Origin of the sequence: Pseudomonas sp. TNT3 (assembly GCF_010095445.2) — a bacterium.
Taxonomy (GTDB): Bacteria; Pseudomonadota; Gammaproteobacteria; order Pseudomonadales; family Pseudomonadaceae; genus Aquipseudomonas.
On record NZ_WFGV02000031.1, the window covers coordinates 1 to 55,554 of the forward strand.

56 protein-coding genes and 1 pseudogene (1 of these 57 only partly in view) are annotated in these 55,554 nt (G+C 60.0%); 22 read left to right on the forward strand and 35 right to left on the reverse strand.

Annotated elements, in window-relative coordinates; translation table 11 throughout:
* Both GBC55_RS18120 and GBC55_RS18125 read right to left on the reverse strand, forming a co-directional pair.
* Positions 1-1,004 (reverse strand): GTPase/DUF3482 domain-containing protein (locus GBC55_RS18120; RefSeq protein WP_247266948.1); only part of this gene is annotated, 1,004 nt, incomplete at its 3' end.
* Positions 997-2,367, reverse strand: a complete 1,371-nt coding sequence (locus GBC55_RS18125; RefSeq protein WP_162439388.1) for a DUF2868 domain-containing protein — start codon at positions 2,365-2,367, stop codon at positions 997-999. The genes GBC55_RS18125 and GBC55_RS18120, both read right to left, overlap by 8 nt.
* A gap of 85 nt (positions 2,368-2,452) precedes the next feature.
* Here GBC55_RS18125 and GBC55_RS18130 point away from each other — a divergent pair, with 85 nt between their 5' ends.
* Positions 2,453-2,965, forward strand: coding sequence for a dihydrofolate reductase (locus GBC55_RS18130; RefSeq protein WP_162439387.1), 513 nt, complete (start codon positions 2,453-2,455; stop codon positions 2,963-2,965).
* Between the two features lie 120 nt (positions 2,966-3,085).
* On the opposite strand, the gene GBC55_RS18135 is transcribed toward GBC55_RS18130, so the two are convergent.
* Positions 3,086-4,477 (reverse strand): L-cystine transporter, encoded by a 1,392-nt coding sequence (locus GBC55_RS18135; RefSeq protein ID WP_162439386.1) that lies wholly within the window; start codon positions 4,475-4,477, stop codon positions 3,086-3,088.
* 241 nt (positions 4,478-4,718) lie between these two features.
* Between GBC55_RS18135 and GBC55_RS18140 the strand changes: the two genes are divergently transcribed.
* Entirely contained in the window at positions 4,719-5,774 is a 1,056-nt protein-coding gene (locus tag GBC55_RS18140; RefSeq protein WP_162439385.1) for a haloacid dehalogenase-like hydrolase, read from the forward strand.
* A 187-nt stretch (positions 5,775-5,961) separates the two neighbouring features.
* On the opposite strand, the gene ilvD is transcribed toward GBC55_RS18140, so the two are convergent.
* From ilvD to GBC55_RS18160, 4 genes are all read right to left on the reverse strand, one after another.
* Complete coding sequence (ilvD, locus tag GBC55_RS18145; RefSeq protein WP_162439384.1) at positions 5,962-7,803, reverse strand: dihydroxy-acid dehydratase; 1,842 nt, start codon at positions 7,801-7,803, stop codon at positions 5,962-5,964.
* A gap of 337 nt (positions 7,804-8,140) precedes the next feature.
* Complete coding sequence (locus GBC55_RS18150; RefSeq protein WP_162439383.1) at positions 8,141-8,599, reverse strand: transposase; 459 nt, start codon at positions 8,597-8,599, stop codon at positions 8,141-8,143.
* 209 nt (positions 8,600-8,808) lie between these two features.
* Positions 8,809-10,005, reverse strand: a complete 1,197-nt coding sequence (locus GBC55_RS18155) for a class I SAM-dependent rRNA methyltransferase (protein ID WP_157712544.1) — start codon at positions 10,003-10,005, stop codon at positions 8,809-8,811.
* 233 nt (positions 10,006-10,238) lie between these two features.
* Positions 10,239-10,784: a type 1 glutamine amidotransferase domain-containing protein gene (locus GBC55_RS18160; RefSeq protein ID WP_162439382.1), complete on the reverse strand. Its 546-nt coding sequence runs from the start codon at positions 10,782-10,784 to the stop codon at positions 10,239-10,241.
* A gap of 207 nt (positions 10,785-10,991) precedes the next feature.
* Between GBC55_RS18160 and GBC55_RS18165 the strand changes: the two genes are divergently transcribed.
* From GBC55_RS18165 to GBC55_RS18175, 3 genes are read left to right on the forward strand one after another with little or no spacing between them, the layout of a single operon-like run.
* Positions 10,992-11,807 (forward strand): HDOD domain-containing protein, encoded by an 816-nt coding sequence (locus GBC55_RS18165; RefSeq protein WP_178114320.1) that lies wholly within the window; start codon positions 10,992-10,994, stop codon positions 11,805-11,807.
* 42 nt (positions 11,808-11,849) lie between these two features.
* Positions 11,850-12,662: a bifunctional DNA-formamidopyrimidine glycosylase/DNA-(apurinic or apyrimidinic site) lyase gene (gene mutM / locus GBC55_RS18170; protein WP_162439380.1), complete on the forward strand. Its 813-nt coding sequence runs from the start codon at positions 11,850-11,852 to the stop codon at positions 12,660-12,662.
* Positions 12,663-12,716: 54 nt separating this feature from the next.
* Positions 12,717-13,040 carry a multidrug transporter gene (locus GBC55_RS18175; RefSeq protein WP_162439379.1) on the forward strand — a complete coding sequence of 108 codons (324 nt, stop codon included), beginning with the start codon at positions 12,717-12,719 and terminating at the stop codon, positions 13,038-13,040.
* A 134-nt stretch (positions 13,041-13,174) separates the two neighbouring features.
* On the opposite strand, the gene GBC55_RS18180 is transcribed toward GBC55_RS18175, so the two are convergent.
* The 5 genes from GBC55_RS18180 to GBC55_RS18200 form a co-directional block, all read right to left on the reverse strand.
* Positions 13,175-13,426 (reverse strand): YfhL family 4Fe-4S dicluster ferredoxin, encoded by a 252-nt coding sequence (locus GBC55_RS18180; protein WP_162439378.1) that lies wholly within the window; start codon positions 13,424-13,426, stop codon positions 13,175-13,177.
* Positions 13,427-13,528: 102 nt separating this feature from the next.
* Positions 13,529-14,008 carry a pantetheine-phosphate adenylyltransferase gene (coaD, locus tag GBC55_RS18185; protein WP_045059801.1) on the reverse strand — a complete coding sequence of 160 codons (480 nt, stop codon included), beginning with the start codon at positions 14,006-14,008 and terminating at the stop codon, positions 13,529-13,531.
* A 115-nt stretch (positions 14,009-14,123) separates the two neighbouring features.
* Positions 14,124-15,719: a GMC family oxidoreductase gene (locus GBC55_RS18190; RefSeq protein WP_162439377.1), complete on the reverse strand. Its 1,596-nt coding sequence runs from the start codon at positions 15,717-15,719 to the stop codon at positions 14,124-14,126.
* A gap of 69 nt (positions 15,720-15,788) precedes the next feature.
* The gene (locus tag GBC55_RS18195) at positions 15,789-16,334 is read right to left on the reverse strand and encodes a twin-arginine translocation pathway signal protein (RefSeq protein WP_162439376.1); all 546 of its coding nucleotides are present in this window, start codon (positions 16,332-16,334) and stop codon (positions 15,789-15,791) included.
* 28 nt (positions 16,335-16,362) lie between these two features.
* A complete protein-coding gene (locus GBC55_RS18200; protein WP_162439375.1) occupies positions 16,363-17,793 on the reverse strand; it encodes a coniferyl aldehyde dehydrogenase in 1,431 nt (476 codons plus the stop codon).
* 148 nt (positions 17,794-17,941) lie between these two features.
* On the opposite strand from GBC55_RS18200, the gene GBC55_RS18205 reads away from it, so the two are divergent.
* Both GBC55_RS18205 and GBC55_RS18210 read left to right on the forward strand, forming a co-directional pair.
* The gene (locus GBC55_RS18205; RefSeq protein ID WP_162439374.1) at positions 17,942-18,631 is read left to right on the forward strand and encodes a TetR/AcrR family transcriptional regulator; all 690 of its coding nucleotides are present in this window, start codon (positions 17,942-17,944) and stop codon (positions 18,629-18,631) included.
* A gap of 15 nt (positions 18,632-18,646) precedes the next feature.
* A complete protein-coding gene (locus GBC55_RS18210; protein WP_162439373.1) occupies positions 18,647-19,501 on the forward strand; it encodes a sulfurtransferase in 855 nt (284 codons plus the stop codon).
* A 96-nt stretch (positions 19,502-19,597) separates the two neighbouring features.
* On the opposite strand, the gene GBC55_RS18215 is transcribed toward GBC55_RS18210, so the two are convergent.
* From GBC55_RS18215 to GBC55_RS18230, 4 genes are all read right to left on the reverse strand, one after another.
* Entirely contained in the window at positions 19,598-20,587 is a 990-nt protein-coding gene (locus GBC55_RS18215; protein ID WP_162439372.1) for a hydrolase, read from the reverse strand.
* A 63-nt stretch (positions 20,588-20,650) separates the two neighbouring features.
* A complete protein-coding gene (gene rsmD, locus GBC55_RS18220; protein ID WP_162439371.1) occupies positions 20,651-21,262 on the reverse strand; it encodes a 16S rRNA (guanine(966)-N(2))-methyltransferase RsmD in 612 nt (203 codons plus the stop codon).
* The gene (locus tag GBC55_RS18225) at positions 21,262-22,752 is read right to left on the reverse strand and encodes a pitrilysin family protein (protein WP_162439370.1); all 1,491 of its coding nucleotides are present in this window, start codon (positions 22,750-22,752) and stop codon (positions 21,262-21,264) included. The genes rsmD and GBC55_RS18225 overlap by 1 nt, the downstream gene beginning before the upstream one ends.
* The gene (locus GBC55_RS18230; protein ID WP_162439369.1) at positions 22,745-24,100 is read right to left on the reverse strand and encodes a pitrilysin family protein; all 1,356 of its coding nucleotides are present in this window, start codon (positions 24,098-24,100) and stop codon (positions 22,745-22,747) included. The genes GBC55_RS18225 and GBC55_RS18230 overlap by 8 nt, the downstream gene beginning before the upstream one ends.
* Positions 24,101-24,444: 344 nt before the next feature.
* Here GBC55_RS18230 and ftsY point away from each other — a divergent pair, with 344 nt between their 5' ends.
* The 4 genes from ftsY to rpoH all read left to right on the forward strand — a co-directional run bounded on the left by ftsY (position 24,445) and on the right by rpoH (position 28,619).
* Positions 24,445-25,965, forward strand: a complete 1,521-nt coding sequence (gene ftsY / locus GBC55_RS18235) for a signal recognition particle-docking protein FtsY (protein WP_162439368.1) — start codon at positions 24,445-24,447, stop codon at positions 25,963-25,965.
* Positions 25,962-26,633, forward strand: coding sequence for a cell division ATP-binding protein FtsE (gene ftsE, locus GBC55_RS18240; protein ID WP_095164552.1), 672 nt, complete (start codon positions 25,962-25,964; stop codon positions 26,631-26,633). Before ftsY ends, ftsE begins: the two co-directional genes overlap by 4 nt.
* Positions 26,630-27,652 (forward strand): permease-like cell division protein FtsX, encoded by a 1,023-nt coding sequence (ftsX, locus tag GBC55_RS18245; RefSeq protein WP_162439367.1) that lies wholly within the window; start codon positions 26,630-26,632, stop codon positions 27,650-27,652. Before ftsE ends, ftsX begins: the two co-directional genes overlap by 4 nt.
* A gap of 112 nt (positions 27,653-27,764) precedes the next feature.
* On the forward strand, positions 27,765-28,619 hold the full coding sequence (rpoH, locus tag GBC55_RS18250) for an RNA polymerase sigma factor RpoH (protein WP_007897890.1): 855 nt from the start codon (positions 27,765-27,767) through the stop codon (positions 28,617-28,619).
* A 189-nt stretch (positions 28,620-28,808) separates the two neighbouring features.
* On the opposite strand, the gene mtgA is transcribed toward rpoH, so the two are convergent.
* A complete protein-coding gene (gene mtgA / locus GBC55_RS18255; protein WP_162439366.1) occupies positions 28,809-29,531 on the reverse strand; it encodes a monofunctional biosynthetic peptidoglycan transglycosylase in 723 nt (240 codons plus the stop codon).
* A 74-nt stretch (positions 29,532-29,605) separates the two neighbouring features.
* Between mtgA and GBC55_RS18260 the strand changes: the two genes are divergently transcribed.
* The 4 genes from GBC55_RS18260 (at position 29,606) to trmB (ending at position 31,983) form a co-directional block, all read left to right on the forward strand.
* Entirely contained in the window at positions 29,606-29,977 is a 372-nt protein-coding gene (locus tag GBC55_RS18260) for a DUF423 domain-containing protein (RefSeq protein WP_162439365.1), read from the forward strand.
* A 215-nt stretch (positions 29,978-30,192) separates the two neighbouring features.
* Entirely contained in the window at positions 30,193-30,393 is a 201-nt protein-coding gene (gene thiS, locus GBC55_RS18265) for a sulfur carrier protein ThiS (protein ID WP_162439364.1), read from the forward strand.
* A 60-nt stretch (positions 30,394-30,453) separates the two neighbouring features.
* Positions 30,454-31,248 carry a thiazole synthase gene (locus tag GBC55_RS18270; RefSeq protein ID WP_162439363.1) on the forward strand — a complete coding sequence of 265 codons (795 nt, stop codon included), beginning with the start codon at positions 30,454-30,456 and terminating at the stop codon, positions 31,246-31,248.
* Positions 31,249-31,257: 9 nt separating this feature from the next.
* Positions 31,258-31,983 carry a tRNA (guanosine(46)-N7)-methyltransferase TrmB gene (gene trmB, locus GBC55_RS18275; protein WP_162439362.1) on the forward strand — a complete coding sequence of 242 codons (726 nt, stop codon included), beginning with the start codon at positions 31,258-31,260 and terminating at the stop codon, positions 31,981-31,983.
* Here trmB and GBC55_RS18280 read toward each other — a convergent pair.
* The 10 genes and pseudogenes from GBC55_RS18280 to GBC55_RS18325 form a co-directional block, all read right to left on the reverse strand.
* Positions 31,976-32,056 (reverse strand): annotated as a pseudogene (locus GBC55_RS18280) (outer membrane lipoprotein carrier protein LolA); the annotation flags it as partial. The gene trmB and the pseudogene GBC55_RS18280 sit on opposite strands and share 8 nt — an antisense overlap.
* Positions 32,057-32,098: 42 nt before the next feature.
* Positions 32,099-32,422 carry a DUF3392 domain-containing protein gene (locus tag GBC55_RS18285; RefSeq protein ID WP_162439361.1) on the reverse strand — a complete coding sequence of 108 codons (324 nt, stop codon included), beginning with the start codon at positions 32,420-32,422 and terminating at the stop codon, positions 32,099-32,101.
* Between the two features lie 22 nt (positions 32,423-32,444).
* Positions 32,445-33,650, reverse strand: coding sequence for a radical SAM family heme chaperone HemW (gene hemW / locus GBC55_RS18290; RefSeq protein WP_235992758.1), 1,206 nt, complete (start codon positions 33,648-33,650; stop codon positions 32,445-32,447).
* Entirely contained in the window at positions 33,647-34,243 is a 597-nt protein-coding gene (gene rdgB, locus GBC55_RS18295; protein WP_162439360.1) for an RdgB/HAM1 family non-canonical purine NTP pyrophosphatase, read from the reverse strand. The genes hemW and rdgB overlap by 4 nt, the downstream gene beginning before the upstream one ends.
* Complete coding sequence (locus GBC55_RS18300; RefSeq protein ID WP_162439359.1) at positions 34,240-34,674, reverse strand: DUF4426 domain-containing protein; 435 nt, start codon at positions 34,672-34,674, stop codon at positions 34,240-34,242. Before GBC55_RS18300 ends, rdgB begins: the two co-directional genes overlap by 4 nt.
* 26 nt (positions 34,675-34,700) lie before the next feature.
* Positions 34,701-35,321, reverse strand: a complete 621-nt coding sequence (gene metW / locus GBC55_RS18305; RefSeq protein WP_045059822.1) for a methionine biosynthesis protein MetW — start codon at positions 35,319-35,321, stop codon at positions 34,701-34,703.
* Between the two features lie 7 nt (positions 35,322-35,328).
* Positions 35,329-36,468 carry a homoserine O-acetyltransferase gene (locus tag GBC55_RS18310; RefSeq protein WP_162439358.1) on the reverse strand — a complete coding sequence of 380 codons (1,140 nt, stop codon included), beginning with the start codon at positions 36,466-36,468 and terminating at the stop codon, positions 35,329-35,331.
* A 231-nt stretch (positions 36,469-36,699) separates the two neighbouring features.
* Positions 36,700-37,290: a YggT family protein gene (locus GBC55_RS18315; RefSeq protein WP_162439357.1), complete on the reverse strand. Its 591-nt coding sequence runs from the start codon at positions 37,288-37,290 to the stop codon at positions 36,700-36,702.
* Positions 37,291-37,300: 10 nt separating this feature from the next.
* Positions 37,301-38,119: a pyrroline-5-carboxylate reductase gene (proC, locus tag GBC55_RS18320; protein WP_162439356.1), complete on the reverse strand. Its 819-nt coding sequence runs from the start codon at positions 38,117-38,119 to the stop codon at positions 37,301-37,303.
* A gap of 24 nt (positions 38,120-38,143) precedes the next feature.
* Entirely contained in the window at positions 38,144-38,851 is a 708-nt protein-coding gene (locus tag GBC55_RS18325; RefSeq protein WP_162439355.1) for a YggS family pyridoxal phosphate-dependent enzyme, read from the reverse strand.
* 56 nt (positions 38,852-38,907) lie between these two features.
* On the opposite strand from GBC55_RS18325, the gene GBC55_RS18330 reads away from it, so the two are divergent.
* The gene (locus GBC55_RS18330; RefSeq protein ID WP_162439354.1) at positions 38,908-39,942 is read left to right on the forward strand and encodes a type IV pilus twitching motility protein PilT; all 1,035 of its coding nucleotides are present in this window, start codon (positions 38,908-38,910) and stop codon (positions 39,940-39,942) included.
* Between the two features lie 124 nt (positions 39,943-40,066).
* On the opposite strand, the gene GBC55_RS18335 is transcribed toward GBC55_RS18330, so the two are convergent.
* Positions 40,067-40,684: a C40 family peptidase gene (locus GBC55_RS18335; RefSeq protein ID WP_162439353.1), complete on the reverse strand. Its 618-nt coding sequence runs from the start codon at positions 40,682-40,684 to the stop codon at positions 40,067-40,069.
* Between the two features lie 249 nt (positions 40,685-40,933).
* Between GBC55_RS18335 and GBC55_RS18340 the strand changes: the two genes are divergently transcribed.
* Complete coding sequence (locus GBC55_RS18340) at positions 40,934-41,365, forward strand: TM2 domain-containing protein (RefSeq protein ID WP_150798559.1); 432 nt, start codon at positions 40,934-40,936, stop codon at positions 41,363-41,365.
* Positions 41,366-41,572: 207 nt separating this feature from the next.
* Here the strand turns inward: GBC55_RS18340 and GBC55_RS18345 are convergent, their stop codons facing one another.
* The 7 genes from GBC55_RS18345 to gshB form a co-directional block, all read right to left on the reverse strand.
* Positions 41,573-42,844 carry a dihydroorotase gene (locus GBC55_RS18345; protein WP_162439352.1) on the reverse strand — a complete coding sequence of 424 codons (1,272 nt, stop codon included), beginning with the start codon at positions 42,842-42,844 and terminating at the stop codon, positions 41,573-41,575.
* Positions 42,841-43,860, reverse strand: coding sequence for an aspartate carbamoyltransferase catalytic subunit (locus GBC55_RS18350; protein WP_162439351.1), 1,020 nt, complete (start codon positions 43,858-43,860; stop codon positions 42,841-42,843). Before GBC55_RS18350 ends, GBC55_RS18345 begins: the two co-directional genes overlap by 4 nt.
* A gap of 26 nt (positions 43,861-43,886) precedes the next feature.
* Positions 43,887-44,393: a bifunctional pyr operon transcriptional regulator/uracil phosphoribosyltransferase PyrR gene (gene pyrR / locus GBC55_RS18355; RefSeq protein ID WP_162439350.1), complete on the reverse strand. Its 507-nt coding sequence runs from the start codon at positions 44,391-44,393 to the stop codon at positions 43,887-43,889.
* Positions 44,394-44,491: 98 nt separating this feature from the next.
* Positions 44,492-44,929 carry a Holliday junction resolvase RuvX gene (ruvX, locus tag GBC55_RS18360; protein WP_090178626.1) on the reverse strand — a complete coding sequence of 146 codons (438 nt, stop codon included), beginning with the start codon at positions 44,927-44,929 and terminating at the stop codon, positions 44,492-44,494.
* Positions 44,929-45,501, reverse strand: coding sequence for a YqgE/AlgH family protein (locus GBC55_RS18365; RefSeq protein WP_162439349.1), 573 nt, complete (start codon positions 45,499-45,501; stop codon positions 44,929-44,931). Before GBC55_RS18365 ends, ruvX begins: the two co-directional genes overlap by 1 nt.
* A 269-nt stretch (positions 45,502-45,770) precedes the next feature.
* Positions 45,771-46,670 carry an energy transducer TonB gene (locus GBC55_RS18370; RefSeq protein ID WP_162439348.1) on the reverse strand — a complete coding sequence of 300 codons (900 nt, stop codon included), beginning with the start codon at positions 46,668-46,670 and terminating at the stop codon, positions 45,771-45,773.
* 77 nt (positions 46,671-46,747) lie between these two features.
* On the reverse strand, positions 46,748-47,701 hold the full coding sequence (gshB, locus tag GBC55_RS18375; RefSeq protein WP_162439347.1) for a glutathione synthase: 954 nt from the start codon (positions 47,699-47,701) through the stop codon (positions 46,748-46,750).
* A 235-nt stretch (positions 47,702-47,936) separates the two neighbouring features.
* Between gshB and pilG the strand changes: the two genes are divergently transcribed.
* The 5 genes from pilG to GBC55_RS18400 form a co-directional block, all read left to right on the forward strand.
* Positions 47,937-48,341: a twitching motility response regulator PilG gene (gene pilG / locus GBC55_RS18380; RefSeq protein WP_027926573.1), complete on the forward strand. Its 405-nt coding sequence runs from the start codon at positions 47,937-47,939 to the stop codon at positions 48,339-48,341.
* 57 nt (positions 48,342-48,398) lie between these two features.
* Complete coding sequence (gene pilH, locus GBC55_RS18385) at positions 48,399-48,764, forward strand: twitching motility response regulator PilH (protein ID WP_162439346.1); 366 nt, start codon at positions 48,399-48,401, stop codon at positions 48,762-48,764.
* 10 nt (positions 48,765-48,774) lie between these two features.
* Entirely contained in the window at positions 48,775-49,308 is a 534-nt protein-coding gene (locus GBC55_RS18390; protein WP_162439345.1) for a chemotaxis protein CheW, read from the forward strand.
* Between the two features lie 235 nt (positions 49,309-49,543).
* Positions 49,544-51,577, forward strand: a complete 2,034-nt coding sequence (locus tag GBC55_RS18395; RefSeq protein WP_235992767.1) for a methyl-accepting chemotaxis protein — start codon at positions 49,544-49,546, stop codon at positions 51,575-51,577.
* Positions 51,578-51,629: 52 nt separating this feature from the next.
* Positions 51,630-55,554, forward strand: the 5' portion of a protein-coding gene (locus GBC55_RS18400) for an Hpt domain-containing protein (RefSeq protein ID WP_162439343.1). The gene runs 1,973 nt beyond the window's last position; 3,925 of the gene's 5,898 nt are visible here — the first part of the coding sequence; the start codon lies at positions 51,630-51,632; its stop codon lies off the right edge, out of view.

Consider the following 55,554-nt stretch of genomic DNA (forward strand, 5'->3'; position numbering starts at 1 on the left):
AGGGTCAGGCCGCCGACCAGCAGGTCTACGCCAGCCCCTGCTGCCGCTCCGGCTGCGATGCCACCGCCCACGCGCACACCCAACTGCTTGAGGGTTTCGGGGTTGAACAAGTCATCGCCCCAACGGCCATCGAGCAGCGGCAAATCACTGGCCGCCGCGTCCTGCGGGCGAAAGGCGTAGAGCTTGAGGAGCGCCTCGACGCAACGTTGCTCACGTTGGCGTACTGCTTTGCGCAGTTCGCTGATCGCCTGTTGTTCCTGCTCGGGCTCACTGACCACACTGCGTCGGCAGGCGGCGCAATCGATCAACAATTCGGCAATCAACCGCGCTGCACTTTGCTGACGGGCCAGGCGCTGAGCCTGCTGATCGGCGATCAATCGCTCGAGCTGGGGGCGAGCATTTTCCAGCAGCAGCGCGAGGCTTTCATACAGTCGACGTTCGCCATCCTCCGGCGGCGCGACACTGTCGAAGCGCACCAGGGCGTGCAATCCAAGGCGCGCCAACGCTTCACGCCAGTCCGGTTCGCGATGATTGGCGCTGCTGACAAAGTTCAGCACTGGCAGCAACGGTTTGCCGCAGCTGGCCAGTACTTCCAGTTCGTCGCGGTACTTGGACAGCACCGGCTCGCGGGCGTCGATCACGTAGAGGCCAGCGTCGCAGGTGAGCAGTTGGCGCAATACTTTGGCTTCCTGTTCGAAACGCTGCCGGGCTTCGCTGCCTTCCAGGAAACGGGCCAGTCGCGCGGGGCCGTCGAGGCGTTCGCCGGGGCGTTCAATGCGCTCCAGAAAATCGAGCAGGGCGATGGCGTCTTCCAGCCCGGGGGTGTCGAAAAGGTCGAGCAGCGGCTCGCCATCCACCGACAGGCGTGCGCCTTCGACATGCCGTGTAGTGCTTGGTCGATGGGAGACTTCACCGAATCCGACATCGCGGGTCAGGGTGCGCAGTAACGAGGTTTTACCAACGTTGGTGTGGCCCACGACTGCCAATTTCAAAGGTTTAGTCACGACCGTTCTCCAACCAGTTCATCGGCGCGCTGTCGGCGTACGGCAGCTCCAGCTGATGCAGCGCGGTGTGCCAGTCGCCCAGGCGCTCGGCATCCAGTGCTTCACCGGGCGGCGCCTGCAACAACCAGACGCGCGTCTCGCTGGCATTGCGCGCGAGTTCGGCGATCAGCGCCAGGCTGCCACGATCCGGCGAGCGCCGAGGGTCGCACGCAATGGCCAGGCGCGCGGGTGGAAAACGGCTCAGTTGTTCAAGAAGTTTGTGGCGCGATTCACGACTGTCGAGGACGCCCGCGTCGCTGACATTCTTCGGCAGTGGTGGCGGCCACGGGCGCTGATCATCCAGCTCAATGGCGACCAACAGCGCACCGTCGCTTTGCAGGTCGCTGACGCCGCTTTCCACACGATGCAAATGCTCGGGCGCGGCATCGCTGATGCCCAAACGCTCGCTGGTGGGCATCAACCTTTCGCGCAGTTGAGCGTAACCGGGGAGGTTCAGATCGAGGCGTAATTTTGCCTGACCGGTTTTCCAGCGCCACAGGCAGAACAACGCCAGTAACAGGCGCGGCAACACGCCATAAACCACCAGCACACCGACCAGCCATGTGGCCCAGGCCTGGCGCGCGCTTTCGATGTTCAGTGCCGCATCGCCGCTGGCGCGAATCATGTCCACTGTTGGAATAGTGAAGCCGAACAAGGCAGGCAGGGCGCCAAGGGTGCGGGTCATGGCGACAAAAGTGTCGGCGCTGAGCAGGGTGGTTTCCCAGACGAAGCCGTAACGCCGGGTCGCCATCAATGTCAGCAACATCACCAGCGCACTGAGCATCGCCAGTGACCACAAGCCGTTGACCAGCACGCCGATCGCCCAGCGATTGAGTTTCTGCCGTTGCAGTAACAGCAGCAGGGCAGGTGCAAGTTGTGCGGCTTTAGCGTCGCGGGCAAGTTTTTCACTGAGCCATAACCACAAGCGCCCGAGGCTGGCACCGTGTTCACCGGCAAACACCAGGCCCAGCGCCCAGCTCAGCAACAAAATCAGATTCAGCCCGAGCAGGCTGCCCAGGGCCCAGAACACATTGACCGGGGTTTGCCCGTCGCCCAGTGCTGCAAACGCCAGCCCGGCGCCGCTGATCACGGCCAGTACGGCGAGAACAATCAGCGCCAATCGTGCGCCTTGCAGCCAATGCTTGAGGGCGTTGGCCAGTCCATCGCGTTCAGCCAGCCACAGGGCCCGGCGTTGAATCCGTGCCGGCAAGTCGCCGCCAGCACTGCGGGCCAGTCGATTGGCTTCCAGATCATCCAGAGGACCGGCGTGTTCTTCGCGCAGACGAATGGTTTCCGTCAGCCAGAGGTTATTCAGTTCAGTCACGCGGCATCCCGTCGCTTCATTGAACGGTGAGCATAACCGCTGTGGCGCTTATCGGGGTATGGGACGCTCTGGTATCCTCGCCGGCATGACTAAATCACTCCCCCTCAGCCTGATCGCAGCCCTCGGTGAAAACCGCGTGATCGGCGTCGACAACAGCATGCCCTGGCACTTGCCGGGGGACTTCAAATACTTCAAGGCCACCACCCTGGGCAAGCCGATCATCATGGGTCGCAAGACCTGGGATTCCCTGGGTCGTCCACTGCCGGGACGATTGAACATCGTGGTCAGCCGTCAGACTGATCTGCAGCTGGAGGGCGCGGAGGTATATCCGTCGCTTGAGGCGGCCGTCGTACGCGCAGAAGAATGGGCCAGAGAGCAGGGCGTCGATGAGGTGATGTTGATTGGCGGGGCGCAGTTGTATGCACAGGGGTTGGCGCAGGCTGATCGGCTGTATCTGACGCGAGTGGCGCTGAGCCCGGAAGGGGATGCGTGGTTTCCGGAATTCGATTTGGAGCAGTGGAAACTGGTGTCCAATAGCGAAAATCCGGCGGTGGACGATAAGCCGGCGTACAACTTCGAAGTCTGGGAAAAAGCCTGATCTGTGGCGAGGGGATTTAGCGAAACGTCGCACCGCCCCGTTGGGTTGCGCAGCGACCCCATTATTTTGGGGCTGCTGCGCAACCCAACGGGGATAAATCCCCTCGCCACGAAGTTATGTTTAAGCCTGCACCAACTCCGAATGCTCATCCGCATCCAGCAGTGCTTTGTCCGTCTGCTGCATCACCTGGCTGGTAATCGCACCGGCCGCAATCGACCCGCTGACGTTCAATGCCGTACGACCCATGTCGATCAGTGGCTCAACCGAAATCAGCAACGCCACCAGTGACACTGGCAAGCCCATCGCCGGCAGCACGATCAGCGCGGCGAACGTTGCGCCACCTCCGACACCCGCCACACCGGCCGAGCTCAGCGTCACAATCGCCACCAGCGTCGCGATCCACAGCGGATCCAGCGGGTTAATGCCCACGGTCGGTGCAACCATCACCGCCAACATCGCCGGGTATAGACCGGCACAACCGTTCTGGCCGATGGTCGCGCCGAACGAAGCGGCAAAACTGGCGATGGCGTGTGGAATGCCCAGGCGGCTGGTCTGCGCTTCGATGCTCAGGGGAATGGTCGCGGCGCTGGAGCGGCTGGTGAAGGCAAACGTCAGCACCGGCCAGATCTTGCGGAAGAAGCGCAGCGGGTTGATCCCGGCTGCCGAAACCAGCAGGCCATGCACCACAAACATCAGGCCCAGGCCGATGTAGGACACCACCACGAAACTGCCGAGCTTGATGATGTCTTGCAGGTTCGAACCGGCGACCACTTTGGTCATCAGCGCCAACACGCCATACGGCGTCAGCTTCATCACCAGACGTACCAGACGCATCACCCAGGCTTGCAGGGTGTCGATGGCGTTGATCACTTTCTGACCTTTCTCGACGTCATCCTTCAACAACTGCAGCGCAGCGACGCCAAGGAATGCGGCGAAAATCACCACGCTGATGATCGATGTCGGCTTGGCGCGCGCCAGGTCGGCGAACGGGTTCTGCGGGATGAACGACAGCAGCAACTGCGGCACATTCAGGTCCGCGACCTTGCCCGCGTAGTCGGTCTGAATGGTTTGCAGACGGGCGATTTCCTGCGTGCCAGCCACCAGACCTTCTGCGGTCAGGCCGAACAGGTTGGTCAGGCCGATACCGATCAACGCGGCGATGGCGGTGGTGAACAGCAGCTTGCCGATGGTCAGGAAGCTGATCTTGCCCAGCGACGACGCGTTGTGCAGACGGGCCACAGCACTGAGGATCGAGGCGAACACCAGCGGGATGACGATCATTTGCAGCAGCTGCACGTATCCGTTGCCCACCAGATCGAACCAGCCGATCGAGGCTTTCAGCACCGGGTTGCCGGCACCGTAAATGCTGTGCAAAGCCACACCAAACGCCACGCCCAGTACCAGCGCGAGTAGGACTTTTTTGGCCAGGCTCCATGTAGTGTGGCGGGTTTGTGCCAGGCCAAAGAGCAGGGCGAGGAACACCAGCAGATTGAGGATCAGCGGCAGATTCATTGAGACTCCGATAAAGACTTGTGCCAGCAGCCTTCCGGGGCAGCTGCGAACCGGCAAGCCTAACAGCTTGAAAACTAATGATTTAATACCAAAAACGTATGGCAACTGTCGTTTTTGGAATAAGCGCGCGTCGCTCTCAGGGATGCATCTGGCGCAATGGGTGCGGTAACGGTCGCTGACAGACGAGGACCGTCATATTTATTTGTTAGCGTCGGTTTCTTTTACTCAGGGAGAACTGTCGATGAAGCTCGCACCGAAATTTCTACTCGCCGCACTCTGCCTTGGCCTCGCCGGCCAGGCATTCGCCACGGATTTGAAGCATTGGCCCGCCGATCAGGCCAAGGCGCTGGACGCCATGATTGCCGCCAACGCCAACAAAGGTAATTACGCGGTGTTCGACATGGACAACACCAGTTACCGCTACGACCTCGAAGAATCGTTGCTGCCGTACATGGAAAACAAGGGCCTGATCACCCGTGAAAAGCTTGATCCTTCCCTGAAACTGATCCCGTTCAAAGACACGGCTGACCACAAGGAAAGCCTGTTCAGTTACTACTACCGCCTCTGCGAACTCGACGACATGGTGTGCTACCCATGGGTCGCGCAAGTGTTCTCGGGTTTCACGCTCAAAGAGCTCAAAGGCTATGTCGATGAATTGATGGCGTCCGGCAAACCGGTGCCGGCGACTTACTTCGAAGGCGATGTCGTCAAGAAAATGGACGTCAACCCGCCGAAAATCTTCACCGGTCAGCAAGAGCTCTACAACAAGCTGATGGAGAACGGTATCGAGGTCTACGTCATGACCGCCGCCTCCGAAGAACTGGTGCGCATGGTCGCTTCCGACCCGCAGTACGGTTACAACGTCAAACCGCAGAACGTGATCGGCGTGAGCTTGCTGCTCAAGGACACCAAGACCGGCGAATTGACCACGGCGCGCAAGCAGATCACGGCAGGCAAGTATGACGAGAAGGCCAACCTGGGCCTTGAGCTGACCCCGTACCTGTGGACCCCGGCGACCTGGATGGCCGGCAAGCAGGCGGCGATCCTGACCTACATCGATGAATGGAAAAAACCGGTGCTCGTTGGCGGCGATACCCCGACCAGCGACGGTTACATGCTGTTCCACAGCGTCGACGTGGCTAAGGGCGGCATTCACTTGTGGGTCAACCGCAAAGACAAATACATGACCCAGATTAACGGCATGATGGCCAAGCACGCAGCGGCGCAGGCCAAGGAAGGGTTGCCGGTGACGGCAGACAAGAATTGGGTGATCGTGAAGCCTGAAGAAATCCAGTAAGCACCGACAAAACCAGTGTAGGAGTGAGCCTGCTCGCGATAGCAGTGTGTCATTCACATTTATGTTGCCTGACACTCCGCTATCGCGAGCAGGCTCACTCCTACAGTAGATCTCCAGCATTTGGGGGGAGCGCAAGCAAAAAAATACCCCGCACTTGGCGGGGCATTTTTTGTTCGACGGTTAAGCCTTACAGCCCGTCAAGCATCGCCTTGTTACGCACAGCGCCCTTGTCGGCACTGGTCGCCAGCAGGGCGTAGGCCTTGAGAGCGGTGGTCACTTTACGTGGACGCTTCTCGACCGGTTTCCAGCCTTTCTGGTCCTGTTCGGCACGGCGGCCGGCCATTTCTTCGTCGCTGATCATCAGGTTGATCGAACGGTTCGGAATGTCGATCAGCACCTTGTCGCCATCCTGCACCAGACCAATCGCGCCGCCAGCAGCGGCTTCCGGCGAAGCGTGGCCGATGGACAGGCCCGAGGTGCCGCCAGAGAAGCGACCGTCGGTGAGCAGGGCACAGGCTTTGCCCAGGCCTTTGGATTTCAGGTAGGACGTCGGGTACAGCATTTCCTGCATGCCCGGGCCGCCTTTCGGGCCTTCGTAACGGATGATCACGATGTCGCCGGCCTTCACTTCATCTGCGAGGATGCCGCGTACCGCGCTGTCCTGGCTTTCGAAGATCTTCGCGTTGCCTTCGAACACGTGGATCGACTCGTCGACGCCGGCGGTTTTCACGACACAACCGTCCAGCGCAATGTTGCCGTAGAGAACGGCCAGGCCGCCTTCTTTCGAGTAAGCATGCTCGACGCTACGGATGCAGCCGTTTTCACGGTCGTCATCCAGGGTTTCCCAACGGGTCGACTGGCTGAACGCGGTTTGCGTCGGGATGCCCGCCGGACCGGCCTTGAAGAAGTGGTGCACGGCTTCGTCGTCGGTCTGGGTGATGTCCCACTTGGCAATGCCTTCGGCCAGGGTCTTGCTGTGCACGGTCGGCAGGTCGGTGTGCAGCAGACCGCCACGGGCCAGCGAGCCGAGGATGCTGAAGATCCCGCCGGCACGGTGCACGTCTTCCATGTGGTACTTCTGGATGTTCGGCGCGACTTTGCACAGTTGAGGCACGTGGCGGGAGAGACGGTCGATATCGCGCAGGTCGAAATCGATCTCGGCTTCCTGGGCCGCAGCCAGCAAGTGCAGGATGGTGTTGGTGGAACCGCCCATGGCGATGTCCAGGGTCATGGCGTTTTCGAACGCCTTGAAGTTGGCGATGTTGCGCGGCAACACCGACTCATCGTTCTCGGTGTAGTAGCGCTTGCACAGCTCGACGATGGTGCGGCCGGCCTGCAGGAACAGCTGTTCGCGGTCGCTGTGGGTAGCAAGAGTCGAACCGTTGCCCGGCAATGCCAGGCCCAGGGCTTCAACCAGGCAGTTCATCGAGTTGGCGGTGAACATGCCGGAGCACGAACCGCAGGTCGGGCAGGCGCTGCGCTCGTACTCAGCGACTTTCTCGTCAGAAGCGCTGGAGTCGGCGGCGATCACCATGGCGTCGACGAGGTCGAGGCCGTGAGAAGCGAGTTTGGTCTTGCCGGCTTCCATCGGGCCGCCGGAAACGAAAATCACCGGGATGTTCAGGCGCAGGGACGCCATCAGCATGCCAGGGGTGATCTTGTCGCAGTTGGAGATGCAGACGATGGCGTCGGCGCAGTGGGCGTTGACCATGTACTCGACGGAGTCGGCGATGATCTCGCGGCTCGGCAGCGAATACAGCATGCCGTCGTGGCCCATGGCGATGCCGTCATCCACGGCGATGGTGTTGAATTCTTTTGCCACACCGCCAGCGCGTTCGATCTCGCGGGCGACCAGTTGGCCCAGGTCCTTGAGGTGAACGTGGCCCGGTACGAACTGGGTGAAGGAGTTGGCAATGGCTATGATCGGCTTTTTGAAGTCGTCATCTTTCATCCCCGTGGCGCGCCACAGTGCGCGGGCGCCGGCCATGTTGCGGCCGTGGGTGGATGTTTTCGAGCGGTAATCAGGCATGAAGCACTCCGGGCGGCTAATCAGGTATCAAAAGGGAAGTGAGCTTCTATTGACGTCTGGAACACTCAGAAATGGCCGTGTGTCCGGAAGTTGCCGATAACTTTGCGGGATCGCCGCGCGCTTCAGCTTGAGCTCATAAACCCGCCGGGGGATGACTGGCGATGAATGTGGCGATTCTACACGGCTGGCAGCGGGAGGGAATGCCTCCACGCATTTGCAGACGCACGGGTAGGAGCGAGCTTGCTCGCGAAAAACGTCAACGATACCGCGGTGTTCCTTGTTACTCGCGTTGCATTTTTGTTCTTCGCGAGCAAGCTCGCTCCTACAACGGGGGCGGTCAGATCCAGATGGCATCCCATAGCGGATAATCGCCGATGTGGTCGACCAGCCCCGCGCGCAACGGATTGGCGATGATGTATCGAGCCATGATCTTCAAGTCTTCGTCACGACGCAGGGCGCGGTCGAAGTAACCCTTTTGCCATACGGGTTCTGACCGGCCTCGAGCTTGATTGATGAGTCGGGCACTGCGGGATTTGATTACTTGCATGAGCCTTGGCAAATCTCCGTTATGGAGTTCAACCAGCCAGTGAATATGATCAGGCATGATCACCCAAGCTAAAGCCGTTGCGTCGCCGGCTTCATGAACTCTTCTGAGTTCACGCACGACCAGGCGGCCCGAGCGCCAATCCTTGAAGATCGGTTGTCGTTCATGGGTTACGGCTGTCAGTAGATAGATGCGACCAGATTCTGAGTAGCGGCCGGTACGTAAACGATGGGCGTTTTGGTCGCTGGACATTCCGTTGTCCTCTTCTGTGATTGGAAGAGAAAACGATAGCCGTAACGGAGAGAGAATTTGTGGTGACAGGGATTCTTAATGTGTCGTAAAGCAACTGTAGGAGCGAGCTTGCTCGCGAAAAACGTCAACGATAACACGGGTGTTTCTGGTTTTTCGCGGTGTCTGTTTGTTCTTCGCGAGCAAGCTCGCTCCTACAGTGGTTTGTGTTGTTAGCTATTCGGCAACAACCGGCAAGTAATGCTCTTGATGTAGCGCGTTTCAGCAATCGCCGGGTGAACCGGATGATCCGGGCCCTGGCCGCCACGTTCCAGCATCTGGATATTGCGGTCCAGGTGGCGGGCGCTGGTCAGCAGGATGTTCTGCAGATCGTCTTCCGGCAGGTGCATCGAGCACGAAGCGCTGACCAGGATGCCGTCTTTGCTGAGCAGGCGCATGGCTTGCTCGTTCAGGCGACGGTAGGCGCCTTCGCCGTTTTTCATGTCTTTCTTGCGTTTGATGAACGCCGGCGGATCGGCCACGATCACATCGAAGCGTTCTTCGCTGGCTTTCAGTTCTTTCAGGGCTTCGAAAACGTCGCCTTCGATGCAGGTCATTTTTTCGGCGAAACCGTTCAGGGCGGCGTTACGCTCGACACCGTCAAGGGCGAAGGCCGAAGCGTCGACGCAGAACACTTCGCTGGCGCCGAACGCGGCAGCTTGTACGCCCCAGCCGCCGATGTAGCTGTACAGGTCGAGTACGCGTTTGCCTTTGGCGTACGGCGCCAGGCGAGCGCGGTTCATGCGGTGGTCATAGAACCAGCCGGTTTTCTGGCCCTGAATGACCGGCGCTTCGAATTTCACGCCGTTCTCTTCCAGCGCAACCCACTCCGGCACCAGGCCGAAAACGGTTTCGACGTAGCGGTTGAGGCCTTCGGCATCGCGTGCAGCGGAGTCGTTCTTGAACAGGATGCCGCTTGGCTTGAGCACTTGGGTCAATGCTGCGATCACGTCTTCTTTATGGGCTTCCATGGTCGCCGAGGCGATCTGGACGACCAGGATGTCGCCGAAACGGTCGACCACCAGGCCCGGCAGCAGGTCGGAATCGCCGTACACCAGGCGATAGAACGGCTTGTCGAACAGGCGATCACGCAGGGACAGGGCAACGTTCAGGCGGTGCACCAGCAGTGATTTGTCCAGCGGCAACTTGATGTCGCGCGACAGCAGACGGGCGCAGATCAGGTTGTTCGGGCTCATGGCAACGATGCCCAACGGCTTGCCGCCGGCGGCTTCGAGGATCGCCTGATCGCCGGCCTTGAAGCCGTGCAACGGGGTGGCGGCCACGTCGATTTCGTTGCTGTAGACCCACAGGTGGCCGTTTCGCAGGCGACGGTCGGCGTTGGCTTTGAGGCGCAGGCTAGGCAGGGACATGACGTCGCTCCGGAAAAAAGAGCGGGAGTATAGCGTGTTGTACAGCGCCTCGGTTCCACTGATAGACCTGTGGCGAGGGAGCTTGTCGAATCGTCGCACCGTCCCGCTGGGCTGCGTAGCAGTCCCTCTTTTGGGGCCGCTTCGCGACCCAGCGGGAGCAAGCTCCCTCGCCACAGTTACAGTACCGGATTAAGTGAACTGCATTCACCTCGCCACAGGGGTTTATGCCGAATTCAAGATATGGCAGACAACGCGCCGATCAACTCCCGGTTAAACGCCGGAATATCATCCGGCTGACGGCTGCTGATGAGATTGCCGTCCTTGACCACCTCCTTGTCCACCCAGTTCGCGCCGGCGTTCACCAGATCATCCTTGAGTGTCTTGTAGCTGGTCATGGTCTTGCCGTTGACCAATCCGGCCGATATCAGCAACCAGCCGCCATGACAGATCACGGCAATGGGCTTGCCGGCCGACGTTCCGGTCTTGACTAGGTGTTGGGCGTCCTGGTCGATACGGATGGTGTCGGAGTTCTGCACGCCGCCCGGCAGAACGACGGCGTCGTACTGATCGATGCTGGTGGCCTTGAAGGTACCGTCAACCTTGAAGTCGTCCGCGGGTTTGTCGTGATTCCAGCCTTTGACCTGGCCTTCCTCGGCCGACAGGATATCGACCTGAGCCCCGGCCTCTTCCAAAGCCTTCTTCGGCCCGGTGAGCTCGACCTGCTCAAAACCATCGGTCACCAGAATTGCGACACGTTTGCCATTCAGGGAATTGGACATGAATACAGCTCCTGACGTGAGTAAGTGGATGCCCGAGGGCATTACTCAGTCCGAAGCCTGCGCCTGAATGAAAGTTCCTCCGATGTGCCCGCTGGTGTGTCGGATCCAACTTCATAAAGGTTAGAATCGCCGCCTGTCCAAGAGCGTGTACTTATGTCCCAAGAGCTGACCACCGAACAAATTCAACAGACCCTGCAAGGCATCAGCGTGCCGGCCCAGCCGCAGATCATGGTGGATTTGCAGATGGAGCAGTACATGCCGGACCCGGACCTGGAGGTGATCGCCAAGCTGATCTCCCAGGATCCCGGCCTCTCCGGCTCCCTGTTGAAAATCGTCAACTCGCCTTATTACGGTCTTTCCAACAAGATCGCCTCGATCCAGCGCGCAGTGAACCTGCTGGGCAGCCGGTCTGTCATCAACCTGATCAACGCCATGTCGATCAAGGGCGAGATGAACGATGACACCATCGTGACGTTGAACCGTTTCTGGGATACCGCTCAGGACGTGGCGATGACCTGTCTGACCCTCGCCAAACGCATCGGTGGCCAGGCCGGTGACGAGGCCTATGCGCTGGGTTTGTTCCACGATTGTGGCGTGCCGCTGATGCTTCAGCGCTTCCCTGACTACATGAGCGTTCTGGAAAAGGCCTACGCCAATGCCAGCTCGGAATGCCGGGTAGTGGACACCGAGAACAGCCTGTTCAATACCAACCATGCAGTTGTCGGTTACTACACGGCCAAATCCTGGCGTTTGCCGGAACACGTCAGCCACGCCATCGCCAACCACCACAACGCCCTGGCGATTTTCAGTGACGAGTCCTCACGCAACAGTCAGCTGAAAAATCTGTTGGCGATTCTGAAAATGGCCGAGCATATTTGCGCGTCCTACCGAGTGCTGGGCAATCAAAAGATTGACCATGAGTGGAACAGCATCAGCCATCTGGTGCTCGATTATGTCGGCCTCTCGGACTACGACTTCGAAACCCTCAAACAAACGATTCGCGACCTCGGCAATCACCGCTGAGTATTGAACCTCCTCTGATCCAGAGCCTGATTCGAGAGCGCCATGCCTGAACTGCCGGAAGTCGAAACCACCCGCCGCGGGATTGCCCCGCACCTGGAAGGACAGCGTGTCAGTCGGGTCATTGTGCGTGATCGCCGGCTGCGTTGGCCGATTCCCGAAGACCTGGATGTTCGGCTGTCCGGCCAGCGCATCGTGCTGGTGGAGCGCCGTGCCAAATACCTGCTGATCAATGCCGAAGTCGGCACCTTGATCAGCCATTTGGGCATGTCCGGGAATCTGCGCCTGGTGGAAGCCGGTTCGCCGGCGGCCAAGCATGAGCATGTGGACATCGAGCTGGAGTCCGGTCTGGCGCTGCGTTACACCGATCCACGGCGCTTTGGTGCAATGCTCTGGAGTCTTGATCCGCTCAATCACGAACTGCTGATTCGCCTGGGGCCGGAGCCGTTGACCGACTTTTTCGACGGCGAGCGTTTGTTTCAGCAGTCCCGCGGGCGTTCGATGGCCGTGAAACCGTTCATCATGGATAACGCGGTGGTGGTGGGCGTGGGCAATATCTACGCGACCGAGGCACTGTTCGCTGCCGGTATCGACCCGCGGCGCGAGGCCAAGAGCATTTCCCGGGCGCGCTATTTGAAACTCGCGATCGAGATCAAGCGCATCCTCATCCATGCCATCGAACGTGGCGGCACGACGTTGCGGGACTTCATCGGCGGTGACGGTCAGCCCGGCTATTTTCAGCAAGAACTGTTCGTCTACGGCCGAGCGGGCGAGCACTGCAAAGTCTGCGGGACCGGGCTGCGGGACGTGAAGCTGGGTCAGCGCGCCAGCGTCTTTTGCCCACGCTGCCAGACCTGAAAACGTCAACGGTCTATAGTCACAGTTCTCACTGCCTAGCCGAAGGACCGTGCCATGAATTCGTTTCGAACCCTTGCCGTCGTTTTACTGCTGAGCATCGCCGCGCCGGTGCTGGCGGACAGTAGCGGCAGCGGTGATCCCCGTTACACCATCCAGAACCCCCCGGCTTACGCCATGATCGGTGACTTGCTGATCGCCCGGCCTTTGCTGGTTGTGGCGACGGTCATCGGTGCAGGAGCGTTTGTGCTGTCGTTGCCGTTCACCGCGCTGGGTGGCGGGATTGGCGATGCGGGGCAGGCGCTGGTGGTTGATCCGGCGAAGGCGGCGTTTGTGCGGTGTCTGGGGTGTATCGGGGAGGGGTTCGAGCAGCGGGAGTGACTTCAGTTACCTCAGCGGTGTACCTGATGGCCCCATCGCGAGCAGGCTCACTCCTACACTTGATCTGCGTCGTCCGCGAGACCCCTGTGGGAGCGAGCCTGCTCGCGGTGGCGTCAGGACAGACGCCGTAATGTTCAGGCCTTACCGGTAATTACCCGATACTTCTCCATCAACTGTTCTTCAGTCTCCGGATGCGCCTCATCCAGTGGAATGCAATCCACCGGGCAGACTTGCTGGCATTGAGGTTCGTCGTAGTGGCCGACGCACTGCGTGCACAGGTTCGGATCGATCACATAGATCTCTTCGCCTTGGGAAATGGCGGCGTTCGGGCACTCGGGTTCGCAGACGTCGCAGTTGATGCAATCGTCGGTGATGATCAGGGACATGCTAACTCCAGCCAGGGCGGACAGCCCGGGCGCTATAAACCAATGCGCGCAATTGTGCCGCATTGGCGCCCGTAGTGCACGCGGGCGCCGCTTGAGCGGTTGTTACTTCTTGAAGCGTTCGGTCAGGGCATCCGCGACAGCGGGGTGCACAAACTTGGTGATGTCGCCACCGAGCGCTGCGATTTCACGGACCAGCGTCGAGGAAATAAACGAATAACGCTCGGACGGTGTAAGGAAAAGACTTTCCACATCCGGAGCCAGTTGGCGGTTCATGTTGGCCAGCTGGAACTCGTATTCGAAGTCCGACACCGCGCGCAAACCACGCAGGAAGACGTTGGCGTTCTTCTCTTTGGCAAAATGCGCCAAGAGCGTCGAAAAGCCGACAACTTCAACGTTCGGCAGATGTTTGGTGACCTCGCGGGCCAGCTCCACACGTTGTTCCAGGGGAAACAACGGGTTTTTCTTCGGGCTGGCAGCGACGGCAATGATCACGTGATCGAACAGGCGCGAGGCGCGTTCGACCAGATCGCCATGGCCCTTGGTAATAGGGTCGAAGGTACCTGGGTACAACACTCGGTTCATCGCGTCGTCCTGGCGGGAGTCCGTTGGGGAGTCGGATGGTATCGCAGCATTCCCGGTCGGCCAAGTCGCCTGTTCGGTAAGAAAGCACTATAGACGATGGGAATATTCCTCGTTTTCATGGGTTTTTTAAACGATCCGCCAATGAAGTCGCCAATTGCGCCGTCAACCCGTAGACCGACAACTGCGGGTTTGCGCCAATGCTGGTGGGGAATAGCGAACCGTCATGGATCGACAGATTGCTGATCTGGTGATGACGACCCAGGCTGTCGGTCACGGCGTTTTTCGGGTCTTCGCCCATGGCGCAACCGCCCATCACATGGGCGCTGCCCAATCGCGTGCGATACAGCTCAAGGCTCAAGCTGTCGATCAGCGTGCGCGCTTCGGCCAGGGTTTTCACGTAACGAGCGTCGGCGTGCATGGGCATGACGGCCTTGGCGCCACCGGCAAACTGGATCTCGGCCATGCTATGGAATGCCCGGCGTAACCCGTCCCAGGCATAGGCTGAAACCTGGTAGTCGAGCACCGGCGTGTCGTCACCGCGCAGTTCGACGCTGCCCCCGGGGCTGTCCGGGTGAAAGCCATCGCGCAGCAGTGCGAGCATGGCGTGGGTGTGCGGCAGGTTTTCCATGTGTTGCGCGCTTTCCTTGCCCAAGCCACCGAGCAGGGTGGCGGCCAGCGCCGGGTGCAATGGCGGTACTTCGAGTTTGTAGGACATCTTGCCGGTGGCGCCGTCCGGCCACTGGAAATGGTCGGAGTAAATTGACTGCGGCGCGCCGTAGAACGGGTTGATCACCTCGTCAAACAACCCGGCGGACATGTTGACCAGATGCAGGAAGGTGCGTTTGCCCAAACGCTTGTGGGGATCGGGTGCGTCTGAGCGCAGCAGTAGGGCGGGGCTGTTGATTCCGCCGCCGGCCAACACGTAATGCCGGGCCTTGACCGTGATGGTTTTGCCGGTTGGCGCAACGCAACGATCATCCATCGCGACGCACGTGAGGCCGGTGACTTTGCCATCCTTGATCGACAGTTTCTCTGCGCGGGCGAGATACAGCAGTTCCCCACCTTTTTCGAGGGTCGCGGGAATGGTCGTCACCAGCATCGATTGTTTGGCATTGGTGGGGCAGCCCATGCCGCAGTAACCGAGGTTCCAGCAGCCACGCACATTCCGCGGGATCACATGCCAGGCGTAGCCAAGTTTTTCGCAGCCTTTGCGTATCACGTCATTGTTGGCGTTGGGTGGCACCATCCACGGGGCAACCCCCAGGCGCTGCTCCATTTTTTCAAACCACGGGGCCATCTCGGCCGGGCTATGGCCTTTGACGTCGTGTTCCTTGGCCCAGTGGTCGAGCGTCGGGGCAGGGGTGCGGAAACTCGATGTCCAGTTGATCAGCGTGGTGCCACCGACTGCGCGGCCCTGAAGGATGGTGATGGCGCCGTCCTTGCTCATGCGACCGATACCTTCCTGATAAAGGCTGGTGTAGGCCTGGTCTTCGAGCATTTTGAAGTCGCTGCTGGTCTTGAGCGGGCCTTCTTCGATGAGCAATACCTTGTAGCCTGCAGCGCTGAGGATTTCTGCGGTGGTGCCGCCGCCCGCGCCGCTGCCGATGATCGCCACGTCGGCTTCGAGGGTCAGGTCCTGGGTCAGTTGCGCGCCGTTGTAGGTTTTCCAGCCGCGGGCCAGGCCTTCACGGAACGGATCGGGTACGGGCATGTTCAGGTTCTCGTTATTATTTTAAGTTCGGTGGTGTGGCGGCATTCCGACGATGGGGGCGCCACGGTTTCAAACGGCAGGCGGCCCCGGATACCCACAATGCGCCCAGGATTCCCGCCGGCTGTACCAGGCCATCATCACCAATTGCAGCAGCGAGCTGTGCCCCATGCGCAACAGGCTTAAAGAACTGTTTTCCCAGCGATGGAGAAACTGCCGAATCTCATCTGCGCTGGCGTTTTCCCAACTTCCCCAGATCCCGGTCAGCGGTCCGCGAGTGACCGACATTCCGAGCACATCGAACAGCTGCTGCGTCAGCTTGAGCATTTCCGGCGACAGGTGATTGAGGCTGTTATCCAGGGTCTTGAGGGTGCCTTCGACGGCGGCCGGCATTTTCTCGGCCGCCACCGCGCCGTCGATCATCACCGGGATCAGCGCCCGTAAAAACAGCAGGTCACCGCGACGTAACAAAGCGAAACCGCTGGCTGGGGTGCTGGAGGAGCAGCCGCTGAGGCTCGCACCCAATCCAGCCGTGGCCAGAAAGGCGCTGGCGCCCAGGCTGAATTTAAGCAGCCCGCGTCGTGACAGGGCGGGTGTATCGGAAAGGCTGGGGCTCATTGTTTTTATTACCCGGCGGTGATGATCGTTAGCGAATAAACAATTTCTGGATCAGTTTCTGAATGGCTTTTCCGTACGGCGGATAAATCAGCTTCGCCGCGTTGAAGCGCTGTTTGATCAGCACGCCCTTGGCTTTGCTGAAGGTCAGGAAACCCTCATGGCCGTGGTAATGCCCCATCCCGGAAGCGCCAATCCCGCCGAACGGCATATCGTCCTGGGCGACATGCAGCAACGTGTCGTTCAAGCAGACACCGCCGGAATGGGTTTCGTGGAGCACGCGATTCTGTTCGCGCTTGTTGTAGCCGAAGTAGTAAAGCGCCAGTGGGCGCGGGCGCTGGTTGATGTAGGCAAAGGCTTCATCAAGATCGGTGTAAGGCACAACCGGCAGCAACGGACCGAAGATCTCGTCCTGCATCACGGTCATGTCGTCGCTGACGTTAAGCAGCAAGCTATGACTCATGCGGCGTGCCTGACCCTGGTCGAACAACGGAATCAGCAGCGCACCCTTGCTGGTGGCATCGCTGATGTAGCCGTTGAGCCTGGCCAGCTGTCGGTCATTGATAATCGCGGTGTAGTCCGGGTTGTCGGTCAGTGTCGGATAGAACCCACGCACTGCCTGACGATAAGCTTCGACGAACGCTCCGACGCGCGCTTCCGGTACCAATACGTAGTCCGGGGCCACGCAGGTTTGTCCGGCATTGAGGGTTTTGCCGAAAGCGATGCGTTCCGCAGCGTCCTTGAGCGGGACGTCGTGGGAAACGATAGCCGGGGATTTGCCGCCCAGTTCCAGGGTCACGGGCGTCAGGTTTTCCGCCGCCGCACGCATCACATGTTTGCCGATGCTGGTGGAACCAGTGAACAACAGGTGATCAAAAGGTAGCCGGGAGAACGCCACGCCGACGTCAGCCTCGCCCAGCACAACACCCACCAGATCCTGTGGAAAGATCCGGCCCAGCAGTTCCTTGAGCAGTAATCCGGTGGCGGGTGTCGATTCGCTCAGCTTGAGCATCACCCGATTGCCTGCCGACAGCGCCCCCGCCAGCGGCCCGATAGCCAGATACAGCGGGTAGTTCCACGGCACGATCACACCGACCACACCCAGCGGTTGATAAACGACTTTGGCCGATGCGGGCTGAAAGGCAACCCCGACTTTTCGCCGCGAGGCTTTCATCCAGCCTTTGAGGTGCTGGCTGGCGTAATGAATGCCATGCAGGCTTGGCATCAGTTCGGCGAGCAGGGTTTCATCGGCGCTGCGGTGGCTGAAGTCCTGGCTGATGGCGTCGATCAGTGCCTGGCGTTCGTCGCTCAACAGGTCCCGCAGTGCTTTGAGCCATTGCTGGCGCTGGGCTGCCGGCGGCATCGGGTTGGCTGCGTAGGCGGCGCGCTGAGCGTCGAACAGGGTTCGAAGTTCATCCAGCGGCTGCTGTAAGTCTTGCAGGTAAGCGATGTCAGCGGTCATGGCCAGCTCCGGATTTTTATTGTACTGAAACACTTTTTAGAGTCTATGCTCTATAAAGTCAAATGACATCCTGGCGCAGCTTTGTTTTATCCCATCGTGGATAGGTCGTAAGATGCCCTTCATCGCACTCTGAATTTAAGCTCAAGCCATGGCCCCTCGAATAAAAACCAGCGAGCGCATCGTGCAGAACAGCCTGGAGCTGTTCAATCAGCAAGGCGAACGCAGCATCAGCACCAATCACATTGCCGCCCACATGGAGATCTCTCCGGGCAACCTGTACTACCACTTTCCTAACAAGCAGGCGATTATCGCCGTGCTGTTCAGCGAGTATGAAAGCCTGGTGGACAGCTTCCTGCGCCCGCCTCAGGGCCGTGCTTCGACGGTGGAAGACAAGCGCTTCTATCTGAAGGAACTGCTCGCGGCGATGTGGCGCTACCGGTTTCTACACCGCGACCTCGAGCACTTGCTCGACAGCGATCCGGAACTGGCCGCCCGTTATCGGCGCTTTTCCCAGCGCTGCCTGATTTACGGCACGCACATCTACGCCGCCTTCGTCGACGCCGGCATCCTGCGCATGGACAAGGTGCAGATCGAATCCCTGACCCTGAATGCCTGGATCATCCTCACGTCGTGGGTGCGTTTTCTGTGCACCACGCGGGAAAACTCCAATCACTTGAGCGAGCAAGCCATCAAGCGTGGCGTGTATCAGGTGCTGGTGCTTGAAGCCGGTTTTGTCACGGATGAGGCGCGCGACGCGGTCAACGCGTTGTATGAGGAGTTTTACGTGCCGCTGGGTCAGGCGCTGGAAGAAGTGCAACCGGAATCAGAACCGCTTTAATCACAGGAGCCTGTTATGCCTATCGCGCAGTTGATCAGCCCGCAAGCGTTGGACCTGAAAAAGGAGCAGCCGGGGCTGGTGATCCTGGATTGCCGTTTCGCCCTTGAAGACCCCGATTACGGTCAGCGCAGCTATGCCGAAGGGCATATTGCCGGGTCGAGTTTTGCCGACCTGGAACGTGATTTGAGTGGGACGGTGGTCAAAGGCGTGACCGGGCGCCATCCGTTGCCGGAGCCTGAAGACCTGATCGAACGGCTGCAATCCTTCGGCATCAATGCCGACAGCGACGTGGTTTTGTACGACGACGGCCCCGGCGCTTTTGCGGCACGCGCCTGGTGGTTGCTGGCCTGGCTGGGCAAACGTGACGGTGTGTTCATTCTGGATGGCGGGCTAAAGGCCTGGCACGCAGCGGGTCTGCCGTTGAGCCTGGATGCCTGCAATAACAAGCGCGGTACCTTCACTGGAGCGCCGGACGATTCGCTGACCCTGACCGCCGAAGAGCTTCAACAGCGTCTTGGCCAGCCATCACTGACGTTGCTCGATGCCCGCGCGTTGCCGCGATTCAAAGGTGAGGTGGAGCCGATCGATCCGGTCGCAGGGCATATTCCTGGCGCGCAGTGTGCGGCGTTCACCGACAACCTGGACAGCGACGGGCGTTTCCTGCCGGCCGATCAGCTCAAGCAGCGATTCGCCGCGAAGCTCGGTGAGCGCTCGCCGGCGGAATTGGTGGCGTATTGCGGTTCTGGCGTGACGGCTTGCCATAACCTGTTTGCGTTGAGCCTGGCGGGATATCCGTTGGGTGCGTTGTATGCAGGGTCGTGGAGCGAGTGGATCAACGAGCCTGCGCGAGGCATTGCGAAAGGCGAGTGACAGATCAAAAGATCGCAGCCTCGTTCCACTCGACAGCTCCTACAGGGTTATGCGCCCACCTGTAGGAGCTGTCGAGTGGAACGAGGCTGCGATCTTTTAATGGTTGGCCAACCACTGCGGGATGCGTCTTTCCAGGTAGTAACCCGGCCGCCGGAACGTGCCATCCACAAAGCCGACATGCCCACCTTTGGCCTGCAATTCGAATTCAGTGCATGCGGACAATTCGTCCGCTTGCGGCAGGCTGTGCGGGAACACAAAGGGGTCGTCGGCCGCCTGAATGATCAACGTCGGTGTGCGGATCTCGCTCAGGAAATATCGGCTTGAAGCACGGCGATAGTAATCCTCGGCATCAACGAAACCATGTAGTGGCGCGGTCACCCGACCGTCGAAATCCCAGAAGGTGCGCATGTTTTCCAGCGAACCAAGGGCCGCTAACGCTGCGATGCCATCCTCCCGGCCATCATGCTGAAACTGGCGCTGCTTGTTCTTGATGTAGCCGACCATCTCGCGCATGAAGTGCGCCTGATAGACCTTTGAGAATCCCTGGCCGATACGGTCGGCGCACTGATCCAGACGAAAAGGCACGGACACCGCCACCGCGCCGAGCAGCCCGCTTTCACTGCCCGTCTCACCCAGATGCTTGAGCAGGACATTACCGCCCAACGAGTAACCCACCGCGTACAAGGGGGCCAGCGGCCGTTTGGCTCGCAGGTGCTTGATGGCTTCGGCCAGGTCTTCGCTGGCGCCGGAGTGATAGCTGCGCGGTAGCAGATTCGGTTCGCCCGAGCAGCCTCGCCAGTTCAGCGCCACGCTCGCCCACCCTTGGGCCGCCAGCGCTTTTTGCACGCCGGCCACGTACGGCGAGTTCGATGAACCGGTCAGACCGTGCAGCACCAATACCAACGGCGCATCGGCACTGTGCGGGCCGTGCCAGTCCAGGTCGAGGAAGTCACCATCCTCGAGCCACAGGCGCTCACGCTCCCGAGTGATGTGTGTGGTTTTGCGCCATAGCGGTCCCCACAAGGTCTGCAGGTGCGGGTTGCCAAGGCCGAAGGCGGGGGAAAAGCGTTCTGAAGAAGGGGGCACAATTGTTCTCGATGCAGCGGTGCGCGCCTTGAGCAAGGTGCGCACCTTTTTCAGGCCAGTCGATTAACCGGCGATCTCTGCCATACGTTGCCACAACGCGTAGTACACCCGCCCGGATTTTTGCTCCCGGTGGAGGCGCCAGTTACCGGGCAGGCCCAGGGCAGAAGGCGCATTTTCGCTTTCGGTGTAGATCCAGGCTTCATTGGCCAGCCATTGGCGCTCTTCCAGCAGCGTGCAGACGGTTGGCAGCAGATTCTGGTTGAACGGCGGATCCAGGAATACCAGGTCGTATTCAACCGCGGTCTGGGTTTCCAGATAGCGTAAGGCATCGGCCGTCTGGATCTGGCCAGTGGTGCAGCGCAGGGTGCCCAGGTGTTCCTTGATGCTCGCTACCGCGATGTTGCTGGCGTCCAGGGCCTGGCCCATCGCTGCGCCACGGGACAACGCTTCGAGAAACAGCGCGCCACTGCCGGCGAACGGATCAAACACTTTGGCGCCAGCGACATAGGGCGCGAGCCAGTTGAACAGGGTTTCACGCACCCGGTCAGGCGTCGGACGCAAGCCCGGCGCATCGGGGAAGCTCAGCTTGCGGCTGCCCCATTCCCCGCCAATGATACGAAGTTGGTTCACACCGTTGTGCACGTTGTGTACGGGTTTTTTAGCACGAGTGGCCATTAATGCTCCGGAACCCCGAGCGGTTGCTCGGCAGGTTTATCAGATGGGGCCGGTAACGGCTTTTGCGGCACGGTCGGGCCAGCGCTGACGATGACCAGTTTGTCCGTGCTCAAGTGTTTGTTCAGTGCAGCTTTGACCTGTTCCACCGTCAGGCTCTGGGACTCGCGCATGAAGTCATCCAGGTAGTTCAACGGCAGGTTGTAGAAGCCCATTGCACCCAGTTGCCCGACGATATCGGCGTTGCTGGCGGTGGACAGCGGGAAGCTGCCCGCCAGTTCACGCTTGGCGTCGTCGAGTTCTTTTTCGGTAGGACCGGTTTTAAGGTAGTCGGCGAGCACGTCCTGTACCAGTTTCAGCGTGCCTTCGCTCATCTCGGCGCGGGTCTGCAGGTTGATCATGAACGGGCCGCGCGCCTGCATCGGGGTGAAGCCCGAATAGACACCGTAAGCCAGGCCGCGCTTCTCGCGCACTTCGCTCATCAGTCGGGTGCCGAAGCCACCGCCGCCGAGGATCTGGTTGCCCATGGACAGTGCGGCATAGTCCGGATCGTCCCGGTCGATGCCCAGTTGCGCGAGCATCAGGTTGGTCTGTTTGGACGGGAATTCGATATGACCAACGCTGGCCTTCGGATCAGCTGGTTGCGGGATTTTTGCCAGGGCCGGGCCTTTTGGCAGCGCGCTGGAAACCTGCGAAGCAATGGCCTCGGCTTCCGCGCGGGACAGGTCCCCCACCAATGCGATCACGACGTTGCCGGCGGCATAGGCTTTCTCATGAAACGCCTTGAGCTGCGCCAGCGTGATAGCCGGTATGGATTTCGCCGTGCCGTCGCTGGAGTGCGCGTAAGGGTGATCGCCGTACAGGCGATTCATCAGCTCCAGGCTCGCCAGTTTGCCGGGGTTCTGTTTCTGATATTCGAAGCCGGCGAGCATCTGGTTCTTGATGCGCGCGAAGGAGTCGGCCGGAAAGGTCGGTTGACCCGCGACTTCGGAGAACAGTTTCAGCGCAGGCTCTCGTTTATCCGCCGCGCTAAGGCTGCGTAGCGAAAGGAGCGCCATGTCCTTGAACGCGCCGTTGCTAAAATCTGCACCCAAGCCTTCGAAGCCCTGGGCGATGGCGCCGACATCCTTGCCCGCAACACCTTCGTTAAGCATCGCGTTGGTCAGCAACGCCAGGCCCGGTGCGTTGCCGTCCTGGCTGCTGCCGGCGGCGAAGATCAGACGCATGTCGAACATCGGCAGCTCGCGGGCTTCGACGAACATCACCTTGGCGCCTTCCGCCGTGTTCCAGGTTTGCACGTTGAGTGTGCGATGACTTGGGGCTTTGCCGTCGAGTTCGGCCAGCGATTGCAGCTTTTGGCTGGATTTGGCTTTGTCGAGGGCTTCGCTGGCGGTCGACTCGTCGGGCCGGAACAGGTAGGCGACGGCGGACCCGATCAGGGCGACAACGATCAAGCCGATCAGGGCTACGCGTGGTTTTTTACGCTCACTCATGAGTCGTCTCCAATGGCAGTACATGGGCGACGCTGAGACGTTCGCGTGTGAAGTACAACTTGGCGGCGTTCTGGATATCTTGCGGGGTCACGCTTTCCAGGTCGGCGAGTTCCGTGTCCATCAGCTTCCAGGACAGGCCCACGGTCTCCAATTGACCGATGGCAGTGGCCTGGCTGGTGATCGAGTCGCGCTCGTAGACCAGGCCGGCGATAACTTGAGCGCGCACGCGTTCCAGTTCTTCGGCAGTCGGCGCGGTGGTTTTCAACTGTTCGAGCAGTTTCCACAAGCCGGCTTCGGCTTGGGCGATGGTTTTGTTTTTCTGAGTGTTGGGCGTTGCCGACAGGGTGAACAGGCTGTCGCCACGGGTATAGGCGTCGTAGCTCGACGCGCCACCGGACACAAGCTCTTCGCCGCGTTCCAGCTGAGTCGGGATGCGTCCGCTGTAGCCGCCATCGAGCAGGGCTGAAATCAGGCGCAAGGCGTTTACCGAGCGTTTGTCTTCAGCAGTAGCGATGCTCGGTACGTTGAAGCCCAGCATCAGGCTCGGCAATTGAGTCTGCACGTGCAGGGTGATCTGCCGTTCGCCAGGCTCTGCCAACTCAAGCGGGATTTTAGCGGGCGGCACGTCGCGCTTGGCGATCGGGCCGAAATAGCGCTGGGCCAGGGTTTTCACTTCGTCCGGGGTCACGTCGCCGACCACCACAAGGGTGGCATTGTTCGGCACGTACCAGGATTGATACCAGTGGCGCAGTTCTTCGACTTTCATGCGGTCCAGGTCAGCCATCCAGCCGATGGTCGGCGTGTGGTAACCGCTGGCCGGATAGGCCATGGCCTTGAAGCGCTCGTACGCCTTGGACATCGGCTTGTCGTCGGTGCGCAGGCGGCGTTCTTCTTTAATGACCTCGATTTCGCGGGCGAACTCGTCAGCCGGCAGGCGCAGGCTGGCCATGCGGTCGGCTTCGAGCTCAAACGCCACGCCCAGACGGTCACGGGCCAGTACCTGGTAGTACGCGGTGAAGTCGTCGCTGGTGAAGGCATTCTCTTCGGCACCGAGGTCGCGCAGGATCAGCGACGCTTCGCCGGGGCCGACTTTTTCGCTGCCCTTGAACATCATGTGTTCCAAGGCGTGGGACAAACCGGTCTGGCCTGGGGTCTCGTAGCTGGAGCCGACCTTGTACCAGACCTGGGAAACCACGACTGGGGCACGATGGTCTTCGCGCACAACGACCTTCAGGCCGTTATCAAGGGTGAATTCGTGGGTGGGTTGCGGGTCGGCAGCCAAGGCTGAAAGTGGCAGACAAACTGTGCTGAGCAGCAGGCCTGCAGCGCGGCGGGCTAGAGCATTCATTCGTTTTTAAACCTGTTGGGCTGCCCGCTTGGTCTTAGCGTCAGCGGGCGAGAGGGTGCTAGGATACTGATCCGTTTTACTGGCGGCCACGCCTATAAGGCCTTTGATCGGTCAGCAGGTTGTTTGGGTTTGCGGCGTGAACTTTGAGTTTGTCAGCTAAACTCTGCGTTTTCGCCGACGATGCCGTTCCAGTCCTTCGTATTAGTCGACCTTTGAGGTGCCGTTGGCACCTCGACAAAATGTTGCGCGTGAACAAGCTGGATCAATCGCAGTCTGTTCTGCATCGAATATTTATTTGCCGGGGCGCCCTTAGGCGCGTCGCTACCGTGAGATAGCCGTCCTCCATGTTTGGTTCCAACGACGACAAGAAGACCCCAGCTGCGGCTGGTGAGAAGAAAAGCCTGTTCGGATGGCTGCGCAAAAAGCCGCAGGAACCCGTCGTCGAACAGCCACAGCCCACTCCTGAGCCAACGCCTGCGCCTTTAATAGAAGAAGAGCCCGCGCCGATTTTCCTGCCGATAGCCGAGCCGGTACTTCAGCCAGTGGTTGAGGCTGAGCCGGAAGTGGTGGCTCAGCCATCGAAGCCAGCTGCCGAGCCGTGGCTGACGCTGCCAGTGGCGGAAGAGCCGGTGGCGCTGGTCGAGGATGATGTGGCGCCGCACGTGACGCCACCGATCCCTGCGCCAACTTCATTTACGCCTGAGCCTGTCCAGGCGCCAGTGATTGAGCCAATCGTCGAGCCTGTTTTGGTTGTGGCCGAGCCTGCGCCTGTTGCCCCGGAACCTGTCATCCCTGCGTTCGTTGCGCCCGCCGCTCCGGTGGTTCAAGCGCCTGAGCCTGCGCCGATCGTTGCTCCGGTTCCTGCTCCTGCTGTTGAAGTGCCTGTCGTACCGGTCGAAGCCCCAGCTGAACCTGCGCGCACTGAAGAAACCAAAGCCGGTTTCTTCGCCCGCCTCAAGCAAGGCCTGTCGAAGACCAGCGCCAGTATCGGCGAGGGGATGGCCAGCCTGTTCCTGGGCAAGAAAATCATCGATGACGAGTTGCTCGAAGACATCGAAACCCGTTTGCTGACCGCTGATGTCGGCGTGGAAGCCACCTCGGTGATCATCCAGCGCCTGACCCAAAAGGTTGCGCGCAAAGAACTGGCTGATGCCGATGCGCTGTACAAATCCCTTCAGGCTGAACTGGCTGCAATGCTGAAGCCTGTCGAACAGCCGCTGAAAATTGCCTCGCAGAATAAGCCGTTCGTGATTCTGGTTGTCGGCGTCAATGGCGCCGGCAAGACCACCACCATCGGCAAACTCGCCAAGAAACTGCAGCTGGAAGGCAAGAAAGTCATGCTCGCCGCAGGCGACACCTTCCGTGCGGCGGCGGTCGAGCAGTTGCAGGTCTGGGGTGAGCGCAACAAGATTCCGGTCATCGCCCAGCACACCGGTGCCGATTCCGCTTCGGTTATCTTCGATGCCGTGCAGGCCGCCAAGGCTCGTGGCATCGACGTGCTGATCGCGGATACCGCCGGTCGTCTGCACACCAAAGACAATCTGATGGAAGAGCTGAAAAAGGTTCGTCGGGTGATCAGCAAGCTCGACGCTGACGCGCCCCACGAGGTGCTGTTGGTCCTCGACGCGGGCACGGGTCAGAACGCGATCAGCCAGGCTAAACAGTTCAACCAGACCGTTGAATTGACCGGTCTGGCACTGACCAAACTCGATGGCACCGCCAAAGGCGGGGTGATTTTTGCCCTGGCCAAGCAGTTTGGTTTACCGATTCGCTACATCGGCGTCGGTGAAGGCATCGACGATTTGCGTACTTTTGAAGCAGAACCCTTTGTCCAGGCACTGTTTGCCGAGCGGGAGCGTTCATGATTCGTTTCGAACAGGTCGGTAAGCGCTACCCGAACGGTCACGTCGGCTTGCATGAGCTGAGCTTTCGAGTTCGTCGGGGTGAATTCTTGTTTGTAACCGGGCATTCCGGCGCCGGTAAAAGCACGCTGTTGCGCCTGTTGCTGGCCATGGAGCGTCCGACCACAGGTAAATTGCTGCTGGCCGGGCAAGATCTGGCCACCATCAGCAATGCGCAGATTCCATTCCTGCGGCGGCAGATTGGGGTGGTGTTCCAGAATCACCAGTTGCTGTTCGATCGCACGGTGTTCAACAACGTCGCGTTGCCATTGCAGATCCTGGGCCTGTCCAAGGCCGAGATCGTCAAGCGTGTGGATTCGGCTCTGGAGCGCGTGGCGCTGTCGGACAAGACCGACCTGTATCCGGGTGACCTGTCTACCGGCCAACAGCAGCGGGTGGGCATCGCCCGGGCCATTGTTCACCGTCCGGCCTTGCTGCTGGCGGACGAACCCACCGGTAACCTCGACCCGCGTCTGGCGGCCGAGATTATGGGCGTGTTCGAAGACATCAACCGCCTGGGTACCAGCGTGTTGATCGCCAGTCACGACCTGGCACTGATCGCCCGCATGCGTCATCGCATGCTGACCCTGCAGCGTGGCCGGTTGATCGGCGACGGGGAGGCCGGCGTATGAGTGCGACACGCACCCCCAAGGTTTCCGAGCGCGTTGCCCCGAAGGCCGCCGACCCGCAGCCGCAGAAGAAAAAACGTAACGATGATGATGGTCCGGATTTCGCGACATTGTTTCGTGCCTGGGTCGAGAGCCACCGTGCCAGCTTGCTGGACAGCTTGCGTCGATTGGGCAAGCAACCGATCGGCAGCTTCTTTACGTGCATGGTGATGGCGGTTGCCCTCAGCTTGCCCATGGGCCTGTCACTTTTGCTAAACAACGTGGAGCGGCTGGGCGGGTCCTGGCAGCGTGCAGCGCAGATTTCCCTGTACCTGCAACTCGACGCCAGCCCGACCGAGGGTGAAGCGCTGCGCGAGCAGATCAAGGGCATGCCCGGTGTCGCGGAGGCCGAATACGTTGGCCGTGATCAGGCGCTGGAAGAGTTCCAGCAGCAGTCCGGTCTGGGTGACGCGCTCAAGGAGCTACCGGAAAACCCCTTGCCGGGCGTGGTTCTGGTGACGCCCAACGAAGTCGACAAGCCCGCGCTTGAAGCATTGAGACAAAAACTTTCCGAGTTGCCGAAGGTACAGCAGGCGCAACTTGATCTAGTCTGGGTCGAACGTTTGGCGGCGATTCTCAAGCTGGGTGACCGATTTGTCTTCGGCCTGACCGTGCTTCTGGTTTCTGCATTACTTTTGGTGATAGGCAATACCATTCGTCTTCATATTGAAAACCGCCGCACAGAGATAGAAGTGATTAAACTCGTCGGCGGCACTGACAGTTATGTGCGCAGGCCTTTTCTGTATATGGGTGCGTTGTATGGCTTCGGTGCGGGGATTTTTTCATGGGGCGTTCTGGCGTTCGGCCTGGACTGGCTGAACGATGCCGTCGTCGGTCTGGCCGGTTTGTACGGCAGTAATTTTGCGCTGGCGGGAGTGCCAGTAGCCGACGGTCTGTCTCTCTTGCTTGGCGCTGTGCTGTTGGGGTATATCGGTGCATGGATTGCAGTCGCACGCCACCTGCGGGAGCTTGCGCCGAAGTAATATCATTTTGCTCGTATTGACCTTTCAGCGTTTATGGGAACTTGTTCTTCGGTTTCCGGTCAATTTTCGCAGTGCTGAACTGCACGAGTTTGTAAGTCGGAGGTTTTTTCGTATGACCAATTCTTTGCAACCTGCATATGCTCTAGTCCCAGGCGCGAACCTGGAAGCCTATGTGCACACGGTGAACAGCATTCCATTGCTGACGCCGGAGCAGGAGCGTGAACTGGCCGAGAGTCTCTATTATGAGCAGGATTTGGGGGCGGCTCGGCAGATGGTGCTCGCCCACCTGCGTTTTGTTGTGCATATCGCCCGTAGCTATTCCGGCTACGGTCTGGCTCAGGCTGACCTGATCCAGGAAGGCAACGTCGGCTTGATGAAAGCCGTGAAGCGCTTCAACCCGGAAATGGGCGTGCGCCTGGTGTCCTTTGCCGTGCACTGGATCAAGGCGGAAATCCACGAGTTCATCCTGCGCAACTGGCGCATTGTGAAAGTGGCGACCACCAAGGCTCAGCGCAAGCTGTTCTTCAACCTGCGCAGCCAGAAGAAGCGTCTGGCCTGGCTGAACAACGAGGAAGTCCACCGTGTGGCGGAAAGCCTTGGCGTAGAGCCGCGGGAAGTGCGTGAGATGGAAAGTCGCCTGACCGGCCACGACATGGCATTCGACCCGGCGGCGGAAGCGGACGACGACAGTGCTTTCCAATCGCCGGCCAACTACCTGGAAGACCACCGGTACGATCCGGCTCGTCAACTGGAAGATGCCGACTGGAGCGACAACTCCAACCATAACCTGCACGAAGCGCTGGAAGTGCTGGACGACCGTAGCCGTGACATCCTCTATCAGCGCTGGTTGGCTGAAGAGAAAGCCACGCTGCACGACCTCGCGCAGAAGTACAACGTGTCGGCCGAGCGTATTCGTCAGCTTGAGAAAAGCGCGATGAACAAGCTCAAATTGTCGATTGCTGCCTAACCGGCGAACCGGCAATAAAAAACGCCCCGATCATTGATCGGGGCGTTTTTTTACCTGCTCAAGCCCTGATCCCTGTAGGAGCGAGCTCGCTCGCGAAAAACCAAAGGGCGCCGCTGGGTTTCTGGGTTTACGGGTTTTCGTTCACGACCATCGCGAGCAAGCTCGCTCCTACAGGGGAAAGCTGGCGTGTTACTGCGCCCAAGGCGCCCGACGGGAATCGTTCAGCCCCACCAGGTAGCTATCGCCCCCCAGCTGGCTCATCTGCTGCCGAATCCAGCCTGCCCGCCGCGCAACATAGTTAGTTGGATGGCTCGCGCTCCACACCCGAGGATTTGGCAACACGGCAGCCAGCAAGCTAGATTGCTGGCGGCTGAGGCCTTTGGCGCTGACGCCAAAATGATGCCTGGCTGCGGCTTCCGCACCAAACACGCCCTCATCCCATTCGACGCTGTTCAGGTAAACCTCAAGAATCCGCTGCTTGGGCCAGAGCACTTCGATCAAGCCGGTAAACCAGGCTTCGAGCCCTTTACGCAGCCAGCTGCGGCCAGACCACAGGAACAGATTTTTCGACACCTGCTGACTCAAGGTGCTGGCACCGCGAATAGACCCGCCAAGCTCGTTATGGGCAAGGGCTTTCTGGATCGCGCCAAAATCAAACCCCCAGTGTTCCGGGAATTTCTGGTCTTCACCGGCAATGACCGCCACTTTCAGGTCATCGGAGATTTCATCCCAGGGTTTCCAGGTGCGCTGCAGGTCGATGGGTTCGCCGTCGAACCAGGATTCGACCTTGCGCTCGACCATCAAAGCCGTTCCGGGGGGCGGCACGACGCGAAAGATCAGCACCAGCAATACGCTGCCGCCCGCGAACCAGAGTACGGCCTTGGTAAATCGTCGTAGAAATAAACGCAGCATAGAGATGGCTTGGCCGAACCCATTGAGCGGGCCATTATACAGACCCTGTTGATCGAGAATGACTGGAGTTCTTCATGCTGCGTGGCTTTCTGATGCTGGCCGCTTTTTTCGGCTTCACCGGTGTCGCCCTGGGGGCGTTTGCGGCCCATGGCCTGAAAAACCGGCTGACGCCCGAGTACCTGGCGATTTTCCACACCGGTGTCACCTATCAACTGGTGCACACCTTGGCGTTGCTGGGCGTGGCTTTGCTGGCCACACAGATTCCAGGTCGCTTGATCACCTGGGCAGGCGCCTCGTTCTGCATCGGCATTCTGCTGTTTTCCGGCAGCCTGTACCTGTTGACCATGACGGGCGTCAGCAAGCTAGGAATCATCACGCCGTTTGGTGGCCTGGCCTTCCTGGTCGGCTGGTTCTGCCTCGGGCTCGCTGCCTGGAGGTTGAGCTGATCCGGGACATTGCCAATGAGCCTGAACCGGACCCGCAGGAGCCACCGCAGGCTCGGGCCGCACTCGGACGATCTTCCGATCTTTAAAGAACAGGATCAAAAGATCGCAGTCAGCGGTAGGTCCAACAGGGGGGAGCATTTCAAGACGAATGGCTTGGGTCGCCAAGTCTGATCGGGCTAGAATGCCTGCCCCTAAAAATGATGGCGGCATTCAGTATGCGCATTCAGTTGAACGGCGAATCCCTTGACCTGCCCGACGGTGAAACCGTTGCGGCCCTGCTGACCCGTCTGGAATTGACCGGACGCCGGGTGGCGGTCGAACTCAATCTGGACATCGTCCCGCGCAGCCAGCATGAACAGACCACGCTCAACGACGGCGATTCAGTCGAAGTGGTACACGCCATCGGCGGCGGCTAGTCACCGGGTCCGCAAGGGCACAGAATTTCGCAAGAACCTCACCCCAACAGAGGATTTCCCATGAGCAACGTTCGTAGCGACAAGCCCTTCGTCCTGGCCGGTCGTACTTACCAGTCGCGTTTGCTGGTAGGCACCGGTAAGTACCGCGACATGGAAGAAACCCGTCTGGCCATCGAGGCCTCGGGTGCCGAAATCGTCACCTTCGCCGTGCGTCGCACCAACCTTGGCCAGAATCCGGGTGAACCGAACCTGCTCGAAGTCCTTTCGCCGGATCGCTACACCTTCCTGCCTAATACTGCCGGTTGCTTCGACGCTACCGAGGCTGTGCGCACTTGCCGCCTGGCCCGTGAGCTGCTCGGCGGGCACAACCTGGTGAAACTGGAAGTGCTGGCGGACCAGAAAACCCTGTTCCCCAACGTGATCGAAACCCTCAAGGCCGCCGAAGTGCTGGTCAAGGAAGGCTTCGACGTGATGGTCTACACCAGCGATGACCCGATCATTGCCCGTCAACTGGCGGAAATCGGCGTTATCGCGGTCATGCCGCTGGCCGGCCTGATCGGCACGGGCCTGGGAATCTGCAACCCGTACAACCTGCAGATCATCCTCGAAGAAGCCAGGATTCCCGTGTTGGTGGATGCGGGTGTGGGTACCGCCTCGGACGCCACCATCGCCATGGAACTGGGTTGTGAAGCGGTGCTGATGAACTCGGCCATCGCCCATGCCCAGCAGCCGATCATGATGGCTGAAGCCATGAAACACGCCATCGTCGCGGGCCGTCTGGCCTACCTCGCTGGTCGCATGCCGAAAAAACTCTATGCCAGCGCCTCTTCGCCGCTGGATGGTCTGATCAAGTAAGAGCCATTGATGACTGAATCGAACGACACGCCTATCCAGCCGGAAGAAGGCGACGAGCGCCAACACCGCCGCATCAAGAGTTTCGTGATGCGCGCCGGTCGCATGACTGAAGGCCAGCAGAAAGGTCTGGAGCAAGGCACACCGCTGTTCGTGCTGCCGCTGGCCGATGCCCCGGTGGACTTCGATCAGGTGTTTGGGCGCTCTGCACCACGCTCGCTGGAAATCGGTTTCGGCATGGGCCATTCGCTGCTGGAAATGGCCGCAGCCTCGCCGGAACAGGATTTCATTGGCGTGGAGGTTCACCGTCCGGGTGTCGGTGCGCTGCTCAATGGCGTCCTGACTCAGGGACTGACCAACCTGCGGGTCTACGATTGCGATGCGATCGAAGTACTCACCCAGTGCGTGGCGGACAACAGCCTCGATCGCCTGATGCTGTTTTTCCCGGACCCGTGGCACAAGAGCCGTCACCATAAGCGTCGTATCGTTCAGGCGTCTTTCGCCGAACTGGTACGCAGCAAGTTGAAGGTTGGCGGTGTGCTGCACATGGCCACGGATTGGGAACCGTACGCCGAGTACATGCTGGAAGTGATGAACGTTGCACCGGGTTATCGCAACCTGGCAGAAGACGGCAAATGCGTCCCGCGTCCGACCGAGCGCCCGATCACCAAGTTCGAACGCCGCGGCGAACGCCTTGGGCATGGCGTTTGGGATTTGAAGTTCGAAAAACAATCGTAGGAGCGAGCTTGCTCGCGAAAAACATAAAAACAACGCGGGGCTCCAGATGCCCCGCGTTTTCGTTAACGATCATCGCGAGCAAGCTCGCTCCTACAGTGTCTTGCGATGTTGGGAATCAGCGTCGGTCGGCGACCACACCGATAAGCACCAACACCACCACCAACACCGGTGCCAGGCTGTAGTTGTTGAACTGGCTCAGGCCTTTGACGATCCACGGCGTGGCGTAGATCAATGCCGCGCCGCTGCCGACCATGCACAGCAACGCCATCATCGGCACGCGCAGGGCGCCGGCGACGCTGCCCAGGCGTTGTTCAACCCAGCCTTTGAAATCCGCACCGAACAACACCAGCAAACAGCCCACCAGCGCCAGGGCGATTTCCGAGAGGTTGCTACGGCTCCAGCGAGACACCGTGGCAAGCAGGTCGAGTATCAAATCCATTCGTTGTCCCTTAAGTCTGAAATCAGCTCAGAAATTTCTGCAGCAGGTCATTGAGAAATAGCTGGCCGCGCTCGGTGGCCGCCAGGCGTGACGGTTCGACCTGCAACAAGCCACTTTGTTCTGCCTCGAGCCGGCCTTCGGCAAGGCTTTCCACGGACAAACCCGTACGTTCCGGATACAGCCGCGATTCCACGCCCTCGGTCAGGCGCAAGGCATTCATCAGGAACTCGAATGGCAGCTCGTCATTGGTCAGCGCTTTTTCCCCTGCCTTGAAGCTTTTGGCCGGGTTGAGGTAGTCCTTCGGCAAGCGGGTCTTCCAGGTACGAACGATGCGACCGTCCGGATGGCTGAGCTTGCCATGGGCGCCGGCACCGATGCCGATGAAGTCGCCAAAACTCCAGTAATTGAGGTTATGCCGCGCTGCACGGCCGGGTTGCGCATAGGCCGAGACTTCGTATTGCGCGTAACCGTGCTCGGCCAACAGTGCCTGACCGGCTTCCTGGATGTCCCACAACGTGTCGTCTTCCGGCAGCGTCGGCGGCTGGTTCCAGAACACCGTATTGGGTTCCAAGGTCAGCTGATACCAGGACAGGTGAGTGGGTTTCAAGGCAATGGCGGTACGCAGGTCGGCCAGCGCATCGTCCAGGGACTGATCGGGGAGCCCGTGCATCAAGTCCAGGTTGAAGTTGTCGAACCCGGCCTGACGCGCCATGCCAGCGGCTCGTACCGCTTCATCACCGTTGTGAATCCGCCCCAGAGCCTTGAGTTTTTCTTCCTGAAAACTTTGGATGCCGATCGACAGGCGATTGATACCGAGAGCCCGATACGCCACGAATTTGTCCTGCTCGAACGTGCCCGGGTTGGCTTCCAGGGTTATTTCGATGTCGCTGGCAAACGGAATCCGTTGCTCGACACCTTCAAGCAAACGGCCCAACGCCTCGGCGCTGAACAGGCTCGGCGTGCCGCCACCGAAGAAGATCGAACTCAGTTCACGGCCATAGACGGCGTGCAGGTCCTGATCGAGGTCGGCCAGCAGTGCGTCGACGTATTCCTGCTCCGGCAGCACTGGGCTCGCGGTGTGGGAGTTGAAGTCGCAGTAAGGGCATTTGCGCACACACCACGGGATGTGGATGTACAGCGCCAGGGGCGGCAGCACGGGGAGTGCGGCCCGAGGCGATTGCGCGGCGCCGCCGAAGATCAGCGGCGACGCGGATGATTCATGGGTCATATCAGGCCTAGACGCTGGCGCAGCAGATCCATTGCACGGGCGCGGTGGCTGATGAGGTTCTTTTCGCTCGGGCTCAGCTCGGCGCTGGAGCAATCACGCGATGGCACCCAGAACAGCGGGTCATAGCCAAACCCGTGCGCACCGCTGGCGGCGCGCAGGATACGGCCATGCCACAGGCCTTCGCAGAGGATCGGCAGCGGATCATCCGCATGACGCACCAACGCCAGCACGCAGACGAATTGCGCACCGCGTTCGGCGTCAGGCACGTCTTTCATGGCGTCGAGCAGCTTGGCGTTGTTCGCCGCATCGCCCTGTCCGTCAGCGTAACGCGCCGAATAGATACCCGGCGCACCGCCAAGGAAATCCACCGCCAGGCCCGAATCATCGGCCAGCGACGGCAGACCGGAGATGCGCGCGGCATTGCGGGCCTTGAGAATGGCGTTCTCGACGAACGACAGCCCGGTTTCATCAGGCTCGACAGTGCTGAACTCGCCAATCGAGCGCAATTGCACCGACTCGCCGAGCATGGCCTGGAGTTCCTTGAGTTTGCCGGCGTTGTGGCTGGCCAATACGAGTTGCGTGAAGTTCATCATTCGCCGGGGAAAAGCTCTTGGTTGAAATTGATGGTGTGGATTTTATCGCCGTTCTGCACCTTGATTTCGAAAGTGCGAATTTCCTGCTGATCCACCGGGTATTGCGCGATGTAGTAGACCGCACCCTGCTCGGTAATCTGCTTGAATTTCAGCGGAACGCTTTGGCTGGTGAGGTCTTTGACCGTCCCGTTGACCTGGGCAATGAGCGGCTTGCCGTCCTTGATCACCGACACGTTGATCACACCCTGGTTCTTGCTGCGCACCAGCTCGGCCGCTTTGGCGATGTCCGGCGTCAGGAAGGTGGAGTTGAAGGTGTTGTAGTGCACCGTCACGTCGCCAAAGGTTTCCTGACGGTCGCCCTTGATGACGTCGGCGGCCATGGCAGTCACGCTCAGGCAGGCAGTAAGTAAAAACAGTGCTAGACGACTCATGTTCGTTCTCCTGGAAATGTCGTGTTTCAGACCGCGATCTTATGGTCTTGCAGCCCCGGGCTGCTGACGCGGTAGATACCGATTTCACCTAATAGATTAGGCCATAGCTTACTGGCCCACCCGTGGCGATGCTGTTGATCCACGGCAAGTCGATCAATGACCTTGGCTTCACGTTCGCGACACAGCTCTTCAAAGTCACCGAAGGTGCAGAAGTGGATGTTCGGCGTGTTGTACCAGGTGTACGGCAGGAAGTCGGAAACCGGCATCCGGCCCTTGCTGGCCAGGTACCAGCGGCAGCGCCAGTGGCCAAAGTTCGGGAAGGTGATGATGCACTGGCGACCCACGCGCAGCATTTCGTCGAGGATTCGGTCCGGGTAATGCACCGCTTGCAGCGCCTGCGTCATGACCACGATATCGAAGCTGTTGCTGGCAAAGTTGCCCAGGCCCTTGTCCAGGTCCTGCTCGATGACATTGATGCCCTTGGCCACGCACTCGGCAATGTTGTCCGGGTCGTTTTCCAGGCCATAGCCGGTGACTTGCTTGTTGTCGCGCAGCCAGGTCAGCAATTCGCCATCACCGCAGCCGAGGTCGAGCACGCGGCTGCCGGCGGGAATCCATTCCTGGATGATTTCCAGATCGGCTCTCATGGCTTTCTCACAATTTGATTCGATTCATGTAGTTGCTGAACGCCTGCAAATAACGCGGGATCGGAATCAGGAAGGCGTCATGGCCTTGCGGAGCGTCGATCTCGAGGTAGCACACGTCTTTCTTGGCCGCCATCAGGGCGTCCACCAGTTCCCGCGAGCGGGCAGGGGAGAAGCGCCAGTCGGTGGTGAATGACATCACGCAGAACTTGGCCTGTGCGTTGGCGAAGGTTTTTGCCAGGTCGTCGTCAAAGTTTGCGGCCGGATCGAAGTAGTCCAGGGCCTTGGTCATCAGCAGGTAGGTGTTGGCGTCGAAACGCCCGGAGAACTCTTCACCCTGATAACGCAGGTAGCTTTCGACCTGGAACTCGACGCTGTGGAAGTCGTAGTTGAGCTTTTCGCTCTTCAGGCCCCGGCCGAATTTCTCGCCCATGGAGTCATCGGATAAGTAGGTGATGTGTCCGACCATGCGCGCGAGCATCAAGCCACGCTTGGGGATGACACCCGCTTCCTGGAACGAACCGCCGTGGAACTCGGGGTCGGTGAGGATCGCCTGGCGGGCTACCTCGTTGAAGGCAATGTTCTGCGCTGACAACTTTGGAGCCGAGGCGATGGCCAGGCAATGACGAATGCGTTCGGGGTAGGTGATGCTCCATTGCATCGCCTGCATGCCGCCCAGGCTGCCACCGATCACGGCCGCCCATTGGCCGATGCCGAGCCGGTCGGCCAGGCGTGCCTGGCTGTGCACCCAGTCTTCCACGGTCAGTACCGGGAAATCGGCGCCGAACGGTTTCCCGGTGTCCGGGTTGATGCTGCTCGGGCCGGTAGAGCCATTGCAACCGCCAAGGTTATTGAGGCTGACCACGAAGAACTTATTGGTGTCGATCGGCTTTCCGGGGCCGATGCAGCTGTCCCACCAACCGGGTTTACGGTCGTCGGGGCTGTGGAAGCCGGCGGCGTGATGGTGGCCAGACAAGGCGTGACAGATCAGCACGGCGTTGCTCGCCGTGGCGTTCAGCGTGCCGTAGGTTTCGTAGATCAGGTCATAAGCCGGGAGCGAACGGCCGCAGGCCAGGGCCAGGGCTTCGCTGAAGTGCGCCACTTGCGGCGTCACCAGACCAACAGAATCGGGGGGAAAGGCAGTTGGCATCGACCCTGCTCTCGTTGAAATGAGGCGTAAGTCTAAAGACCGGTGGGGTTAGCGGCAAGCAAAGGGCGGGCCTGATTTCATTCAGTCAGACCGAGGCGCAGCCATCGCGAGCAGGCTCACTCCCACATTGGAATGTATTCCCCTGTGGAAGCAGCCTGACTCCCCTTTGGAATGCATTCCAATGTGGGAGTGAGCCTGCTCGCGATGAATATGCCTCGGTGAGCCTGCGTGTTACATCAGCAGGCGCAGGATTTCCGGCATCATCGTCATGGCCGCGAGGTTGTTGATCACCAGCATGTCGATCAACTTGAGCACCATGAAGGCCAGGATCGGCGAGATATCCAGGCCACCCAGGTTCGGCAGGATCTTGCGGAACGGCGCCAGGGCCGGCTCGCAGATCTGATTGACCAGTTCGGCGCCAGGGTTATGGCTGCCAGGTGCGACCCAGGACAGGATCACGCTGATGATCAGGGCGAAGAAGAAAATCTTCAGGAACAGCGCGGTGACGCCAATCAGCGACCAGATCACCAGTTGCAGCGGGTTGCCAGTGGTGCCGTAGGTCAGCAGCAGCGTCAGGGCCATCAGTGCCAGTTGCACCAGGATCGCCAACACCAGCGAAGACATGTCCAGCCCGAACATGCTCGGGATGATCCGGCGCAGCGGCTTGAGCAGCGGCTGGGTGGCTTTCACTGTGAATTGGCAGAGCGGGTTGTAGAAGTTCGCACGCACCAGTTGCAGCACGAAGCGCAGCAGCACGATCAGCAGGTACAGACTGCCGAGGGTTTGCAGCACGTAGACCGCTGCAGTGTTCAATCCAATCATGTAAGGCTCCTTATTGACCCAGTTGTTCGGCCATTTCGGCCGAGCGGTGCGCAGCGGCGCCAAGTGCTTTTTCTACCAGGGCTTCGAAACCGCCGGCCTGGAACGATTTGATGGCGGCTTCGGTAGTGCCCGCAGGCGACGTGACGCGACGACGCAATTCAGCAGCATCGACATCGCTGGCGACAGCCATGTGAGCAGCGCCCAGCGCGGTCTGCAGGGTCAGTTGCGCGGCGATCTCAGCTGGCAGGCCGAGTTTCACGCCTGCGGCGGTCATGGCTTCTATCAGCAGGAAGAAGTAAGCCGGGCCCGAACCGGACACTGCGGTTACCGCGTCCAGCTGCTGCTCTTCGTTCAGCCACAGAGCAATGCCGACGGCAGAGAGCAGTTCTTGCGCTTGCTCGCGTTGCTCGGCAGTGACTTGCCCGGTGGCAAACAAACCACTCACGCCCTGGCGCAACAGCGCCGGGGTGTTGGGCATGCAACGTACGATTGGTTGGTCGCCAAGCCAGTTGTTCATGCTGGCGCAGGTGATGCCGGCAGCAATCGAGACCACCAGTTGATTGGGCTTGAGGCTCGGACGAATAGCCTCGCACACGGCCTTCATCGCCTGGGGCTTGACCGCCAGTACGACGACGTCCGCGCCTTGAATGGCGTCTGCGTTGTCCGCGAATACTTCAATGCCGTGCTCGGCGTTCACACGAGCGCGGGTTTCGGCGCCCGGATCGCTGGCGCGGATCTGCGTGGCATCCAGACCTTTGGCACGCAGGCCGCCGATCAGGCTGGCGGCCATGTTTCCGGCACCGATAAAGGCAATACGAGTCTTGCTCATGTCAGGTCCTTATATAGAGGGGAATCAACCACGTTGTGGCTGGCTATAGTCGCGAGCGCCAAACAGGGCTGTACCGATGCGAACCCAGGTGGCGCCCATGGTAACGGCGGACTCGAGGTCATGGCTCATGCCCATGGACAGCGTGTCGAGCGGCAAGCCCAGGCTGTCTTGCAGGCTTTTGTTCAGGTCCCGCACGGCCGCAAAAGCTGCGTCCTGGGCGGTGCGGTCTTCAGTCGGTTCGGGAATCGCCATCAACCCGCGCAACGTGATCCGTGGCAGCTCGCTGATGGCCTTGGCCAGGGCCGGAAGGTCTTCCGGTGTGCAGCCAGACTTGCTGGCCTCACCGCTGACGTTGACCTGAATGCAGATATTGAGTGGAGGCAAATCGGCAGGACGTTGTTCGGACAAGCGTTGTGCGATTTTCAAACGATCCACAGAGTGCACCCAGGCGAAGTGCTCGGCGATAGCGCGAGTCTTGTTCGATTGAATGGGGCCGATGAAGTGCCAGATCAAGGGCAGGTCGGCCAATTCGAGCTGTTTGCCCAAGGCTTCCTGCAAGTAGTTCTCGCCAAAGTCGCGGAGCCCGGCGGCATACGCTTCGCGCAAGGCTTCGGCGGGCTTGGTTTTGCTCACGGCCAGCAGCTGAACGCTGTGCTCATCGCGTTGCGCGGCCTGTGCAGCAGCGTGGATGCGTGAACTAACCTGAGCGATGTTGTCTGCTATCGTGGACATTCAAGAGGCGCCAGGGTCTGTGGTTTGGCGGCATTCTACTGGAATTGAGGAGCGCTATGGATATCACTGAGCTGCTGGCCTTCAGCGCGAAACAGGGCGCGTCCGACTTGCACCTGTCTGCCGGGTTGCCACCGATGATTCGCGTCGACGGCGATGTGCGGCGCATCAATTTGCCTGCACTGGACCACAAGCAGGTGCAGGAGCTGATCTACGCGATCATGAACGACACCCAGCGCGTGGACTTCGAGAAGCATCTGGAAACCGACTTTTCCTTCGAAGCACCCGGCGTAGCACGCTTCCGGGTCAATGCCTTCAACCAGAATCGCGGTGCAGGCGCCGTGTTCCGGACCATTCCTTCCAAGGTGTTGAGCATGGAAGACCTGGGCATGGGCGAGGTGTTTCGCAAGATTACCGAGGCGCCTCGTGGCCTGGTGCTGGTGACCGGCCCGACAGGCTCCGGCAAGTCCACGACCCTGGCGGCAATGATCGATCACCTGAACAATCATCGCCACCACCACATCCTCACCATCGAAGACCCTATCGAATTCGTCCACGAATCACGCAAATGCCTGATCAATCAGCGTGAAGTCCACCGTGATACCCGCAGTTTCGCCACCGCCCTGCGTTCGGCACTGCGCGAAGACCCGGATGTGATTCTGGTGGGCGAAATGCGCGACCTGGAAACCATTCGCCTGGCGCTGACCGCCGCCGAGACCGGTCACCTGGTCTTTGGCACGTTGCACACGACGTCGGCGGCGAAAACCATCGACCGCGTGGTGGACGTTTTTCCGGGGGATGAGAAGTCGATGGTGCGGTCCATGCTGTCCGAGTCATTGCTGGCGGTGGTGTCGCAGACATTGGTCAAGAAGATGGGCGGGGGGCGGATCGCGGCGCATGAAATCATGTTGGGGACATCGGCGATCCGTAACCTGATCCGCGAAGACAAGGTGGCGCAGATGTACTCGTCGATTCAGACCGGCGGGAATCTGGGGATGCAGACGCTGGATATGTGCTTGAAGGAGCTGGTGACCAAGGGCTTGATCAGTCGCGAGCATGCGCGGGAGAAAGCGCGGTCGCCGGATAATTTCTGAGAATTGGAATTCGGGACTGTGGCGAGGGAGTTTACTCCCGCTGGGCTGCGAAGCGGCCCCAAAAACAGGCCTGCTGCGCAGTCCAGCGGGAGTAAACTCCCTCGCCACAAATACCCGCTTCGGATCAGCGCTGAACCACCTGAAGACCGCTTTTCTCTTTCGGCAGAACCCGCTTGGCAACCACGTAGTGCTTTTCCCAATACGGCTTGTTCAGCGTATCGATGCTCACCGACTTGCCACGACGAGGTGCGTGGATGAAGCGGTCGTTGCCCAGGTAGATGGCAACGTGATTGACCCGACGACTCTTGATGTTGAAGAAAATCAGGTCGCCTGGCTTCAGATCCTTGCGATCGACTTTCTCGCCATGACCACTGGCCATGGCGTTTGAAGTACGTGGCAGGTCAAAAGTGGCATCGTTAAATGCGTATTTCACCAGGCCGCTGCAATCGAACCCTTTACTTGGGCTGCTGCCGCCCCAACGATAAGGTGTACCGAGGACGTTGACGGCACGGCTCAGCACATTGCTGCTTTCCTTGCTCGCCATCGGCGGAACCAGGCTGCTTTTGCTGGTCAGTTGCGGTGCGCGGTTGGCGGTTTTCTTGTTTTTGCTCGAAGGAGCAGAAACATGGGATTTTGGGGTGTAACCATTAACGTTTGGAAGACGTTGCTCACGATTGGTGGCGTGGGCGGCCAGTGGCATTAACAGGCAAATGGTTAGCCATGTCTTGAAAAATGGACGCATTAGGCAAGGCTCATATAGGTGAACGCGCAACTTTATAACAGCTTTTTTGTCCTTTTTTGGCCCGTTGGTCGATTCAACCTGGGGGCAACGGAACCAAATAAGCGGCAAATTGACGCGATTGTCGGACAGAAGTCTGGTGTTATAAGGCTTTGGCGGGAGTGAAGGTATCACTTGCCATACGTCGGCCACCTGTAAAAAAGTCACAAAGATTTAAAGAATATTTATCTATCGTGTGATTCGAGGTCATTCATGAACACCTATCAACACCCCGTTCCACATCAAGACACCCACAGCAAAGTGATCGGATACCTGCTGTGGATTTTGGGTTTCACCGGGGCTCACCGCTTCTATTACGGCAAGCCGGTGACCGGGACGATCTGGTTTTTTACTTTCGGTTTGCTGGGTATCGGCTGGCTGATCGATTTGTTCCTGATTCCAGCCATGGACCGTGAGGCAGACCTGCGTTTCACCGCTGGGCCAATCGAATACAACGTGGCGTGGATTCTGCTGACGTTCCTGGGTGTGTTCGGTGTGCACCGGATGTATCAGGGGAAGTGGATCAGCGGGTTGCTGTACCTGGTGACGGGCGGGTTGTTCTTCCTGGGGGTTTTGTATGACTTCTGGACGCTGAATGATCAGGTGTCGATTCGCAATGCGCAGAACAGAGGCGCTTTCCAGTAAGCCATCGCCAGCAGGCTGGCTCCCACAGGGGATATGTGTGGTTCACAGATCCCCTGGCTCTAACAGGGGATTTGTGTTGCTCACAGATCCCTAGGCTCCCACAGGGGGTTTGTGTGGTTCACAGATCCCCTGGCTCTAACAAAGGATTTGTGTGGTTCACAGATCCAGTGTGGGAGCTAGCCTGCTAGCGATTGGGGCAACCCGGTATCAAGCCTGATGGCTGATTCGCCCATCCACCAGGGTGTAACGCACAACACTCGGCAAGCTGTGCCCAATGAACGGGCAGTTATCGCCCTTGGACAGCCAGGTCTCGCCCGCAACGGTCGAGGCCGCCGGGTCGAACAGCACAATGTCTGCTGCCCCGCCCACCACCAACTTGCCCGCAGGCAAACGCAATGCCTCGGCCGGTCCGGCGCTCAAGCGTGCCAGCAACGTTGGCAGATCCAGCAAACCATCCTCTACCAGCGTCATCGCCAGCGGCAGCAGCAGTTCAACGCTGCTGATACCCGGCTCGGTGGCGCCGAACGGTGCCAGTTTGGCGTCTCGCTCGTGGGGCTGGTGATGGCTGGAAATCGCCGAAATCACCCCTGACTTCACCGCGTCACGCAGGCCATCACGGTCGGCGCGTGTGCGCAGCGGTGGCTGGACGTGATAGAGGCTGCTGAAATCGATCAGCGCTTCATCGGTCAGGATCAACTGGTACAAGGCGACATCGGCGGTCACCGGCAGTCCGCGCGCCTGGGCTTGAGCGATCAGGGCCACGCCGCGAGCGCTGGTGAGCTGGCTGAAGTGCGCGCGCACGCCGCTTTGCTCGACCAGCAGAAGATCCCGGGCCAGGGCCACGGTCTCTGCTGTTTCCGGAATACCCGGCAAGCCGAGGAAGCTGGCGGTCGGGCCTTCATGGGCCAGGCCGCCTTCAGCCAGGTCATGGTCCTGAGAGTTGAAGATCACCGTCAGGTCGAACGTTGCCGCGTATTCCAGCGCCCGGCACAGGGTGCGGGTGTTGCGGAAGCTGTCCAGGCCGTTGCCGAAGGCGACGCAACCGGCATCGCGCAGTGCCACGAGCTCCGCAAGCTGTTCGCCCTCCAGGCCTTTGCTCAGAGCGCCGATTGGAAAGACTTTGGCGTTGCCAGCCTCACGAGCGCGGTCGAGGATCAGTTCGGCGACTGCCGAGGTGTCCAGCACCGGCTTGGTTTTCGGAGGGCAGCACAGGCTGGTCACGCCGCCAGCTGCAGCGGCGCGGGTTTCGCTGACAATCGAACCTTTGCGGCTATAGCCCGGTTCGCGCAGGGCGACGTTCAGGTCGACGAGACCCGGGGCGGCCACCAGGCCTTGTGCATCGATGGTGTCGACCGCGACGAAACCGGCAGGCGCGGCGCCAATGGCGACGATTTTGCAGGCTTCAACGTGGATATCAGTCACTTGATCCAGACCACTGACTGGATCGATCACGCGTGCGCCGAGAATGCTGAGCTTCACTGGGCGTTCTCCTGCTCGAATTGGCCTTGTTCGAATTGACGTTGCGCTGTCTGTCCGCTCATGGCCATCGACAACACGGCCATACGAATGGCGATCCCGTAGGTCACCTGATTGAGAATCACCGAGTGCGGACCATCGGCCACCGCTGACTCGATTTCCACCCCGCGGTTGATCGGCCCCGGGTGCATGACGATGCAATCCGGCTTGGCCCCGGCCAGGCGTGCGGTGGTCAGGCCGAACAAGCGGTAGAACTCGCCTTCGCTTGGCAGCAGGCCGCCGGTCATGCGTTCGCGCTGCAGGCGCAGCATGATCACCACATCGACGTCCTTGAGCCCTTCGGTCATGTCGGTGTAGACCTTCACGCCGTATTGCTCGACGCCAATCGGCAGCAGGGTTTTCGGCGCGATCACGCGGATGTCCGGGCAACCCAGGGTTTTCAGCGCCAGCATGTTCGAGCGCGCAACCCGCGAGTGCAGGATGTCGCCGACGATGGCTACCGAGAGATTTTCGAAACCGCCCTTGTGTCGGCGGATCGTCAGCATGTCGAGCATGCCCTGGGTCGGGTGGGCGTGACGGCCGTCGCCGCCGTTGATGATTGCCACTTGCGGGCAGACATGCTCGGCGATGAAGTGCGCCGCGCCGGAATCACCGTGACGCACGACAAACATGTCGGCGGCCATGGCCTCCAGGTTGCGCAAGGTATCCAGCAGGGTTTCGCCCTTGCTCGCCGACGATGTGGACACGTTCAGGGTGATCACGTCCGCCGACAGCCGCTGAGCGGCCAGTTCGAAGGTGGTGCGGGTGCGGGTAGAGTTCTCGAAGAACACGTTGCAGACGGTCTTGCCGCGCAGCAACGGGACTTTCTTCACCGCCCGGGCGCCGACTTCAAGGAACGAGTCGGCGGTGTCGAGGATTTCCGTCAGAAGCTCGCGGCGCAAACCGTCGAGCGAGAGGAAGTGGCGCAGCTGGCCCTGATCATTGAGCTGCAGCGGGCGCTTGGTGTCTAGAGGCGTCATCGCGAGGGGACTCTCAATAGGGCGAATTAAAGGGCGAGGTCTTGCAGTTCAAGCACAAGCGGCGACGGGCCGGACAGCTTCACCCGTTCGTGGGCGGCCAGTGACAACGTCGCGCCAACCACATTCGGGCGGATCGGCAGCTCGCCGGCGTCCAGGTCCAGCAGGCAAACCAGGGTCACGCTGGCTGGACGGCCGTAGTCAAACAGTTCGTTCATCGCGGCGCGGATGGTGCGGCCACTCATCAGTACGTCGTCGATCAGCACCAGGTCCTGGCCTTCGATCTCGAAGGGCAGCTCGGACGGCCGTACTTGTGGGTGCAGGCCGTTCTGGCTGAAGTCATCGCGGTAGAAGGAAACATCCAGGGTGCCGAGGGGCGAATCGCTGCCCAGCTCTTCAAGCAGCGCCTGAGCGACCCAGATGCCGCCCGTGCGAATGCCGATGTAACGGGGTTCGCTGATGCCGCGGTGTTCCAGGTGCGCCTTCAGACGGATCGCCATCTGGCTGATCAGTTCGGCGGGATTGGGCAGGCTCATGGTTGCTCCTTCTTGGGCCCGAGCCGGGTGTGCGTCATGTCATGGCTCGGGTTGTAGCTAAGAGAGACGGGCTAACGGCTCTTCAGGATTGGGTGCGATCAGGATTCGAACAGGGCGCTGTTTTCGTCGAGCCAGCCTTGCAGCAACAGGGCGGCGGCGATGGCGTCGACCGGGTTGTCGCGGTAACTGCCTTTTTGGCCGCCGCGATCACGCCGTTCGCCCTTGGCTTCAAACGTCGTCAGGCGTTCATCGTGGGTATAAAAGGGCAGGTTGTAGCGGCCGTTCAGGCGGCGGGCGAATTTTTCCGCTCGCAAGCACATGTCGCTTGGCGTGCCATCCATGTTTAAGGGCAAGCCGACCACCACAGCGTCAGGCTTCCACTCCTTGATCAAGGCTTCGACCTGATTCCAGTCGGGAATACCGTTTTGCGCCTTGAGGGTACACAGCTCGCGAGCCTGGCCGGTAATCACCTGGCCGACCGCAACGCCGATCTGTTTGGTGCCGTAGTCGAAACCCAGAATCAACCGCAGGGCCATCAGGCGTGCCCCGCCTGGCTGGTCAGCAAACTCAGATTGATGCCCAGGTGCCTGGCCGCTGCTTCAAGGCGCAGTTCACTGCTGGTGTTGAACAGAATGTCGGCATTGAACGGGCAGGTCAGCCAGGCGTTGTCGGCCAGTTCGGCCTCAAGCTGCCCGGCTTCCCAGCCGGCGTAACCCAGGGCAATCACGCTTTTCGCAGGTCCGACACCGTCGGCGATGGCGAAGAGCACGTCCTGGGAGGTCGACAGGGACAGCTCGCCTTCCAGATCAACGGTCGCCTGGTAGCTCTGTCCTGATGGATGCAGGACGAATCCGCGATCGGTTTGCACCGGGCCGCCAATGAAAATCGGTACGTGGCGGCAGAGCGCTGGCGGTTCGATGTCTGGGCGCAATTGCTCGAGAATCTCCGCCAGGTTCAGGTCTTGCGGACGGTTGACCACCAGCCCCATGGCACCACTGGCCGTGTGCTCGACGATGTAGGTCAAGGTATGGGCAAAGTTCGGGTCGGCCATGTGCGGCATGGCGATCAGGAAGTGATGCTTGAGGTAGCTGGGGCTGACGTTTTTCATGAGCGCTAGTGTGGCGTTGGAGGGGCGAACTGACAAGCTGGGGATGCCGCAATTTGGCAGCCAACACCTCTCGAATGTGGGAGTGGGCGTTTGTGGCGAGGGGATTTATCCCCGTTGGGTCGCGCAGCGACCCCAAGCTTGCAACTCCGTTGGATCTGACAAAACGCATGCAATAGCTTTACGACTGCTGCGCAGCCGAACGGGGCGCTGCGACGTTTCGCTAAATCCCCTCGCCACACAAACCCGCTCCCACAAGGGATTTGTGGGTGTCAATTACTGGACAACCTATCCCCGCGCGCAAACTTCCACGTCCGAATGATCTCCAGCCGGTCGATGTCCGACAAATCACCGCTGAACGGTGAAAACGGCGCTGCCAGCCGCACGATGCGCTGGGCTGCCTGATCCAGCAATGGTTGCCCGGAGGATTCCAGCACCAGCACTTCATACAGCGAGCCATCGCGGTTGATCGAGACCATCAGGCGCAAATTGCCGTAGATCTGCTTGCGGCGTGCTTCGTCCGGGTAATTGAGGTTGCCGATACGCTCGACCTTCTTGCGCCATTCGTCCTTATACCAGGCACCTTTGTCGCGCATGGTCGAGGCGGCGCTCAAGCGATGGATGCGTGGCCGCTTGGCGTACAGCTGTTGTTCGTTGGCCAGTTCCGCTTCCAGGCTGGCAATGTCGCTGGACAGCTGCTCAGTGTCGAACGTCGGCGCAGCCACCTTGGGTTTGGTGTCTGTCTTGGGGGCTTCGGTTTTGGTCGGGGCTTTTTTCGGCTTCGGTGCGACGGTTGTCACGGCAGCCTTGGGCGGCGCTTCCTGGGCTTCAGGCTGGGCGGCCGGCGGAGGCGTGACTTTCTGCACTTTATTGTCCTGGAATGGCGCGACCTCAGTGGTCTTGGGGATGGCCTTCTTGTCCAGGGTGCCGCTGCCTTGCTGATTGTCCTGCGCGAGGAAATCGGCTTTCTCAGGCTTCTTTTCGCTTTTGAAGGTGGCGAGGGTGATTTCCAGGGTTTTGCTGATCTGCTTGGGTTCGACCATGGTGAACCCGACGCCCAACAGCAAGGCCAGGTGAATCAGCGCCGCGAGAAACAGGGTAAATCCGAGGCGATCGGCCGGGCGCACACCACGGTGGGCGAGTTCGGCGGGCAGATCGGACGGAAGAGTCATAACTAGAAAACCAACATCGCGTTTTTCACAGGCCGCGCATGATAACGCAATGTTGGTGATTTCCTGGCTGTTCTATATCAACGAGCCTTGAGCTTCTGATCGATGGCATCCATCAGCAGGCCGCCGATATCGGTGCCGAATGCATTGTCGATCTCGCGAATGCAGGTCGGGCTGGTGACGTTGATTTCGGTGAGGTGTTCGCCGATCACGTCGAGGCCGACGAACAGCAGGCCTTTTTCCCGCAGGGTCGGGCCGACTTGCGCAGCGATCCAGCGGTCTTTTTCACTCAGCGGGCGGGCTTCGCCACGACCACCGGCGGCCAGGTTGCCACGGGTTTCACCGGCGGCCGGGATACGCGCCAGGCAATAATCAACCGGCTCGCCGTCGATCATCAGGATGCGCTTGTCGCCATCCTTGATTGCCGGCAGGTAAGCCTGGCCCATGATCTGCTGGGTGCCCAGTGCCGTCAGGGTTTCCAGGATCACCGAGAGGTTTGGATCACCGGCGCGGTGACGGAAGATCGAGGTGCCGCCCATGCCGTCCAGCGGCTTGAGGATCACATCGCCGTGCTTGGCGGCGAATTCACGCAACACATCGGCGCGACGGCTGACGACGGTCGGCGGTGTGCACTGCGGGAACAGCGTGGCGAACAGTTTTTCGTTGCAGTCACGCAGGCTCTGCGGCTTGTTGACCACCAGCACGCCTGCGCGCTCGGCTTGTTCGAGCAAGTACGTGGAGTACACGAACTCCATGTCGAACGGCGGATCCTTGCGCATCAGGATCACATCCAGATCGCTCAGCAACGCGTCAGTCTCGGCTTCCAGCTCGAACCACTTTTCAGGGTTGGCGAAGACTTTCAGAGGCCGCATCCGCGCCCGCGCTTCGCCTTCTGCCTGATACAAATCGCGCTGTTCCATATAGAACAGTTCCCAGCCGCGCTTCTGTGCGGCCAGCAGCATGGCCAGCGAGCTATCCTTCTTATAGGAAATGCCGGCAATAGGATCCATGACAATCCCGACGCGAACGCTCATGGGTTTTTCCTCGAAATTTGGGGGGCCAAAGGACCGTATAAAAGTGGCGTCAGAGTGGCGCTGAGTGTGTTCCCGGTCAAGGAAAAACCACTGCGCAGGCTGGCCGATAGATTGGTATTGGAGACTGTGCTAAAAAGACTGCCAAGCAGTACTGGCCCTTGAGTATCAAGGGTTTCGAGCCTCCGGTGGACCGGAAACGGACAATTTGATTCGCAAAGGCGACGGTAGAGCAACTATGGATCAGCATTCCAGCGCCTTGAAGGTCATGGTGATCGACGATTCGAAGACGATTCGCCGCACCGCCGAAACGTTGCTGAAAAACGTGGGCTGCGAGGTCATCACGGCCATCGACGGTTTCGATGCGCTCGCCAAGATTGCCGACAACCATCCTGGCATCATCTTCGTCGACATCATGATGCCGCGTCTGGATGGTTATCAGACCTGCGCTTTAATCAAGAACAACAGTGCATTCAAGTCCACGCCAGTGATTATGCTGTCGTCGAAGGATGGCCTGTTTGACAAGGCAAAGGGGCGCATCGTCGGCTCCGACCAGTTTCTGACCAAGCCTTTCAGCAAGGAAGAACTGCTGAACGCGATCCAGGCCCATGTACCGGGTTTCGCCGCCGTTTTGCCGCAGTAGGACACGCACAGTGACGCTCGGCCAACGGGCCTGGCGTCGACAAGAATGGGGAAAACCATGGCACGTATTCTGATCGTCGATGATTCGCCGACCGAAATGTACAAACTGACCGGCATGCTGGAAAAGCACGGTCATGAAGTGTTGAAAGCCGAGAACGGCGCCGACGGCGTAGCCCTCGCTCGTCAGGAAAAACCCGACGCCGTGCTGATGGACATCGTCATGCCCGGCCTCAACGGTTTCCAGGCAACCCGTCAGCTGACCAAGGATCCGGAAACCGGGCACATCCCGGTCATCATCATTACCACCAAGGATCAGGAAACCGACAAAGTCTGGGGCACACGCCAGGGCGCCAAGGACTACCTGACCAAACCGGTCGACGAAGACACCCTGATCAAGACCCTGAACAGCGTGCTGGCCGGTTGATCTGACCGCCATGACCGAATCACTGACTGCCTTCGAATTGCTGCTGCAGATCGATCAGCGTTGTCGGCTGCTGGTAGCGGACTTGCCGTCCCAGCCAACCCGGCAGGACAGCTGGAGCGGTATCGGCTTCCGCCTGGGCGAGCACTGGTATGTCGCGCCCATGAGGGAAGTCAGCGAAGTTCTGCCCGAGCCGCGGCTCACTCAGTTGCCAGGGGTGAAACCGTGGGTGAAGGGTGTCGCTAACCTGCGCGGCCGACTGCTGCCGGTCATGGATGTGTGCGGCTTCTTCGGTGATGAATTGTCGGCGGTGCGCAAGCAACGACGCGTGTTGGTGATCGAGCACAGCGATGTGTTTGCGGGGTTGATGGTTGATGAGGTTTTCGGCTTGCAGCACTTTGCCCAGGACAGCCTGGAGCCGACAGGTTTCATCAACGGACCGATCGCACCGTTCATCAAAGGCAGGTTTCAGCGCGAGCAGAACTGGCAAGTATTCAGCCCGTTTGCGCTGGTGCAGTCGCAAGGTTTCATGAACGTAGCGCTGTAAACACGACCGCCTTATGTAGCAGCTGCCGAAGGCTGCGTTCGAGGGCAAGCCCTCGCAAAATCGGGCAGTGTGGTTTTCAGATACACCGTGACGCGAACGTTTACGACCGCTGCGCGGTCGGACGCAGGCTTCGCCAGCTGCTACAAGGGGCCGCGTAGGTGTTGAGGATCGGCGGCGATAGAGAATTCAGCTGTTCAGGCGAGGACCGATGACAAAAGCAAAAACAGGCAAGTCAATGGAAGGGTCGCGCAGCCGCTCGCAGATCATCGTGCTGTTCATCGCGCTGATCATCTTCATCATGCTGCTCTTCGCCAACTTTGCTTACCTCAACACCCAAGCCACGTACGACAAACAGTACATCGGCCACGCCGGTGAACTGCGCGTGCTATCCCAGCGCATTGCCAAAAACGCCACCGAAGCCGCCGCCGGCAAGTCCGCCGCATTCAAGCTGCTCAGCGATGCACGCAATGACTTTGCCCAGCGCTGGAGTTACCTGAAAAAAGGCGACCCCTCCACCGGACTGCCGCCGGCGCCGTCCACCGTGCGCCCGGAAATGCGCGCCGTGCAGCTGGATTGGGAGCGCCTGCTGAAAAACACCGACACCATTCTCTCCAGCGAACAGACCGTATTGTCGCTGCATCAAGTCGCGGCGACGTTGGCCGAAACCGTGCCGCAATTGCAGGTCGAGTACGAAAAAGTCGTCGAGATTCTTCTACAGCGCGGTGCACCGGCCGCCCAGGTCGCGATGGCTCAACGTCAATCGCTGCTGGCCGAGCGTATTTTGGGCGCGGTGAATACCGTACTGGCCGGCGATGAAAGTTCGCAGCAAGCCGCCGACATCTTCGGACGTGACGCAGCGCGATTCGGCCAAGTGCTCAACGGCATGCTTCAGGGCAATCCGGCGCTGAAAGTCAGCCAGGTCGAAGACCGCGATGCGCGAGCGCGTCTGATCGAGATTTCCGAGCTGTTTGAGTTTGTCTCGGGCTCTGTCGATGAAATCCTCGAAACCTCACCGGAGCTGTTCAAGGTCCGTGAGTCCGCCACCAACATTTTCAGCCTGTCGCAAACCCTGCTCGACGAAGCTTCACACCTGGCCACCGGTTTTGAGAACCTGGCCGGCGGGCGCACCACCGACACCATCGGCGGCTACGTACTGGGGCTGCTGGCTCTGGCGTCGATCATCCTCATCGGCATGGTGATGGTGCGTGAAACCAATCGTCAGCTGCGGGAAACGGCCGAGAAGAACGAGCGCAACCAGACCGCGATCATGCGCCTGCTCGACGAAATCGAAGACCTGGCTGACGGTGACCTCACGGTGACGGCCTCGGTGACGGAAGACTTCACCGGCTCCATCGCTGACTCGATCAACTATTCCGTGGACCAGCTGCGGGACCTGGTCGCCACCATCAACCTGACGGCCGGCCAGGTCGCGGCTGCCGTGCAGGAAACCCAGGCCACCGCCATGCATCTGGCGCAGGCGTCGGAGCATCAGGCCCAGCAGATTTCCGAAGCGTCCACGGCCATCAATGACATGGCGCAGTCCATCGACCAGGTATCAGCCAACGCCGCGGAATCTTCGGCGGTGGCCGAGCGTTCGGTGGAAATCGCCAACAAGGGCAACGAGGTGGTGCACAACACTATCCACGGCATGGACAACATCCGTGAACAAATTCAGGACACCGCCAAACGCATCAAGCGCCTGGGCGAGTCTTCGCAGGAAATCGGCGATATCGTCAGTCTGATCGATGACATTGCCGATCAGACCAACATCCTCGCCTTGAACGCAGCCATCCAGGCGTCGATGGCCGGTGACGCCGGACGCGGTTTTGCGGTGGTCGCCGATGAAGTGCAGCGCCTCGCCGAGCGTTCCTCCGCCGCGACACGGCAGATCGAAACCCTGGTGCGGGCGATTCAGACCGACACCAACGAAGCGGTCATCTCCATGGAGCAGACCACCACCGAAGTGGTGCGCGGAGCACGCCTGGCGCACGATGCCGGCGTGGCCCTGGAAGAAATCGAAGGCGTTTCGAAAACCCTCGCGGCGCTGATCCAGAGTATTTCCAACGCCGCCCAGCAGCAGACGTCTTCGGCCGGACAGATTTCCCTGACGATGAACGTAATCCAGCAAATCACCTCGCAGACCTCGTCAGGTTCCACCGCTACCGCCGAGAGCATCGGCAACCTGGCGAAAATGGCCAGTCAGCTGCGGCGCTCGGTGTCCGGTTTCACCTTGCCGGCGGCCAAATCGCAAGCAGCGGATAAAGTGTGAAGCGCCAACAGGCGTATGCTTTTTTTTGAGAGGGGCAGTGAGCGGAGTGGTTATGGGTGATCGGCACGACTATGTGGCCCTCGAGTGGGTCAAGGGTGAGATTGCCGAAACGCTGAGGCAGGCGGCTCTTCACCTGGAAAGCATGGCCATCGACGAGGAGCAGACAACGCCTGCGCTCGGTGAATGCCTGGCGTGCATCCATCAGGTCCATGGCGTGCTGCAGATGGTCGAGTTCTACGGCGCGGCGTTGCTCGCCGAAGAGATGGAACAGCTGACCCTGGCGCTGTTGCAGAACCGCGTCAGCCATCGTGATGAAGCGATCCACCTGCTGTTGCAAGCCCTCGGGCAGTTGCCGATCTACCTCGATCGGGTACAAGGCGCACGGCGGGACCTGCCGCTGGTGGTGCTGCCTCTGATCAATGATTTGCGTAGCGCGCGTGGCGAGAGCCTGCTGTCAGAAACCAGTCTGTTCAGCCCGCAACTGCCGGACTTGCCCGCGCTGGACGAAGAAGAACTCGCGCTTCTGGAGCCGGCGGAATTACCCAACGTATTACGCAAGTTGCGGCAGATGCTGCAGATGGCGCTGGTCGGTTTGCTACGCGAGCAGGAGGACGATACTCACCTTGGCTACCTGGCCAAGGTCTTTGCGCGCCTGGAAGGCATCTGTGGCGATGCGCCGCTGAGCCCTTTGTGGCAAGTGGCTTCGGCGTTGGTCGAAGGCATGCGCGGCGGTGCCATTGCTAACAGTCCGGCATTGCGCAGCCTGTTCAAGGACGCGGACAAAGAACTCAAGCGCCTGCTCGAACAGGGCATGCGCGGCATCAACCAACCAGCGCCTCCAGAGTTGCTCAAGAGTTTGCTGTTCTACATTGCCAAAGCCGACCACCCCACCGGGCAGATGCTGACCATGAAAGATCGCTACTCACTGGACGACGCATTGCCTGACAGCGCAATGGTCGACGAAGAACGCGCCCGGTTGGCCGGCCCCGACCGCGATGCCATGCGTTCGGTGCTGGCGGCGCTCTGCGAAGAACTGGTGCGGGTGAAAGAGCGCCTGGACCTGTTCGTCCGCAGCGACCGCCAGCACACGTCGGACCTCGAAAGCCTGCTGTCGCCCCTGCGACAAATCGCCGATACCCTGGCGGTGCTGGGATTTGGCCAGCCGCGCAAGGTCATCATCGATCAACTGGCGGTAGTACTGAGCCTCGTTCAAGGCCAGCGCGAACCCAGCGATGCCGTTCTCATGGACGTCGCCGGTGCCTTGCTCTACGTCGAAGCCAACCTGTCCGGCATGGTCGGCACCGTTGAGCCGGAAAGCCAGGAAGACAGCCGCCTGCCGACCACCGACCTGACCCAGATCCACCAGATCGTCATCAGGGAGGCGCGCATCTGCCTGCAACAGGCCAAGGACATGATCGTCGACTACATCGACGCCGACTGGGACCGCCAGCACTTGCAGCCATTGCCGGCCTTGCTGACACAGGTGCGTGGGGCGCTGGCGATGATTCCATTGAGCCGCGCAGCCAGCCTGATCGAATCCTGCAATCACTTCATTCGCGAGCACTTGTTGCTGGACCCGGACCAGCCCGGCTGGCAGGAACTGGACAGCCTCGCCGACGTTATCACCAGCATCGAATATTACCTGGAGCGTCTCAGTGATGACCCGGAGGCTCCGGGGGAGCACCTGCTCGACGTGGCGCAAAAAGGCCTGGCTGCCCTGGGTTTCTTCCCCAACGAGCGGCATGTGCCGGTGCTGGAAGATGTGCTGAGCCCCAGCGAAGCGCAGGTGATGCAGGAACAGCAGGCGCTGGAAGATCCAGACGTGGTCCAGACCTTGGCCGATGTATTGGCCAGTCCCGTTTCCACCGTGAATCCCCCCGCCCTGAACACGCCTGGCAGTCTGCTCCCGCCACCCGCGGACGAAGAGCCGGTAGACGATGAATTGCGTGAAGTGTTCCTCGAAGAAGCTGAAGAAGTTCTGGATACCCTTCGCGAATATTTGCCGCGCTGGACCGCCACACCCGAGAGCACATCGGCCCTGAGTGAATTACGCCGGGCCTTTCACACCTTGAAAGGCAGTGGCCGGATGGTCCGGGCATTGGTGTTGGGCGAGCTGGCCTGGGCGGTAGAGAACCTGCTCAATCGCGTGCTCGAACACAGCGTCAAACCCGGGCCTGCGGTGAATCAGCTGCTGGATGATGTGATGCAATTGCTGCCGGAACTGGTGGCTGAATTTGCGAGCAACACCCAGCGCCAACGTAATGATGTCGACCAATTGGCCGCCCGAGCGCATGCCCTGGCCAAAGGCGTTGAACCGCTGCTGGACGAGGACGTGCAAGACGTCGCCGCGCTCGATCCCCTGCTGCTGGAGATCTTCCGCAACGAAGCCGAAACCCATCTGGCCAGCCTCAACCGATTCCTCGAACAAGCCGCCGAGCATGTGCCGTTGCAGGCCAGCGACGACTTGCAGCGCGCCTTGCATACCCTCAAGGGCAGCGCCTCGATGGCCGGCGTTTTGCCGATTGCCGAACTGGCGGCGCCGCTGGATCAACTGGCTCGCGAGTACAAGGCGCATCTGTTAGCGCTGGACCTGGACGAAGTCGAGTTGTTGCTGGAGGCCGAAGGCTTGTTCCGGCTCGGATTGCGCCAGCTGAAAATCGATCCACTGGCTGACATTCCCGGTGCGCGTACCTTGATCGAAAGAACCCAGGCACTGCTGGCCGAGCGTCTGGAAACCCTTTTGAATGCACCGCATACCCGGATGCGCATCAAGCGTGATCCGCAACTGATCAACAACTTCCTCGCCCAAGGCATGGACATCCTGCTGGACGCTGAAAGCCTGTTGCAACGCTGGCAGCAACATCCGGGCGAGCGCCAGGAACTCAGTGCACTACTGGATGAATTGACCACCCTTGGCGAAGGCGCGCACCTGGCTGATCTGCACCCGGTGGATGAACTCTGCGAAGCCTTGCTCGACCTGTATGGCGCGGTGGAAGAAAGCAGTCTGGCAGTCAGCGACCGGTTTTTTCACGAAGCGCAAAGTGCCCATGAAGCGTTGATCAACATGCTCGACGAACTGGCGGCGGGCCAGGAAGTCAGCCCTCAACCGGAGCGAGTGCGAGCCTTGCGCGGCTTGCTCGATGAGAGTCTTGATCCCTCGGCGATGGGCCTGATTCGCAGCGACGGCAGCCGCACCTTGAGCATCCGTGAACTGGGCAGTGCCACCGCCGAACTGGCGAAGACCGAATCTCCTGCCGAGCGCGACGATGCAATCGTGTCGATCTTTCTTGAGGAAGCGGTCGATATTCTCGAGAGCGCCGGGCAGGCCTTGCAACGCTGGTTGAGTGATCCGGACAACGCCGCGCCGCTGCTGTCTCTGCAGCGTGATCTGCACACCCTCGAAGGCGGTGCGCGGATGGCCGGAATCGAGCCGGTGGGCGATCTGGCCCATGAGCTGGAAGGCCTTTACCAAGGGTTGGCAGACCGCCGTTACAGCCACAACGACGTGTTGGCGCAGCTGCTTGAGCACAGCCATGACCGCCTCGCACAGCTGCTTGAGCAGTTGCACAGTCACACGCCGTTGGACAATCCGGATGAGCTGATCGAGGCCATCCGTGAGTACCGCCAGCACAATGTCGCCAGTGCGGAAGTCGCGCAAACAACACCCGTCAGCGATTCCCCGGGCCATGATCCCGAGTTGCTCGATATCTTCCTGGAAGAAGGTTTCGACATCATCGAAAACTCCGGCGCCGCGTTGGTGCGCTGGCAGGCGGAACCGTCGAACCGCCAGGAAGTGGAAACCCTGCTGCGGGATTTGCACACCCTCAAGGGCGGGGCACGGATGGTGGAAATCGCACCCATCGGCGACCTGGCCCATGAGCTGGAAACCCTTTACGAAGGCTTGTCCGCGGGTGTGTTGCAACCGACCGGGGCGTTGTTCGCCCTGTTGCAAAGCAGCCATGACCGACTGGCCCAAA

Excerpts from the sequence above, each read along its gene's own strand:
- GBC55_RS18330 (WP_162439354.1), top strand. The coding sequence starts at position 38,908 with ATGGATATCACTGAGCTGCTGGCCTTCAGCGCGAAACAGGGCGCGTCC.
- GBC55_RS18150 (WP_162439383.1), bottom strand. The coding sequence starts at position 8,599 with ATGTCCAGCGACCAAAACGCCCATCGTTTACGTACCGGCCGCTACTCA.
- GBC55_RS18365 (WP_162439349.1), bottom strand. The coding sequence starts at position 45,501 with ATGAAAAACGTCAGCCCCAGCTACCTCAAGCATCACTTCCTGATCGCC.
- GBC55_RS18180 (WP_162439378.1), bottom strand. The coding sequence starts at position 13,426 with ATGTCCCTGATCATCACCGACGATTGCATCAACTGCGACGTCTGCGAA.
- GBC55_RS18285 (WP_162439361.1), bottom strand. The coding sequence starts at position 32,422 with ATGGATTTGATACTCGACCTGCTTGCCACGGTGTCTCGCTGGAGCCGT.
- pilG (WP_027926573.1), top strand. The coding sequence starts at position 47,937 with ATGGATCAGCATTCCAGCGCCTTGAAGGTCATGGTGATCGACGATTCG.
- GBC55_RS18350 (WP_162439351.1), bottom strand. The coding sequence starts at position 43,860 with ATGACGCCTCTAGACACCAAGCGCCCGCTGCAGCTCAATGATCAGGGC.
- pilH (WP_162439346.1), top strand. The coding sequence starts at position 48,399 with ATGGCACGTATTCTGATCGTCGATGATTCGCCGACCGAAATGTACAAA.
- mutM (WP_162439380.1), top strand. The coding sequence starts at position 11,850 with ATGCCTGAACTGCCGGAAGTCGAAACCACCCGCCGCGGGATTGCCCCG.
- GBC55_RS18370 (WP_162439348.1), bottom strand. The coding sequence starts at position 46,670 with ATGACTCTTCCGTCCGATCTGCCCGCCGAACTCGCCCACCGTGGTGTG.
- GBC55_RS18300 (WP_162439359.1), bottom strand. The coding sequence starts at position 34,674 with ATGAGTCGTCTAGCACTGTTTTTACTTACTGCCTGCCTGAGCGTGACT.
- GBC55_RS18140 (WP_162439385.1), top strand. The coding sequence starts at position 4,719 with ATGAAGCTCGCACCGAAATTTCTACTCGCCGCACTCTGCCTTGGCCTC.
- pyrR (WP_162439350.1), bottom strand. The coding sequence starts at position 44,393 with ATGAGCCTGCCCAATCCCGCCGAACTGATCAGCCAGATGGCGATCCGT.
- GBC55_RS18340 (WP_150798559.1), top strand. The coding sequence starts at position 40,934 with ATGAACACCTATCAACACCCCGTTCCACATCAAGACACCCACAGCAAA.
- rpoH (WP_007897890.1), top strand. The coding sequence starts at position 27,765 with ATGACCAATTCTTTGCAACCTGCATATGCTCTAGTCCCAGGCGCGAAC.
- GBC55_RS18390 (WP_162439345.1), top strand. The coding sequence starts at position 48,775 with ATGACCGAATCACTGACTGCCTTCGAATTGCTGCTGCAGATCGATCAG.
- GBC55_RS18325 (WP_162439355.1), bottom strand. The coding sequence starts at position 38,851 with ATGTCCACGATAGCAGACAACATCGCTCAGGTTAGTTCACGCATCCAC.
- GBC55_RS18200 (WP_162439375.1), bottom strand. The coding sequence starts at position 17,793 with ATGACCGCTGACATCGCTTACCTGCAAGACTTACAGCAGCCGCTGGAT.
- GBC55_RS18315 (WP_162439357.1), bottom strand. The coding sequence starts at position 37,290 with ATGATTGGATTGAACACTGCAGCGGTCTACGTGCTGCAAACCCTCGGC.
- GBC55_RS18335 (WP_162439353.1), bottom strand. The coding sequence starts at position 40,684 with ATGCGTCCATTTTTCAAGACATGGCTAACCATTTGCCTGTTAATGCCA.
- GBC55_RS18160 (WP_162439382.1), bottom strand. The coding sequence starts at position 10,784 with ATGTCCAATTCCCTGAATGGCAAACGTGTCGCAATTCTGGTGACCGAT.
- hemW (WP_235992758.1), bottom strand. The coding sequence starts at position 33,650 with ATGACCCATGAATCATCCGCGTCGCCGCTGATCTTCGGCGGCGCCGCG.
- mtgA (WP_162439366.1), bottom strand. The coding sequence starts at position 29,531 with ATGCTGCGTTTATTTCTACGACGATTTACCAAGGCCGTACTCTGGTTC.
- ruvX (WP_090178626.1), bottom strand. The coding sequence starts at position 44,929 with ATGGCCCTGCGGTTGATTCTGGGTTTCGACTACGGCACCAAACAGATC.
- GBC55_RS18310 (WP_162439358.1), bottom strand. The coding sequence starts at position 36,468 with ATGCCAACTGCCTTTCCCCCCGATTCTGTTGGTCTGGTGACGCCGCAA.
- GBC55_RS18270 (WP_162439363.1), top strand. The coding sequence starts at position 30,454 with ATGAGCAACGTTCGTAGCGACAAGCCCTTCGTCCTGGCCGGTCGTACT.
- GBC55_RS18260 (WP_162439365.1), top strand. The coding sequence starts at position 29,606 with ATGCTGCGTGGCTTTCTGATGCTGGCCGCTTTTTTCGGCTTCACCGGT.
- rdgB (WP_162439360.1), bottom strand. The coding sequence starts at position 34,243 with ATGATGAACTTCACGCAACTCGTATTGGCCAGCCACAACGCCGGCAAA.
- GBC55_RS18195 (WP_162439376.1), bottom strand. The coding sequence starts at position 16,334 with ATGAGCCCCAGCCTTTCCGATACACCCGCCCTGTCACGACGCGGGCTG.
- thiS (WP_162439364.1), top strand. The coding sequence starts at position 30,193 with ATGCGCATTCAGTTGAACGGCGAATCCCTTGACCTGCCCGACGGTGAA.
- GBC55_RS18205 (WP_162439374.1), top strand. The coding sequence starts at position 17,942 with ATGGCCCCTCGAATAAAAACCAGCGAGCGCATCGTGCAGAACAGCCTG.
- GBC55_RS18230 (WP_162439369.1), bottom strand. The coding sequence starts at position 24,100 with ATGAATGCTCTAGCCCGCCGCGCTGCAGGCCTGCTGCTCAGCACAGTT.
- GBC55_RS18155 (WP_157712544.1), bottom strand. The coding sequence starts at position 10,005 with ATGTCCCTGCCTAGCCTGCGCCTCAAAGCCAACGCCGACCGTCGCCTG.
- coaD (WP_045059801.1), bottom strand. The coding sequence starts at position 14,008 with ATGAACCGAGTGTTGTACCCAGGTACCTTCGACCCTATTACCAAGGGC.
- GBC55_RS18225 (WP_162439370.1), bottom strand. The coding sequence starts at position 22,752 with ATGAGTGAGCGTAAAAAACCACGCGTAGCCCTGATCGGCTTGATCGTT.
- ftsX (WP_162439367.1), top strand. The coding sequence starts at position 26,630 with ATGAGTGCGACACGCACCCCCAAGGTTTCCGAGCGCGTTGCCCCGAAG.
- ftsY (WP_162439368.1), top strand. The coding sequence starts at position 24,445 with ATGTTTGGTTCCAACGACGACAAGAAGACCCCAGCTGCGGCTGGTGAG.
- GBC55_RS18395 (WP_235992767.1), top strand. The coding sequence starts at position 49,544 with ATGGAAGGGTCGCGCAGCCGCTCGCAGATCATCGTGCTGTTCATCGCG.
- gshB (WP_162439347.1), bottom strand. The coding sequence starts at position 47,701 with ATGAGCGTTCGCGTCGGGATTGTCATGGATCCTATTGCCGGCATTTCC.
- GBC55_RS18175 (WP_162439379.1), top strand. The coding sequence starts at position 12,717 with ATGAATTCGTTTCGAACCCTTGCCGTCGTTTTACTGCTGAGCATCGCC.
- metW (WP_045059822.1), bottom strand. The coding sequence starts at position 35,321 with ATGAGAGCCGATCTGGAAATCATCCAGGAATGGATTCCCGCCGGCAGC.
- ftsE (WP_095164552.1), top strand. The coding sequence starts at position 25,962 with ATGATTCGTTTCGAACAGGTCGGTAAGCGCTACCCGAACGGTCACGTC.
- ilvD (WP_162439384.1), bottom strand. The coding sequence starts at position 7,803 with ATGCCTGATTACCGCTCGAAAACATCCACCCACGGCCGCAACATGGCC.
- GBC55_RS18135 (WP_162439386.1), bottom strand. The coding sequence starts at position 4,477 with ATGAATCTGCCGCTGATCCTCAATCTGCTGGTGTTCCTCGCCCTGCTC.
- GBC55_RS18210 (WP_162439373.1), top strand. The coding sequence starts at position 18,647 with ATGCCTATCGCGCAGTTGATCAGCCCGCAAGCGTTGGACCTGAAAAAG.
- rsmD (WP_162439371.1), bottom strand. The coding sequence starts at position 21,262 with ATGGCCACTCGTGCTAAAAAACCCGTACACAACGTGCACAACGGTGTG.
- trmB (WP_162439362.1), top strand. The coding sequence starts at position 31,258 with ATGACTGAATCGAACGACACGCCTATCCAGCCGGAAGAAGGCGACGAG.
- proC (WP_162439356.1), bottom strand. The coding sequence starts at position 38,119 with ATGAGCAAGACTCGTATTGCCTTTATCGGTGCCGGAAACATGGCCGCC.
- GBC55_RS18130 (WP_162439387.1), top strand. The coding sequence starts at position 2,453 with ATGACTAAATCACTCCCCCTCAGCCTGATCGCAGCCCTCGGTGAAAAC.
- GBC55_RS18190 (WP_162439377.1), bottom strand. The coding sequence starts at position 15,719 with ATGCCCGTACCCGATCCGTTCCGTGAAGGCCTGGCCCGCGGCTGGAAA.